The organism is Pseudomonas sp. FG35 (assembly GCF_057809295.1).
In genome coordinates this window covers 226,169-283,839 of sequence record NZ_JBMDJR010000009.1, presented here as the reverse complement: position 1 = coordinate 283,839, position 57,671 = coordinate 226,169, and the positions used below count along the sequence as shown (strand labels likewise).

Here is a 57,671-nt window from a genome sequence, read left to right as displayed (position 1 = left end):
TGGACGGGACCGGCAAGAGCCAGATCGTCGCTCAACAGAACGCGGCAGCCGCGACCGGCACCCGCTATGTCGGTGGTGAATTCGGCAGCAGCCAGAACCGTGGCGTACCGATCGCCAGCATCGATGGCGGCCTGTACTTCGACCGCAACACCACCTGGTTCGGCAAGAACTATCGCCAGACCCTGGAACCTCGCCTGTTCTATCTCTATGTACCCGAGAAAGACCAGGAAGACATTCCAGTCTTCGATACCAGCGAATACACCTTCAACTATGCGTCGCTGTTCCGTGACAACCGCTTCTCCGGCTCCGACCGCGTCGGTGACGAGAACAAACTGTCGCTGGGCATCGACAACCGCTGGATCGAGGAAGACGGCTTCGAGCGTCAACGCATCAGTATCGGTCAGGCACTCTACTTCAAGGATCGTGAAGTCCAGTTGCCGGGCATTGATCCGAAGACCCGCGACGACGCGCATTCCAATGTTTCGCCGTACGCTCTGGAATACGAGTACCGCTGGAACCGCGACTGGCGCACCACTGCCGATTACAACTGGGATCCGGACAGCCGCAGCCCACGCTCCGGCAGTGCAATGCTCCACTACCAGCCTGAAGACAACCCGAACAAGGTGGTCAACGTCGGCTATCGCTATCGCAACGACCAGGTCCGTTACGACCAGAACACCGGTAAATGGTCGGTGGGCGGCGGTGACTACGGCACACCGGGCCAGCCTGGCTACGTGAAGGACTACTACAAGATCCAGCAGCATGACTTCTCGGTCATCTGGCCGATCGTTCCGCAGTGGAGCGCGATCAGCCGCTGGCAGTACGACTACAACCGCAATCGCACGCTGGAAGCCTTCGGTGGTTTCGAATATGACAACTGCTGCTGGAAACTGCGCCTGATCAACCGTTACTGGGTCAGCTATGACGAATTCAGTCAGAACGCCCCGGAAAACGAAAAAGGCGACCACGGCGTCTTCCTCCAAATTGTTCTGAAGGGACTCGGCGGCCTCACCGGCGCCAAGGTAGAGAGCTTCCTCGACAAAGGCATCCAAGGTTATCGTCAACGTGAAGACCAAGCTTTCTGATTGTCTGCGCCCGCTGATGCTGGGCGCGCTGTTCCTGGGTACCGCGGCCAACGCCGCGGTGCAGTCCATCGATAGAGTGGTGGCCATCGTCGACAACGATGTGGTCATGCAGAGCCAGCTGGATCAACGCGTCCACGAAGTTCAGCAAACCATCGCCAAGCGTGGCGGCGGTCTGCCGCCTCCGGGCGTGCTGGATCAACAGGTGCTCGAGCGCCTGATCGTCGAAAACCTGCAACTGCAGATCGGCGAACGCTCCGGTATCCGCATCACCGATGAAGAACTGAACCAGGCTGTCGGCACGATTGCCCAGCGCAACAACATGACCCCGGAACAGTTCCGTATCGCCCTGTCCCGTGATGGCCTGTCCTATGAGGACGCTCGCGAGCAGATCCGCCGCGAAATGATCATCAGCCGTGTGCGTCAGCGCCGCGTGGCCGAACGCATTCAGGTATCGGAACAGGAAGTGAAGAACTTCCTCGCCTCCGACCTGGGCAAGATGCAACTGTCCGAAGAGCTGCACCTGGCCAACATCCTGATTCCGACCCCGGAAAGCGCCAACTCCGAAGCGATTCAGAGTGCCGCTCGCAAGGCGATGGACGTTTACCAACAGCTCAAGCAAGGTGCTGACTTCGGCCAGATGGCCGTGGCCAACTCCGCCAGTGACAACGCTCTGGAAGGCGGCGATATGGGCTGGCGTAAAGCCGCTCAACTGCCACCGCCGTTCGACCGTGAACTGAGCAGCATGGCGACTGGCGACATCACTCAACCGGCACGCACTCCGGGTGGTTTCATCATCTTGAAGCTGCTGGAAAAACGTGGTGGCGAGAGCCAGATGCGCGACGAAGTGCATGTGCGCCACATTCTGGTCAAGCCAAGTCCGGTTCGCGACGAAGCCAAGACCAAGGAACTGGCCCAATCGCTCTACAATCGCATCGAAGCCGGTGAAGATTTCGCCGAACTGGCCAAGAAGTATTCGGAAGATCCGGGCTCTGCCCTCAACGGCGGCGACCTGAACTGGATCGACCCGAACGCACTGGTACCGGAATTCCGCGCCGTGATGGCCAAGTCCCCGCAGGGTCAGCTGTCCAAGCCGTTCCAGACCCAGTACGGCTGGCACGTTCTGGAAGTCCTTGGCCGCCGCGCCACTGACAGCACCGAACAGGCCCGTGAGCAGCAAGCGATGACCGTACTGCGTAACCGCAAATACGACGAAGAGCTGCAGACCTGGCTGCGTCAGATCCGTGACGAAGCGTACGTTGAGATCAAACTCCCTGGTGCAGACCAGGCAACGCAGTGAAACCCAAGCGTTTCGCGCTGACACCCGGCGAACCGGCCGGCATCGGTCCCGACCTGTGCCTGCTGCTCGCCTCGCAAGCCCAGCCACACCCCCTGATTGCCATCACCAGCCGCGACCTGCTCCAAGAGCGGGCCGCGCAGCTGGGGCTGGCTGTCAGCTTGCTGGAAGTGGCGCCTGACAACTGGCCGGACGCTCCCGCGCCCGCCAACAGCCTGTACGTCTGGGACACCCCACTCAGCGCCCCCGTGGTCGCCGGGCAACTGGACAAGGCCAACGCCGCATTCGTCCTCGAAACCCTGACCCGCGCCGGCAATGGCTGTCTGAACGGCGACTTCGCCGGGATGATCACCGCGCCTGTGCACAAAGGCGTGATCAACGAATCGGGCATCGCGTTTTCCGGTCACACCGAGTTTCTCGCCGACCTGACCCACACCGCCCAAGTGGTGATGATGCTCGCCACCCGCGGTTTGCGCGTGGCGCTGGTCACCACTCACCTGCCCTTGCGCGACATTGCCGATGCGATCACGCCGGAGCGCCTGGAACGGGTCACGCGGATTCTGCACGCCGACCTGCAACAAAAATTCGGCATCGCCCAACCGCGTATCCTGGTCTGCGGACTCAACCCGCACGCCGGCGAAGGCGGACACCTGGGCCATGAAGAAATCGACATCATCGAACCCACATTGGAGCGCCTGCGCGGCGAGGGCATGGACCTTCGTGGCCCGCTGCCTGCCGACACTCTGTTTACCCCCAAATATCTGGAGCACTGCGACGCAGTGCTGGCGATGTACCACGACCAGGGCCTGCCCGTGCTGAAGTACAAAGGCTTCGGCGCTGCAGTCAACGTGACCCTGGGCCTGCCGATCATCCGCACCTCGGTCGACCATGGCACCGCCCTGGATCTGGCCGGCAGCGGCAGGATCGACACCGGCAGCCTGGAAACCGCCCTGGAAACCGCCTACCAGATGGCCGAGACCCGTTTATGACCGAGCAATACCAACACAAGGCGCGCAAACGCTTTGGCCAGAACTTCCTGCACGATGCCGGCGTCATCGACCGCATCCTGCGCTCCATCAATGCCAAGGCCGGCGACCGCATGCTGGAAATCGGGCCGGGCCAGGGCGCACTGACCGCCGGCATCCTCAATTCCGGCGCACAGCTGGATGTGGTGGAACTGGACAAGGACCTGATCCCGATCCTCAACCAGCAGTTCGCCGGCAAGAGCAATTTCAACCTGCATCAGGGCGATGCGCTGAAGTTCGACTTCAACAGCCTGAACGCTGCGCCGAACAGCCTGCGCGTGGTCGGCAACCTGCCGTACAACATCTCCACGCCGCTGATTTTCCACCTGCTGAACAACGCCGGCATCATTCGCGACATGCACTTCATGCTGCAGAAAGAAGTGGTCGAGCGTCTGGCCGCCGGTCCCGGTGGTGGTGACTGGGGTCGGTTGTCGATCATGGTTCAGTACCACTGCCGGGTCGAACACCTGTTCAACGTCGGCCCGGGCGCATTCAATCCGCCACCGAAAGTCGACTCGGCAATTGTCCGCCTGGTACCGCACGCGGTGCTGCCGCATCCGGCCAAGGATCATCGCCTGCTCGAGCGTGTGGTGCGTGAAGCCTTCAACCAGCGCCGCAAGACCCTGCGCAACACCCTCAAGCAGTTGCTGAGCAATGCCGAAATCGAAGCCGCCGGAGTCGATGGCAGCCTGCGCCCCGAGCAACTCGATCTTGCCGCGTTCGTACGTCTGGCCGACAAGCTCGCCGAACAGCCGGCGAAAGCACCTGAAGCCGACTGACCGGCAATGATCGCTATCGGGCAGGATGCCAACTCTGGTCTACTGCCCGATACTTGCCTAGACTGAATCCCAATCAGCTACGCCCCGCGTCCCGCTTCGTTTTTAAGGCCTTTTGCATGTCCGATCCTCGCTACCAGGTCGATGTCAGTGTCGTTACCCACTATCTGGCAGACCAATCGCAACCCGAGCACGAGCGCTTTGCCTTCGCCTACACCATCACCGTGCAGAACAATGGCGAGCAACCGGCCCGCCTGATGTCGCGCCACTGGGTGATAACCGATGGCGACGGGCATGTCGAAGAAGTGCGCGGCGCCGGCGTGGTCGGCCAGCAACCGTTGATCGGCGCTGGCAAAAGCCACACCTACAGCAGCGGCACGGTCATGACTACCAAGGTCGGCACCATGCAAGGCAGTTACGAAATGGTCGCCGACGACGGCAAGCATTTCGATGCGATCATCAAGCCCTTCCGCCTCGCCGTTCCCGGAGCCCTGCACTGATGGCGACGTATGCCGTCGGCGACCTCCAAGGCTGCCTCGAACCGCTCAAGTGCCTGCTCAAGCAGGTCGCGTTCGACCCGACCCTGGATCGCCTGTGGCTGGTAGGTGACTTGGTCAACCGAGGTCCGCAGTCGCTGGAAACCCTGCGCTTCCTTTATGGCATGCGCGACTCGCTGGTCTGCGTTCTCGGCAATCACGACCTGCACCTGCTGGCAGCGGCGAAGAACATCGAGCGCCTGAAGAAGTCCGACACGCTGCGTGAAATCCTTGAAGCGCCCGACTGCGCCGAACTGATGGAATGGCTGCGCCAGCAGAAACTCATGCACTACGACGAGCAGCGCGAAGTGGCCATGGTACATGCGGGCATCCCGCCGCAGTGGTCGCTGCGCAAGGCGCTCAAGTACGCTGAAGAAGTCGAGACCGCGCTGCGTGACGACAACCTTCTTCCACCCTTCCTCGACGGAATGTACGGCAACGAGCCGGCGAAATGGGACAGCGACCTCAAAGGCGTGACACGCCTGCGGGTGATCACCAATTATTTCACCCGCATGCGTTTCTGCACCGCCGAAGGCAAGCTCGACCTCAAGAGCAAGGAAGGCCTCGACACCGCGCCGCCGGGCTACAAGCCCTGGTTCCAGCACAAGGAGCGCAAGACCCGTGGCCTGCGGATCATTTTCGGTCACTGGGCCGCGCTGGAAGGCAACGTCCACGAGCCCGGCATCTGCGCCCTCGACACCGGTTGCGTCTGGGGCGGCAGCCTGACCCTGATGAATGTCGACAGCGGCGAACGGCTGTCATGCAAATGCGACGAACACGGGGCCGCCCTGCCCACCGTCGCACCACTGATCACCGAATCTTCTCCCGTCAGCGCCCCGCGCTAGACTGCGTTTTCAGCCGAGCCAAAGGAGCCCGCCATGAGCGAATTCAAACGTATCCCCCCGGAACAGGCCCAGGCCCTGCGCGAACAGGGCGCCGTGGTCGTCGACGTCCGTGACCCGGCAACATTTGCCGCACTGCACATCAGCGGCTCGAAGCATCTGGATAATCATTCCCTGCATGCTTTCATCCAGGGCGCCGACCTCGATGCCCCGACCGTCGTGGTCTGCTACCACGGCAACTCGAGCCAGGGTGCCGCCGCGTATCTCGTAAGCCAGGGCTTCTCCGACGTCTACAGCATGGACGGCGGCTTCGAACTGTGGCGTACGACTTTTCCTTCGGAAACCGCGCAAGGCACCTCCGAATAATTTTTTTGTAACGTGCAAGCCCCGGCTCCCGTGGGCTCGCGCGGTGGCAGACGAACGGTCTGCCACAACTAATTACGTATCTCGCCTTTACCTCCCGAATTCCCAACTATCCTTAAGCCCAGGCCATCCAAAACAGGGGAGAGCCGGTACACCGGCGCACGGGTCATCGGGAGTGACTTTCGCGATTGTCGATCGCGGAAGGGTTCTGGGGGGTAAACAACAGCTGCCATCGCGGCTGCTGCCAGCATCGACTGAGTGATCCGGCGTCGGCTCCACGTATCGAGCGAGGTGACGTCATGAGTATCTTTAGCCACTTCCAACAACGCTTCGAGTCCACACGCCAGGAAGAATTCTCCCTGCAGGAGTACCTGGAACTGTGCAAAAAGGATCGCAGTGCCTACGTTTCCGCCGCCGAGCGTCTGTTAATGGCCATCGGCGAACCGGAACTGCTCGACACCTCGACCAATTCGAGGCTGTCGCGCATCTTTTCCAACAAGGTGATCCGCCGCTATCCGGCCTTTGAAGACTTCCACGGGATGGAAGAATGCATCGACCAGATCGTGTCGTATTTCCGCCATGCCGCTCAGGGCCTGGAAGAAAAGAAACAGATCCTCTATCTGCTCGGCCCTGTCGGCGGCGGTAAGTCGTCCCTGGCCGAGAAGCTGAAACAACTGATGGAAAAAGTGCCCTTCTATGCCATCAAGGGCTCGCCGGTATTCGAATCGCCACTGGGTCTGTTCAACGCCACCGAAGATGGCGCGATCCTCGAGGAAGACTTTGGCATTCCACGGCGCTACCTGAACACCATCATGTCGCCATGGGCCACCAAGCGCCTGGCCGAATTCGGCGGCGACATCAGCCAGTTCCGCGTGGTCAAGCTGTACCCGTCGATCCTCAACCAGATCGCCGTGGCCAAGACCGAACCGGGTGACGAAAACAACCAGGACATCTCCGCGCTGGTAGGCAAGGTCGATATCCGCAAACTTGAAGAATTCCCGCAGAACGATGCCGACGCCTACAGCTACTCCGGTGCGCTGTGCCGGGCCAACCAGGGCCTGATGGAATTCGTCGAAATGTTCAAGGCACCGATCAAGGTGCTCCACCCATTGCTGACTGCGACCCAGGAAGGCAACTACAACAGTACCGAAGGCCTCGGTGCGATTCCGTTCACCGGGATTCTGCTGGCCCACTCCAACGAATCGGAGTGGCACACCTTCCGCAACAACAAGAACAACGAAGCGTTCATCGACCGGATCTACATCGTCAAGGTGCCGTACTGCCTGCGGGTCAGCGACGAGGTGAAGATCTACGACAAGCTGTTGTTCAACAGCTCCCTGGCCAAGGCCCATTGCGCGCCGGATACCCTGAAGATGCTGGCGCAGTTCACCGTACTGTCACGCCTGAAGGAGCCGGAAAACTCCAACATCTATTCGAAGATGCGCGTGTATGACGGCGAAAACCTCAAGGACACCGATCCGAAGGCCAAGTCGATCCAGGAATACCGCGATGCGGCGGGCGTCGACGAAGGCATGAACGGTCTGTCGACCCGGTTCGCTTTCAAGATTCTGTCCAAGGTCTTCAACTTCGATCCGCACGAAATTGCCGCCAACCCGGTACACCTGCTCTATGTGCTGGAACAGCAGATCGAACAGGAACAATTCCAGGCCGAAACCCGCGAACGCTATCTGCGCTACCTGAAAGAGTATCTGGCGCCGCGTTATATCGAATTCATCGGCAAGGAGATCCAGACCGCCTACCTCGAGTCTTACAGCGAGTACGGCCAGAACATCTTCGACCGCTACGTGCTGTATGCGGACTTCTGGATTCAGGATCAGGAATACCGCGATCCGGAAACCGGCGAGATCCTCAATCGCGTCGCCCTCAACGAGGAGCTGGAAAAGATCGAGAAACCGGCCGGCATCAGCAATCCGAAGGACTTCCGCAACGAAATCGTCAACTTCGTGTTGCGTGCCCGGGCCAACAACAACGGCAAGAACCCGACTTGGCTCAGCTACGAAAAACTGCGAGTAGTCATCGAGAAGAAAATGTTCTCGAACACCGAGGATCTGCTGCCAGTCATCAGCTTCAACGCCAAGGCCAGCAAAGAGGATCAGCAGAAACACAACGACTTCGTTACACGAATGGTCGAACGCGGCTACACCGACAAACAGGTACGACTGCTTTCTGAGTGGTATCTGCGGGTCAGAAAATCACAGTAAACCGCGGCCGGTCAGACCGGTTGTCGTCAGCCCGAGGCCTGTGCGCGCATTTTCTGCTACACAGGCCTCTGGAAGGTGTTCGAAAGGCGGTAGCGAGGTTCAGGCAGCACCCAGAGCGCTTGGGGGAGCGTGTACGTCCCTTGGCATTCGGTTCAATGCTGCATGACCGCTCGCCCCTTGGCAGGACAGCTTCTAAGGAGCAGTCATGAGCTATGTGATCGACCGACGTCTCAATGGCAAGAACAAGAGCACGGTGAACCGTCAGCGCTTCCTGCGGCGTTACCGTGACCACATCAAGAAGGCTGTCGAAGAGGCGGTCAGCCGGCGTTCCATCACCGATATGGAGCACGGCGAGCAGATCAGCATCCCTGGTCGCGATATCGACGAACCGGTGCTTCACCATGGTCGCGGCGGCAAGCAGACCGTGGTTCATCCCGGCAACAAGGAATTCACCGCTGGCGAACACATCGCGCGTCCGCCGGGAGGTGGTGGTGGCCGTGGGCCGGGCAAGGCCGGCAACTCCGGTGAAGGCATGGACGAGTTCGTCTTCCAGATCACCCAGGAAGAATTCCTCGAATTCATGTTCGAGGACCTCGAACTGCCCAACCTGGTCAAGCGCAACCTGACCGGCACCGACACTTTCAAGACCGTACGTGCGGGGATCAGCAACGAGGGCAATCCGTCGCGGATCAACATTATCCGTACCCTGCGCTCGGCCCATGCCCGGCGCATTGCGCTATCGGGCAGCAGCCGCGCCAAACTGCGCGAGGTCAAGGAGGAACTGGCGCGACTCAAACGCGAAGAACCGGACAACTTCGGGGATATTCAGGATCTTGAAGCAGAAATCGAACGACTCAGTGCGCGTATCCATCGCGTGCCGTTTCTCGATACGTTCGATTTGAAATACAACCTGCTGGTCAAGCAACCCAATCCAAGCTCCAAAGCCGTGATGTTCTGCCTGATGGACGTTTCCGGCTCCATGACCCAGGCAACCAAGGACATCGCCAAGCGGTTTTTCATCTTGTTGTACCTGTTCCTCAAGCGGAACTACGACAAGATCGACGTGGTGTTCATCCGCCACCACACCAGCGCCCGCGAAGTCGACGAAGAGGAGTTCTTCTATTCCCGCGAGACCGGCGGCACCATCGTTTCCAGCGCCTTGAAACTGATGCAGGAGATCATGGCCGAGCGCTACCCGAGCAATGAATGGAACATCTACGCCGCCCAGGCTTCCGACGGCGACAACTGGAACGACGACTCGCCGATCTGCCGCGACATCCTGATCAACCAGATCATGCCGTTCGTGCAGTACTACACTTACGTGGAGATCACCCCGCGCGAACATCAGGCCTTGTGGTACGAATACGAACGCATCGCCGAAGCTTTTTCCGACACTTTTGCCCAGCAACAACTGGTCTCGGCCGGGGATATCTATCCGGTCTTCCGTGAACTCTTCCAGCGCAGGTTAGTGACATGACCGCCAAGACCGCCAAAGAGCAGAAGCGCCAACCCATTTCCACCGGCTCGGAATGGACATTCGAGCTGATCCAGACGTACGACCGTGAAATCGCCCGTATCGCGGCCCGTTATGCCCTGGATACCTACCCCAACCAGATCGAAGTGATTACCGCCGAGCAGATGATGGACGCCTACGCGTCGGTCGGCATGCCGCTGGGCTATCACCACTGGTCCTACGGCAAGCACTTCCTCAGCACCGAAAAATCCTACAGTCGCGGGCAGATGGGGCTGGCGTACGAGATCGTGATCAACTCGGATCCGTGCATCGCCTACCTGATGGAAGAAAACACCATCTGCATGCAGGCACTGGTGGTCGCGCATGCCTGCTACGGCCACAACAGCTTCTTCAAGGGCAACTATCTGTTCCGCACCTGGACCGACGCCAGTTCGATCATCGATTACCTGGTGTTCGCCAAGCAGTACATCATGCAGTGCGAGGAGCGCCACGGGATCGATGCCGTGGAGGATCTGCTGGATTCCTGCCACGCCCTGATGAACTACGGTGTCGACCGCTACAAACGTCCGTACCCGATTTCCGCCGAAGAAGAGCGGCGTCGGCAAAAGGATCGCGAAGAGCACCTGCAGAAGCAGATCAACGACCTGTGGCGCACCATACCCAAAGGCGCGGACAAATACAGCGACAAGGACAACGCTCGTTTCCCGGCCGAACCGCAGGAAAACATCCTGTATTTCATCGAGAAACACGCCCCGCTGCTGGAACCCTGGCAGCGCGAGATCGTGCGGATCGTGCGCAAGATCGCCCAGTATTTCTATCCGCAGCGCCAGACTCAGGTGATGAACGAAGGCTGGGCGACGTTCTGGCACTACACGCTGATGAACGACCTGTACGACGAAGGCCTGGTGACGGACGGCTTCATGATGGAGTTCCTGACGTCCCACACCAGCGTGGTGTTCCAGCCGGGGTTCGACAGCCCTTATTACAACGGTATCAACCCTTATGCGCTGGGTTTTGCGATGTATCGCGACATCCGGCGCATGTGCGAAGAGCCCACGGAAGAAGACCGCCGCTGGTTCCCGGAAATCGCCGGCAGCGACTGGCTGTCGACCATCAAGTTCGCCATGAGCAGCTTCAAGGATGAGAGCTTCATCCTGCAGTACCTGTCACCCAAGGTGATCCGCGACCTGAAGCTGTTCAGCATCCTCGATGACGATCAGAAGGACGATCTGCTGGTGCCCGCAATCCATGACGAGGGCGGTTACCGGATCATCCGCGAGACCCTGGCCGCGCAATACAACCTGGGCAACCGCGAACCGAACGTGCAGATCTACAGCATCGACCGCCGCGGCGACCGCTCGCTGACCCTGCGCCACCAGCAACACGACCGCAAACCGCTGGGCGATTCCACCGAGGAGGTCCTCAAACACCTGCACCGGCTGTGGGGCTTCGACATTCATCTGGAAACCCTGCAAGGCGACCAGATCATGAAGACCCATCATGTTCCGCCCCGCAGCGAACACAGCGAGGGGGATTACGGTCGACTCGACCTGGCCGTCATTCATCTTTGACTCCGTTGAGACCTCCAGAAGTCCGGCGCAAGGGTTATCCTGTCGGGCCAACGGAGGTTTTTTATGCAGATTTACAAGGTCGGCGGTGCGGTACGTGATCGCCTGCTGGGCAAACCGGTCACCGATATCGATTGGGTGGTGGTCGGGGCGACTACAGAAGAAATGCTCGCCAAGGGATTTCGCCCGGTCGGCGCGGATTTTCCGGTGTTTCTTCACCCGAAAAGTGGCGAGGAGTACGCCCTCGCCCGCACCGAGCGCAAGAGCGGTCGCGGTTATGGTGGTTTCACCTTTCACGCCAGCCCCGAGGTCACGCTTGAAGAAGACCTGATCCGCCGCGACCTTACGATCAACGCCATGGCCGAGGATGATCAGCAAAACCTGACCGATCCCTACCACGGTCAGCGCGATCTCGAAGAGCGGATTCTGCGCCACGTTTCCCCCGCGTTTGCCGAAGATCCGCTCAGGGTCCTGCGTGTTGCACGCTTTGCCGCTCGCTACGCGGAGCTTGGTTTCAAGGTAGCGCCCGAGACCCTGGAGCTGATGCGTCAGCTCAGCGAATCGGGTGAACTGGAAGCCCTTACGGCCGAACGCAGCTGGAAAGAGATTTCCCGCGCACTGATGGAAGATCAGCCCCAGGTGTTCATTCAGGTGTTGCGCGATTGCGGCGCCTTGAAGGTGCTGATGCCGGAGGTCGATGCCTTGTTCGGCGTGCCGCAACCGGAAGCCCATCACCCGGAAATCGACAGCGGCCTTCACACCCTGAGCGTGCTTGAGCAGTCAGCCTTGCACAAACAACCGCTGACCGTGCGCTGGGCCTGCCTGCTGCACGACCTCGGCAAAGGTCTTACTCCAGAGGAGGAATGGCCACGGCACATCGCCCATGAGCACAAAGGCCTGAAGTTGATCAAAGCAGTCAACGAACGCTTCAAGGCACCGAAGGACTGTCAGGAACTGGCCTTGCTGGTCGGCCAATATCACACCCACGGGCATCGCGCCCTGGAGCTGAAGGCTTCGACCTTGCTCGAGTTGCTGCAAAGCTTTGACGTTTACCGTCGGCCACAGCGTTTCGAAGAGTTCATCGTCGCGTGCGAGATGGATGCCCGAGGCCGCAAAGGGCTCGAGCAACGCAGTTATCCACAGGCGGATTACCTGCGCGGCGCGGCCAATGTGGCACGCGGCGTGGCGGTGCAGCCGTTGCTGGAAAAGGGATTCAAAGGCCCGGAACTGGGCGAGGCACTCAAGCGCGAACGGCTCAAGGCGTTGAAGGTTTACAAGGAATCGGCGGCGTCCTGAAAGCACCTGATCCGCCCTCGCGAGGGCGGATCAAACTGTTCAAGACAGATCTGAAGGCGTGAGCTGAATACCGCGCCACTCGAATCCGACCGGTGCCAGCACCTGATCGATCTGCGCTTCGGCCCACAACGTGGCAAAGCTTTTTCCTGCACCGGGATGCACCCGATCCGGCGCAATCAGCGACAGCGGCCACAGCACAAAGGCATTTTTCAGGATTTCCGCACGAGGCAGGATCAGCCCGTCGAAGTTGCCCGCCAGATCGCCGTACAACAACACGTCGATGTCCAGCGGCAAGCCCTTGCGATCCGGCGCATAACGACCGTTGTCCGCTTCAATGAACTTCAAGCGGCGATCCAGCTCGATCAACGGCAGATCGGTGAACGCCGACACCACGAAGTTGAAGAACGGCCCGCTCTTGATTCCCACCGGCTGGCTTTCGAACACAGGCGAACAGCGTATATCCACCAGAAACGTGGACAAGGCATCCAGACCGGCCTGCAAATGGGTTTCGCGCTCGATATTGCTACCGAGCCCGAGATAGACCTGGGTCAGCGGCATCCGCGCTCGATCTCCACACCCACACCACCCTTGGCGGCCGGTACGGCACCTGGCTTGGTCAGCTTCAGGCGCACCCAGGTGATCTTGAATTCATTCATCAGCACTTCAACCAGACGCTCGGCGAAGGTCTCGACCAGTTGATACTGGGATTGCTCGGCAAAGGCCTGGATCCGTGTGGACACACTGGCGTAATCGAGCGCCAGGGTCAGGTCGTCACCGGCGGCGGCCGGGCGATTGTCCCAGGCGAAGCTCAAATCAAGACGCAGGCACTGTCGGATGCCGCGCTCCCAGTCGTAGGCACCGATCACGGTGTCGACTTCCAGGCCCTCGATAAACACTCTGTCCAAGCACTTTTCTCCGCTGCACGACAAGGGCGCAATGCGCCGTTAGAATCAGGGCGTCCTCGCCCGGAATAGTTAGCATGTTTTGGTTACTGGCGATCCTCGCCTACCTGCTCGGCTCTCTGTCCTTCGCCATTTTGCTCAGCCGCCTGACCGGGAATCCGGACCCGCGAATGAGTGGCTCGGGTAATGCCGGCGCCACCAACATGCTGCGCCTGGCCGGACGCAAACTCGCGATCCTGACCCTGCTGGGTGATCTGTGCAAAGGCCTGTTGCCGGTGCTGATCGCTTCGGCAATGGGCCTTTCGCTGCAGGATCAGGCGTGGATCGGCGTCTGCGCCGTGATCGGTCACCTGTTCCCGTTGTACTTCCGCTTTCGCGGTGGCAAGGGCGTTGCCACGGCGGCCGGCATGCTGCTGGGCCTGTATCCACCCGCCGCGCTGCTGGCCGTGTGCGCCTGGTTGCTGACGTTCTACCTGACCCGCACCAGCTCGCTGGCGGCGTTGATCGCCACTCCGCTGACCCTGCCGTTGCTGGCCTGGCAGGAACCGGCAGCGCTGTTGCCGATGAGCACGCTGACACTGCTGATCGTCTGGCGCCACCGGGGCAATCTACGCGACCTGTTCGCCGGGCGCGAACGGCATTTTTAAATACCGCATGTGAGCGCTGCTTATCACAGCGCTGACAATTGCTCCATCGGCCAGCGCGCCTGTACGCTGATCGCCAGGCTTTCCTGCTGGCCGGCCTGCAAACGCTGGCAGCCGGCAAACGCAATCATTGCGCCGTTATCGGTGCAAAACTCGGGACGGGCATAGAACACATCGCCCTTCATGTCGCCGAGCATCTTCTCCAGCGAAACACGCAGCGCCCTGTTGGCACTGACGCCTCCGGCGATCACCAGACGCTTCATGCCGGCCTGCTTCAGGGCACGCTTGCACTTGATGGTCAAAGTCTCCACCACGGCCTGCTGGAACGCCAGCGCGATGTCGCAACGGGCTTGCTCGCTGTCGTCCCCGGCGCTGACGCATTGCTGCCAGGTGTTGAGGGCGAAGGTCTTCAGGCCGCTGAAGCTGAAATCCAGACCCGGGCGATCACACATCGGACGCGGGAAGGTGAAACGTCCTGCGACACCCTTCTCTGCCAGCTTGGCGATTTCCGGACCGCCCGGATAATTCAGGCCCATCATTTTTGCAGTCTTGTCGAAAGCTTCGCCCGCGGCATCATCCAGCGTCTCGCCGAGCAGACTGTATTGGCCGATGCCATCGACCTGAACCAGCTGCGTATGACCACCGGACACCAACAAAGCGACGAACGGAAATTCCGGCGGTTTTGGCTCCAGCATCGGCGCCAGCAAATGGCCTTCCATGTGGTGCACGCCGAGCGCCGGAATGCCCCAGGCAAACGCCAGCGCCTGGGCACACGAAGCCCCCACCAGCAGCGCCCCGACCAGGCCGGGACCTGCGGTGTAGGCGATGGCGTCGATTTCGGTCGGCACGCAGTCGGCCTCGGCCAGCACCTGACGAATCAGGGGCAGCATGCGCTTTACGTGGTCGCGCGAAGCGAGCTCCGGCACCACGCCGCCATAGACGCGGTGCAGGTCGATCTGACTGAACAGCGCGTCGGCCAGCAGTCCGCGCTCGCTGTCGTACAAAGCGACGCCGGTTTCGTCGCAGGAAGTTTCTAATCCCAGTACTAGCATGGGTTTGCGCCTTGTTTAGGCTGAATTCGAAGGCGCGCATAATAGTCGCCGCGTGATGCCCCGACCAGCGGTTTTCGATCAGAGGCTTTGCATTCCGAGCGATGAGGGGTTAACATCCGCAACCCTTAAAAACCGACGTCTTCAAGTGCTCTTTTGCCGCGAGGATGTTGACCCCGGTAATGAATGAAGGTAGCTCTGGATGCCAGCCGTCAAAGTTAAAGAGAACGAACCCTTCGACGTAGCTCTGCGTCGTTTCAAGCGCTCCTGCGAAAAAGCCGGTGTACTGGCTGAAGTTCGTAGCCGCGAATTTTACGAGAAGCCAACTTCTGAGCGTAAGCGCAAGGCAGCTGCTGCTGTTAAGCGTCACGCCAAGAAAGTTCAGCGCGAACAGCGCCGCGCCGTTCGTCTGTACTAATACACAGACGATCGTAGCAAGCTTCTGCCAAGCCCGGCCCTCAGCCGGGCTAATGGCATTTGCGTAAAACGCTTGATGCTTCACCGTCGAAGCCGCAGATGCGACCGAGACAAACCCGCTTCACCGCGTCAGGCCTGGCTCTTTTGCCAGCGGTGCACGTCTTTTCTGACGAGCCTTTCAAGGCTACTGACGAGCACACCCACTGATTCCTCTTACGACGATCAGCCCAAGGCACCTGCTTGCGTGCCCGCTTCATGAGCTATCCGAGGCCGATTACAGGCCGTCAGCGGATTCAGCGCAACATTTTCGAATAGTCGAAGACTGATGAACACTAACGTCAGTGGATTTTCGGCAGATACACTTCCCGACAGCGATTACGCAAACGACACCGGTCGAGCCGCCCTACGTGCGTGCATCACTCAATGACCCGCGTCCGGCCGCCTTTCGCATCGGATCCATTACAGCGCAGACGAGAACGCCATGGCCGGGCTGATTCCCCAGAGCTTCATTGACGACCTTCTGAACCGCACCGACATCGTCGACGTGGTCAGCTCGCGCGTGCAATTGAAGAAGGCCGGCAAAAACTACACCGCCTGCTGCCCGTTCCATAAAGAGAAAACCCCGTCGTTCAGCGTCAGCCCCGACAAACAGTTCTATTACTGTTTCGGCTGCGGCGCCGGCGGCAACGCCCTCGGCTTTCTCATGGATCACGACAACCTGGACTTCCCCCAGGCTGTCGAAGACCTGGCCAAAGCCGCCGGCATGGAAGTGCCGCGTGAAGAAGGCGGTCGTTCGAACAAACCGCGCCAGCCGACCGACTCACCGCTGTACCCGCTGCTCACCGCCGCCGCCGACTTTTATCGACAGGCGCTCAAAAGCCATCCGGCACGCAAGGCAGCGGTGGATTACCTCAAGGGTCGCGGCCTGACCGGCGAGATCGCCCGCGACTTCGGTCTCGGATTCGCACCACCGGGCTGGGACAACCTGCTCAAACACCTGAGCAGCGACACCTTGCAGCAGAAAGCCATGATCGAGGCCGGCCTGCTGATCGAAAACGCCGAAACCGGCAAACGCTACGATCGCTTTCGCGATCGCGTGATGTTCCCGATCCGCGACACCCGTGGACGGATCATCGCTTTCGGCGGTCGAGTGCTCGGCGACGACAAGCCAAAGTACCTGAACTCGCCGGAAACCCCGGTTTTCCATAAAGGCCAGGAACTCTACGGCCTGTACGAAGCACGCAAGAACAATCGCAACCTCGACGAAATCATCGTCGTCGAGGGCTATATGGATGTCATCGCCCTGGCCCAGCAAGGCCTGCGCAATGCCGTCGCGACACTGGGCACCGCCACCAGCGAAGAACACCTCAAGCGCCTGTTTCGCGTCGTGCCGAACGTGCTGTTCTGCTTCGACGGCGATCAGGCCGGCCGCAATGCTGCCTGGCGCGCACTGGAAGCAACACTGCCCAGCCTGCAAGACGGACGCCGTGCACGCTTTCTGTTTCTGCCCGAAGGCGAAGACCCGGACACATTGATTCGCGCCGAGGGCACTGACGCCTTCCGCGCCCGGATCAATCAGCACGCGCAGCCGCTGGCGGACTACTTCTTCCAGCAACTGACCGAAGAAGCCGACCCGCGCTCGCTGGAGGGCAAGGCCCACATGGCCACGCTCGCAGCACCGTTGATCGACAAGGTCCCCGGCGCCAACCTGCGCATCCTGATGCGCCAGCGCCTGACGGAAATCACCGGCCTGAGCAGCGAGAGCGTCAGCCAGCTGGCCCAGAGCGCACCGCAGGAAGCGCCGCCGGCCTACGACCCAGGCATCGATTACGACGCCATGCCGGACTACAGCGACTACCATCAGCCGCAGGCACAGGACATGTATGTGCCGCAGCAGGAATGGACGCCGAAGAAATCCGGTGCCGGCGGCAAGAAATGGGACAAGAAACCGTGGGACAAAAATGGCAAGCGTGGCGGTGATCGCGATCAGCCCCGTGCCCCACGCGTGCCGGCCGCCGTCGAACCACCGACCCTGGCCGCCCTGAGAACTTTGCTGCATCACCCGCAACTGGCGGAAAAAGTCGAGGACGCCGGGCACTTCGCGGACGAGAACCAGACCAACGCACAGCTGCTGGTGGCACTGCTCGAAGCCGTACAGAAGAATCCCAAGCTAAACTCATTTCAGTTGATCGCGCGATGGCACGGAACCGAACAGGGTCGCCTGCTCAAGGCGCTGGCGGAAAAGGAATGGCTGATTGACGGAGACAACCTTGAACAACAGTTTTTCGACACCATTACTAGCTTGTCAGCCCGCCAACGCGAGCGAAATCTGGAACAACTGCTCAGGAAAGCGCGTCAAAGCGAACTGAGCGCCGAAGAGAAAAATCAACTGCGCGACCTTTTAAGTCGCAATGTTTCCGCATCAAACCCGACCTCAACTGGCGCGTGAGGTCATAGCTCAGGTATAATCCTCGGCTTGTTTTTTGCCCGCCAAGACCTTCAGTGGATAGGGTGTTATGTCCGGAAAAGCGCAACAGCAGTCTCGTATTATTGAGTTGATCAAACTGGGTCGTGAGCAGAAGTATCTGACTTACGCCGAGGTCAACGACCACCTGCCCGAGGATATTTCAGATCCGGAGCAGGTGGAAGACATCATCCGCATGATTAACGACATGGGGATCCCCGTACACGAGAGTGCTCCGGATGCGGACGCCCTTATGCTGGCCGACGCCGATACCGACGAGGCCGCTGCGGAAGAAGCAGCCGCTGCGTTGGCGGCGGTGGAGACCGATATCGGTCGCACCACTGACCCGGTGCGCATGTACATGCGTGAAATGGGTACGGTCGAGCTTCTGACTCGTGAAGGCGAAATCGAAATCGCCAAGCGTATCGAAGAAGGCATCCGTGAAGTGATGAGCGCCATCGCGCACTTCCCTGGCACGGTTGACCATATTCTCTCCGAGTACACTCGCGTCACCACCGAAGGTGGTCGCCTGTCCGACGTTCTGAGCGGTTACATCGACCCGGACGACGGCATTACGCCGCCTGCCGCCGAAGTACCGCCACCGATCGACGCGAAAGCCGCGAAAGCGGATGACGACTCCGAGGACGATGACGCCGAAGCTTCTGATGACGAAGAAGAAGCCGAAAGCGGTCCGGATCCGGTCGTTGCCGCACAGCGCTTCGGTGCTGTCGCCGACCAGATGGAAATCACCCGCAAGGCCCTGAAAAAGCACGGTCGTCACAACAAGGCGGCAATTGCCGAACTGTTGGCCCTGGCCGAGCTGTTCATGCCGATCAAGCTGGTGCCGAAGCAGTTCGAAGCCCTGGTCGAGCGTGTTCGCAGCGCCCTGGATCGTCTGCGTCAGCAAGAGCGCGCGATCATGCAACTGTGCGTACGTGATGCACGTATGCCTCGTGCCGACTTCCTGCGCCAGTTCCCGGGCAACGAAGTCGACGAAAGCTGGTCCGACGCCCTGGCCAAAGGCAAGAGCAAGTACGCCGAAGCCATCGCCCGCGTGCAACCGGACATCATCCGTTGCCAGCAAAAGCTGACCGCGCTGGAAACCGAGACCGGCCTGACCATCGCCGAGATCAAGGACATCAACCGTCGCATGTCGATCGGTGAGGCGAAAGCCCGCCGCGCGAAGAAAGAGATGGTTGAAGCGAACTTGCGTCTGGTGATCTCCATCGCCAAGAAGTACACCAACCGTGGCCTGCAATTCCTCGACCTGATCCAGGAAGGCAACATCGGTCTGATGAAAGCGGTGGACAAGTTCGAATACCGTCGTGGTTACAAGTTCTCGACTTACGCCACCTGGTGGATCCGTCAGGCGATCACTCGCTCGATCGCCGACCAGGCCCGCACCATCCGTATTCCGGTGCACATGATCGAGACGATCAACAAGCTCAACCGTATTTCCCGGCAGATGCTGCAGGAAATGGGTCGCGAACCGACCCCGGAAGAGCTGGGTGAACGCATGGAAATGCCTGAGGACAAGATCCGCAAGGTATTGAAGATCGCCAAAGAGCCGATCTCCATGGAAACCCCGATCGGTGATGACGAAGACTCTCATCTGGGTGACTTCATCGAAGACTCGACCATGCAGTCGCCAATCGATGTCGCCACTGTCGAGAGCCTGAAAGAAGCGACCCGCGAAGTGCTGTCCGGCCTTACTGCCCGTGAAGCCAAGGTACTGCGCATGCGTTTCGGTATCGACATGAACACCGACCATACGCTTGAAGAAGTCGGCAAACAGTTTGACGTGACCCGCGAGCGGATCCGTCAGATCGAAGCCAAGGCGCTGCGCAAGCTGCGCCACCCGACGCGAAGCGAGCATCTGCGCTCCTTCCTCGACGAGTGATACCAGAACCCCCGGCCCAGGCCGGGGGTTTTGTTTATATGGCAGATTAAATACTCAGCTCCGCCCTCCCCCGCGCACAGCCCGTCTACACTCGAAACATTCCCCCCGAGCCATAACGAGACCGTTATGCCCAGACTGGCGTCCGTGCTTTTTTTGCTGTCACTGATGATCTGGACCGCAACGGCTGACGCGCTGACTCTGACCGATGAAGAACGTAGCTGGCTGGCGGCTCACCCGGATTTGCGCCTGGGTGTCGATGCGTCGTGGCCACCCTTCGAGTTCCGCGACGATCAGAGCCGCTATCAGGGCCTGGCTGCGGACTATATCGATGTGATTCGCCAACGCCTGGCGATCAAACTCACGCCCATCGAGCCGGTGAGCTGGACGGTAGTGCTCGAACAGGCGAAAAACGGCACGATCGACCTGCTGCCGGGGATCATGTCTACCCCGGAACGCCAAAGCTACCTCTCATTTACCCGCCCTTACCTCGACTTTCCGATCGTCATCCTGGCCCACGTCGGCGGCCCGCAACCACGCAAGCTCGAGGATCTTTACGGCCTGAAAATCGCCGTGGTCGAAAACTACGCGCCCCACGAACTGCTGCGCACCCATCACCCCGACCTCAACCTGGTGGCGATGCCCAACGTCAGCTCCGCGTTGCAGGCCCTGGCTACCGATGAAGTCGACGCCGTGGTCGGAGACCTGGCATCCAGCGTCTGGAGCCTGCGCCAGCTCAAACTGGATGGTTTATATGTCAGCGGCGAAACCCCTTACCGCTACCAACTGGCAATGGGCGTCCCGCGGGACAACAAAATGCTGGTGGGGATTCTGGACAAGGTGCTGGCCGACATGTCCCCGGAAGAAATCAGCAGCATCCAGGAGCATTGGGTCGGCAACGTCCTCGATCACCGGACATTCTGGTCGGATCTGCTGATTTACGGGTTACCGGGCCTCTCGCTTCTGGTCATCGTGCTGGCGGTGGTGATCCGCATCAACCGTCGTCTGAGCTCGGAAATTGCCCGACGCATCGACCTCGAACAGGAGCTGCGCAGCAGCGAATACCATTATCGCGGACTGGTGGAGAGTCTTTCGGCCATCGCCTGGGAAGCGCGGATCAGCGATTTCACCTACAGCTATGTTTCGCCCCACGCCGAAGACCTGCTCGGTTATCCACTGTCCCATTGGCTGATTCCGGGCTTCTGGCGCAACATCATTCACCCGGCAGACCTGACTCGTGCTCAGAGTTTCTGCGATCATGAAGTGCTGGCCGGGCGCGACCACAGCCTCGATTACCGGGTGATCACCGCTGACGGACGTTGTTTGTGGGTGCGCGACATTGTCAGCCTGATCGAACACGGCCACGAACCGGTGATGCGCGGCCTGATGATCGACATCAGCGAAACCAAGCGCACCGAAGAGGCGTTGCGCCTGTCAGAACAAAAGTTCGCTTCAGTGTTCCAGCAATGCCCGGACATTCTGGTCATCGCCCGGCTCTCGGACGGCTGCCTGCTGGAAGTGAACGAAGCCTTTGAGGAACAGATCGGGCTCAAGGCCGAAGAAGTGATTGGCCAGACCGCCACCGAACTCAACATCTGGGGCATTCCCGGAGTCGGCCCGGGCCTGCTTCAGCGCCTGCAAGCCGGCAGCATTCGCAACCTGGAGATGCCCTTTCGCCGCAATAATGGCCAGGTGTTCACCGGACTGATTTCCGCCGAACCCTTCGAACTCGACACCACACCGGCGCTGGTCGTGGTGGTGCGCGACATTACTCAGCTCAAGGAAACCCAGCAGCAACTGCAAACCTCCGAAGAAAAGTTCGCCAAGGCCTTCCACGCCTCGCCGGACGGCCTGCTGCTGTCGCGCCAGAGCGATGGCCTGTTGCTGGAGGTCAACGAAGGCTTCAGTCGTATCACCGGTTTCAACAGCGCCATGTCTGTAGATCGCTCGGCGCTGGACCTGGGCATCTGGGTCAACCTCAACGAACGCAAGCAAATGCTCGACCTGCTGCACCGCGACGGGTTCGTTCGTGACTTCAGCTGCCACATCCGCCGCAGCGACGGGCAGATACGCCTCTGCGAGGTGTCCAGCCGTCCGCTGCCGATCGGCGACGAAGACTGCATGTTGACCATCGCCCGGGACATCACCGAACGCCACTTGATGCAAGAAAAGCTGCAACAGGCCGCGACCGTGTTCGAAAGTACCGCCGAAGGCGTGTTGATCACCGACACTCAGCAACACATCAGCGCCGTGAACCGGGCCTTCACCGAAATCACCGGTTACAGCGAAAGCGAAGCGCTCGGCCACACCCCGCGCCTGCTTGCGTCCGGCCTGCACGACAGCGCGTTCTACGCAGCGATGTGGCATCAATTGACCGATGAAGGTCACTGGCAGGGAGAAATCTCCAACCGGCGCAAAAATGGCGAGCTGTACCCGAGCTGGCTGACTATCAGCGCCGTGCGCAACCGCGACAAGTTCATCACTCACTTCGTTGCGGTGTTCGCCGATATTTCCAGCCTGAAGCACGCCCAGGCCAAACTCGACTATCAGGCGCATCACGACCCGCTCACTGGCCTGCCGAACCGCACGCTGTTCGAAAGCCGTCTGTTGACGGCACTCAACAGCCAGCAGGAAAACGGCGGCCAGGGCGCAGTGCTGTTCCTCGACCTCGACCGCTTCAAGCACATCAACGACAGCCTCGGTCATCCGGTCGGCGATTTGTTGCTCAAGGGCATCGCCGTGCGCCTCAAGGAGCAACTGCGGGATATCGACACCGTCGCGCGGCTGGGCGGCGACGAATTCATCATTCTGCTGCCCGGCCTGCAGCAACCCGGCGATGCCGACAACATCGCCACCAAACTGCTGAACTGCTTTGGCGCGCCGTTCCAGGCTGGCGAGCATGAGTTCTTCATCAGCGCCAGCATCGGCACCAGTCTCTACCCGCGCGACGGCTGCGATGTCGCAACCCTGATCAAAAACGCGGACGCAGCGATGTATCGCTCCAAGGCCAAGGGCCGCAACCGGGTCGAAAGCTACACCCGCGATCTCACCGCCCAGGCCAGCGAGCGTGTGGCGCTGGAGCACGAACTTCGCCGCGCCATCGAGCGCGAGGAGCTGTACCTCTATTACCAACCGAAAATCAGCCTCGACGATCACAGCCTGGTCGGCGCCGAAGCCCTGATCCGCTGGCGTCATCCGAACTTCGGCGAAGTACCGCCAGAGCATTTCATTCCGCTGGCGGAAGAAAACGGGATGATTCTGCAAATCGGCGACTGGGTGCTGGAAACCGCCTGCCGGCAGATGTTCGAGTGGGGCCAGATCTATGAATCCCTCGGCCCGCTGTCGGTCAACCTCGCCGGCGCGCAACTGCGCCAGCCGAACCTGCTGGGACGCATCGAGCAACTGCTCAAGGACAACCGCCTGCGGCCGGAATTACTGCAACTGGAAATTACCGAAAACTTCATCATGAGCCAGGCTGAAGAAGCGCTGGCGGTGCTGCACCAGCTCAAACACCTGGGCGTGCAACTGGCCATCGACGACTTCGGCACCGGTTATTCCTCGCTGAGCTACCTCAAACGCCTGCCACTGGACATCCTCAAGATCGACCAGTCTTTCGTCCGCGGCCTGCCCGATGACCCGCACGACGCGGCGATTGTCCGCGCCATCATCGCCCTGGGCCGCAGCATGCAATTCACCGTGATCGCCGAAGGCGTGGAAACCCAGGCCCAGCAACAATTTCTCGCCGCCGAAGGCTGTGAGCAGATCCAGGGCTACATCGTCAGCCTGCCGCTGCCACCCGAGGAATTCGCCGCGACGTTTCTTCGCATATCCGTATCGGATTTTTCGGATAGCACAGCCGAGAAACCGTCGCTATAATCCGCGGCCTACTGAGGGCCTATAGCTCAGTTGGTTAGAGCAGAGGACTCATAATCCTTTGGTCCACGGTTCAAGTCCGTGTGGGCCCACCAAACATGAAAAAGCCGCGCTTATGTGCGGCTTTTTCGTATCTGCGTTCCCCCCCTCAGACAACGCATAAACGAGACCGCACAGTCTCTACAATCCGGCGATTGTCGTACCTCCCATCTCGATGCTGCCGGCTCACGCCGCGATCTGATTCACAGGATCATATAGCTCATCTGTTTGCTGCCGAGTTTGTGCATGCAATCGCTGTTCTCCTTGGTTAAAACCGCCAAAACAATGTAACGAAAAATTAATTATCACAAGTTATCGCAGACGCCCCTTTTACAGTCAGAAACAACCAAGAGTTGACAGACAATAGATCAGAAACACAATATGGAAATGCTGGAAAGAATCATTAGTATTAATAATATGGAGCTAAAAATATGGAAATTAAGGCTGCTGCAGGTATCGCTGCACTCATACTGGGTGCCTCCATCTTGAATGCACAGGCTGCGCAAACCAAAGACGCTATAACTTCGGGCAGCGAACCTTTGACAACAGTCATGGGTAAGAAAACCGTCGCATCGGGCACTACAGCCATGATTGGAATCATGTGTTCTGATGGCCGCATTGTGTTCTCCAAGCCTCGCTGCAACTAAGTAAACTCCCAGGTTGCAGCACCGCTGCCCTGGGATTTTCATTTCGATCAGAGAAGCAATATGGACAGTGCAGCAATCGATTTTTATCTAAAGGATGAACAAGGAAACGTTTTGGGCTTGATCGCCCCCTCGACTTTTTTTGCCGAAACAGATAGCGGCTTGTTGATTGATGGCCCTAAAAGCACAGTCAGAATCAATCAACGATCAATTGCCGGTCTTGCAAAAGGCTTGGTCGAAGCTGGCTCACTTGCAACCGGCACCCTCGAAGAACTGGCCCAAATCCATGCTTTATTAGAAAACCCGGCAACGAGCAGAACGACTAGTTACTTTCTGTGCGGGACATCGTCTTGCAGCGCAATCATCGAAGACACGAACACCATCGAAAAAAGTACCGCACTGGTTGTTGGCTGCGGAGGGATCGGTAGCGTGACTGCGATGGTGCTGGCAGGTTGCGGCATTAAAAAATTTATATTGGTGGACGCCGACGCCATTGAGGAAAGCAACCTCAATCGGCAGCTGTTCTGGACGAGGGCAGACATAGGCCAGCCTAAAGTCTCGACGTTGAAGTACGCCATTGAAGCGCGTTTTCTGAATACAACGATCGAAACTCTAGCGATAGAAGCGGACAAATTCGCTATCGAGAACCTGCAGCGTCAATACGACGCCAACATCATTATCATCACCGCAGATAATCCGTCCTCTCTGGCTGAAGACGCGGCAGGCATTGCTCAGGCAAGTGGAGTTCCTGTTGTGAGTGGAGGCTACAACCACTCCAATTGTAAGGTTTACCTGCATTCCGGTGAACAGGTTGAAACCTTATCCGCCACGACCGAAATCACACCCTGGCAGCGGCTCCCACACTCAATCATGCCCAGTTTCGGCCCGCTAAATGTAAATATGGCATCGCTGTTGGCTTCCGGATCTATCGCAATGCTAGCCAAACGGAGTTTCGAGTCGAACAAAGATCACACTATCGAATGGGACGCTTGCCACTTTCCTTTAAACTTCCAAACTGAAACTTATTGACCGGTCAATATTGGATAAATAAATGAGCTGCATTTTCTGCGATATCGCATCAGGCAAGGCACCTGCACACGTAATCTGGGAAAGCGAAAGCCATCTGGCATTTCTGTCAATATGTCCTAACACCCCGGGGTTCACCGTTGTCATCCCTAAAGCACACGCGTCCAGTTACGCGTTTGCACAGTCAGATCAGGCACTCACTGAGTTGACCCTGGCTGCAAAAGCCGTTGCTTTATTACTCGATAGCGCCCTTCCAGATGTTGCACGCACAGGAATGATGTTTGAGGGTTACGGTGTGGATCATCTTCACGCAAAACTGTTCCCGATGCACGGCACCGGTAATAGCAGCGAATTCAAACCTATCAGTTCAAATATCGATAAATATTTTACTCGCTATGAGGGATATATCTCATCGCATGACTGGAAGCGTGCCGATGATCAGGAATTGGCCGAACTTGCGAGAAAAATCAGAAATCACGCATCTCTGTAACTTACTCGACGATTTGCATCGTGTTGCCGGGCTCGATATTGGCAATAGTCGCGCGCCCTCTCCAATAGACAGGAGGTTTGATAGATGCGCTAATTGACTGATTCGCATACGTCGAAGCACGTAGGCAGGCCAATTCCGAGATAACCCATGTCCAAAATCGCCTCCACAGGTCTTGATGAAATCGACCGCCAGCTGATCGCAGCCCTGCAAATCAACGCCCGCGAAAGCGTGGCGATGCTGGCCCGGCAATTGGGGATCGCCCGCACGACCGTGACTTCACGACTGGCGCGGCTGGAAAAGGCCAAAGTCATCATCGGCTACAGCGTGCGTCTGGGCCAGCGCGTGGTGGACGGCGGATTGCAGGCTTACGTCGGGATCAAGGTGCAGCCACGCTCCGGCAAAGAGGTGTTGCGCCGTTTGAGCGCAATGGCTCAGGTGCAGCAATTGTGCGCGGTGAGTGGCGAATTCGATTATGTGGCGTGGCTGCGGACCGATTCGCCGGAGCAGCTTGATCAACTTCTGGATCAGATCGGCAGCGTAGACGGTGTGGAGAAAACCACGACCTCGATCATTCTCAGCAGCAAGATTGATCGCGGCCATCCAGTCTGACCAATAAAATCGTCAGATTGCAGCATATGCACTCAAAACGACGACACATTGCGTCTTATTAACGTGTTCTACGCTCCCTAGAATGGCTGGCATCTTTTCCTATACTCAGACGCGCCTCCAGCGTCGGGTCGCCAGCAAGGTCAGCCATGAACAAGAACAATCGCCATCCTGCAGACGGTAAGAAACCGATCACCATTTTTGGCCCGGACTTTCCTTTCGCCTTCGACGACTGGATCGAACACCCGGCCGGTCTCGGCAGCATTCCCGAGCACAACCACGGCGCCGAAGTGGCCATCGTCGGGGCCGGCATCGCGGGTCTGGTGGCGGCGTATGAGCTGATGAAACTCGGCTTGAAACCGGTCGTGTATGAGGCCTCGAAGCTCGGCGGTCGTCTGCGTTCGCAAGCGTTTAACGGTACTGACGGGATCGTCGCCGAACTCGGCGGCATGCGTTTCCCAGTGTCCTCCACCGCGTTCTATCACTACGTCGACAAACTCGGCCTCGAGACCAAGCCCTTCCCCAACCCGCTGACCCCGGCCTCCGGCAGCACCGTGATCGACCTGGAAGGCAAAACCCATTATGCACAGAGCCTGAAGGATCTTCCTGCACTGTTCCAGGAAGTGGCTGACGCCTGGGCCGACGCTCTGGAGGCCGGTTCGCAGTTCGCCGATATCCAGCAGGCGATCCGCGACCGTGACGTGCCGCGCCTGAAAGAGCTGTGGAACACGCTGGTTCCGTTGTGGGACGACCGCACGTTCTACGACTTCGTCGCCACCTCCAAAGCCTTCGCCAAACTGTCGTTCCATCACCGCGAAGTGTTCGGCCAGGTCGGTTTCGGTACCGGCGGCTGGGACTCGGACTTCCCCAACTCGATGCTGGAAATCTTCCGTGTGGTGATGACCAACTGCGACGATCACCAGCATCTGGTGGTCGGCGGCGTCGAACAAGTACCGCAAGGCATCTGGCGTCATGCGCCGGAGCGGTGCGTACACTGGCCGGCAGGTACCAGCCTCAAGTCGCTTCACCACGGTGCCCCGCGCTCCGGGGTAAAGAAAATCGCCCACGCGCCTGACGGTCGTTTCGCGGTCACCGACAACAATGGCGACACCCGCGAATACGCCGCCGTACTGACCACCTGCCAGAGCTGGCTGCTGACCACCCAGATCGAATGCGACGAAAGCTTGTTCTCGCAAAAGATGTGGATGGCCCTGGACCGCACGCGCTACATGCAATCGTCGAAGACCTTCGTGATGGTCGACCGCCCGTTCTGGAAGGACAAGGACCCGGAAACCGGTCGCGACCTGATGAGCATGACCCTCACCGATCGCCTGACCCGTGGCACCTACCTGTTCGATAACGGCGACGACAAGCCGGGCGTGATCTGTCTGTCGTACTCGTGGATGAGCGATGCGCTGAAGATGCTCCCGCACCCAGTGGAAAAACGCGTGAAGCTGGCACTGGATGCGTTGAAGAAGATCTACCCGAAAGTCGACATCGCCGCGCGGATCATCGGCGATCCGATCACCGTGTCGTGGGAAGCCGACCCGCACTTCCTCGGTGCGTTCAAGGGCGCCCTGCCCGGCCACTATCGCTACAACCAGCGCATGTACGCGCACTTCATGCAGGACGACATGCCGCAGGAGCAGCGCGGGATTTTCATCGCCGGCGACGACGTATCATGGACGCCTGCGTGGGTCGAAGGTGCGGTGCAGACCTCGCTCAATGCAGTCTGGGGAATCATGAAGCACTTCGGCGGGTCCACACATAAAGAGAACCCTGGCCCGGGTGATGTGTTCAACGACATCGGCCCGATCGCCCTGCCCGAGTAAGAGGAATCTTCAATGCGTGTAGCCCTTTACCAATGTCCACCGCTGCCACTGGAACCCGCCGCCAACCTTCAGCGCCTGCACCAACTGGCGATGGAGGCCAAAGGCGCCGACCTGCTGGTGGTGCCGGAGATGTTCCTGACCGGCTACAACATCGGCAAGGAGGCGGTCGCGACATTGGCCGAGGTCTACAACGGTGAGTGGGCGCAGCAAGTCGGACGGATCGCCAAGGCTGCCGGTCTGGCGATCCTTTACGGTTACCCTGAGCGCACCGCCGAAGGGCAGATCTATAACGCCGTGCAGTTGATCGATTCGAGCGGCGAGCGCCTGTGCAATTACCGCAAGACGCATCTGTTCGGCGATCTGGATCGTTCGATGTTCAGCCCCGGCGATGGCGAGTTTCCCATCGTCGAGCTCAACGGCTGGAAGCTCGGTTTCCTGATCTGCTACGACCTGGAGTTCCCGGAGAATGCCCGGCGCCTGGCCCTTGAGGGCGCCGAGCTGATTCTGGTGCCGACCGCCAACATGATTCCTTTCGATTTCATTGCCGATGTTTCCGTGCGCTCCCGTGCCTTCGAAAACCAGTGCTACGTGGCTTACGCCAACTACTGCGGCCACGAAGGCGACATCCATTACTGCGGACAAAGCAGCATTGCCGCGCCGGATGGCAGCCGCATTGCTCAGGCCGGGCTGGATGAAGCCTTGATCGTCGGCGAGCTGGATCGCCAGTTGATGGTCGACTCGCGCAGCGCCAACCGTTACTTCAACGACCGCCGTCCCGAACTTTACGACGCGCTCAACAAGCGCTAATCCGCTAGCATTGGCACTTCACTGTTCTGGAAGTGCCCATGCCTGCGCCGACCCATCCCCGTCCCCACACCGAAACCCTGGCCAACGGCTTGCGCGTGACCCTGCGCCACGTGCCCGGCCTGAAGCGCAGCGCCGCGGCGTTGCGGGTGGCTGCCGGCAGTCATGACGTGCCGTTGGCGTGGCCGGGGCTGGCGCATTTTCTTGAGCATTTGCTGTTCCTCGGCACCGAGCGTTTTCCCGCAAGCCAAGGCCTGATGGCCTACGTGCAAGGTCACGGCGGTCAGGTGAATGCCAGCACCCGCGAGCGCACCACCGATTTCTTCTTTGAATTGCCGCCGGCGTCCTTCAGCGGTGGGCTGGAGCGTCTGTCAGACATGCTCGCCCGTCCGTGTATGAATCCGGACGATCAGTTGCGGGAACGGGAAGTGTTGCAGGCGGAGTTTGTCGCGTGGTCGCAGGATGCTGGAGCTCAGCAAAAAGAAGCGCTGTTCGAAGGGTTGTCAGCATCGCATCCGTTGCGCGGCTTTCATACCGGGAACCGCGACAGTCTGCCGGTAGAACACGCGGATTTTCAGCAGGCGTTGAAAGACTTTCATCAGCAGTTTTACCGCACCGGGCAGATGATCCTGAGCCTGGTCGGGCCGCAAAGTGTTGAAGAGCTGCGCACGCTGGCCGAACAGTTTGCCGCCGCGCTGACGGCTGGGGATAAAACTGCACAGGCAGCCCCCGTTCGCTTGATGGACAACGCACAGGAAAGTTATCAACAGCTCGGCGAGCGGAACGGAAATCTGCTGTTTGCGTTGGAGGGTTTGCCGGAGTCGTCGGCCGAAGCGCTGGCGTTTCTCTGTCACTGGTTGAACAGCGCCAAACCCGGTGGGCTGCTCGCTCACTTGCAACAGCAGGGATTCGCGGAAGGCTTACAGGCCTGTGTGCCCTATCAATTTGCTGAGCAGGCAGTTCTGCATCTTCAGTTCACTGGGGCATCCGGGTCACTCGACGCTCTCCGCGCGCAGTTTCTCGACTGGTTGAGCTTCTTCACAGCGCAGCGGGACTGGCCAGCGTTGCGTCAGGAGTATGCAACGCTGCTTGAACGGCAGCAGCAGGTCAGCGGCGCGTTTCAGCTGGCGCGACTCGACAGCGAACGACGTGAAAACGGCCTCTGCGATTCGGCCGTTGCGGCGCTGAAAGTGATTCTCGGCAAAATCGGCACTGTGGATAACTTCAGCAGCCACTGGCATCTGCCTGCCGCCAATCCGTTCCTGCGCACAGCCGAGCCGCTGGCCAACGCCGGCCTGATCCGCGGCCAGACCAGCGCCCACCGTGGCCTGCGCACGTTCGCTCAGGATCGCTCGCGCAGCCGTCGCGAACGCTCGCCGATGCAATTCAGCCAAGCGCTGCCGGATAACGGTGACGAAGGTGCGGTATATGTTCGCTGGCAGACGGAAGCCGCGGCCACGGCCGAGCTGCAAGCGAAACTGCAACGCAGTCTGCGGGAGGTTTCCGACGACGCGCGTCAGGCTGGGGTCGAGTTGTCCTTCAGCGCCTCAGCTGATCAGTGGTTGCTCAAACTCACTGGCCTGCAGGACACGCTGCCCGTTGTGCTGGAGCACGCGCTGAAATCTCTGACACAAGTGGGCGCCGACTCCGCGAAAGGCGAGCCGCAACCTGCGCTGATACCGATCCGCCAACTGCTCAAGGCATTGCCCGAAAAGTGCCTGACAGCGGTAGGCGAATCCGATGACGCCGCGCAGCTGTGGACAACTTCCCGCTGGGACGGTCTGGCTTTGGGGCTAAACCAACAAACCCAGTCAGCCATGGGCCTCGCCCTGAGCCGTATCCCCGGCATCCCGGACAATCAAATTCCCCCACCGTCGACAATCAACTCTGGATACCTGTGGAGTCAGATCGACAGCGCGTCCAGCGAACACGCCTTGTTGCTGTTCTGCCCAACCGCCAGCCACGAAATCGCTGACGAAGCCGCGTGGCGCCTGATCGCCCACCTGTGCCAGACGCCGTTCTACCAACGCCTGCGCGTTGAATTGCAACTCGGTTATGCGGTGTTCAGCGGCCTGCGCCAGCTCCACGGCCAGACCGGATTGCTGTTCGGTGTGCAATCGCCCACGGCCACCGCCGCGCAATTGCTCGACCACATTCAGCAGTTTCTCGATGGCCTGCCAGCCCTTGTCGAACAGCTGGATGCCGCCAGCCTCACTCAGCAACGCCAGACGCTTGCCGATCAGTTCGATGACAACGTCCTGTCCGGCAAAGATGCGGCCGAACTCCTGTGGCAGGCCCGCCTCGCCGGCCACTCGTCGGATTATCTGCTGCAATTACGCAGCGCAGTCGCTCAACTGGATCGCCCGGCGTTGCTGGCCGCCGCACAACGTCTGATCCGCGCCGAGGGCGGCTGGCACGGCCTGGCCAACAGCCCTTCGCCGGGCGCGCCCTGGCACGCGGCTAAATGATCATTACCGGGGCTGCAAGGAGCTTTCTCAAAGATTCACGGGCAAAGCCCCTGAAATTTTGAGTAACATAGCCACCTAACTATTTGGAACATCCCCGCGCTGCCGTGGACTATACCTATGGATAGCGCTATCTCACCCACCTGAAAAAGGAGTCACCCGATGGCTTGGACTAAACCTGCTTACACCGACCTGCGCATCGGCTTCGAAGTCACCATGTACTTCGCCAGCCGCTGAGTCCTGCCTCAAGCAGAACACTGCAGTGCAACGCCTCGGCTCGCCGGGGCGTTTTATTTTCAGCGTTGAAATGATGGAGCGTTCATGTTCGTCCAGATTCTGGGTTCGGCCGCCGGTGGCGGTTTTCCGCAGTGGAACTGCAACTGCGTCAATTGCGCCGGTTTTCGCGACGGCAGCCTGAATGCCCAGGCCCGTACCCAATCGTCCATCGCGATTTCCGATGACGGCGTGAACTGGGTGCTGTGCAATGCCTCGCCGGACATCCGCGCGCAGCTTCAGAGCTTCGCCCCGATGCAACCGGGCCGGGCCCTGCGCGACACCGGCATCAGCGCGATCATCCTGATGGACAGCCAGATCGACCACACCACCGGCCTGCTCAGCCTGCGCGAAGGCTGCCCGCATCAGGTCTGGTGCACGGACATGGTCCACGAAGACTTGAGCACCGGTTTCCCGCTGTTCACCATGCTCAAGCACTGGAACGGCGGGCTGGACTGGAACCGCATCGAACTCGACCAGAGTTTCACCGTCGCCGCATGCCCGAGCCTGCGCTTCACCCCGCTGCCGTTGCGCAGCGCCGCACCGCCCTACTCACCGCACCGCTTCGACCCGCACCCGGGCGACAACATCGGCCTGATCGTCGAAGACCTCGGCACCGGCGGCAAATTGTTCTACGCGCCGGGTTTGGGCAAGGTCGACGCGCCATTGCTGGAAATCATGGCCGGCAGCGACTGCGTGCTGGTGGACGGGACGATGTGGGACGACGATGAAATGCAGCGTCGTGGCGTCGGCACCCGCACCGGCCGCGAAATGGGCCATCTGGCGCAGAATGGCCCTGGCGGCATGCTCGAAGTGCTGGAACAGCTTCCCGAGCAACGTAAGGTGCTTATCCACATCAACAACACCAACCCGATTCTCGACGAAGACTCGCCGGAGCGCGCGGAACTGGTTCGACGCAATGTTGAAGTGGCGTATGACGGCATGAGCATCGTCCTGTAACGAATGCCCGGAGAACCGCAATGACCGACACCCCGCTGTCCCCCGCCGAATTCGAAGCGGCCCTGCGCGCCAAGGGCGCCTGTTACCACATTCATCACCCGTATCACGTGGCGATGTATGAAGGCCGGGCCACCCGTGAGCAGATACAGGGCTGGGTCGCCAACCGCTTCTACTATCAGGTGAACATCCCCCTGAAAGACGCGGCGATCCTCGCCAACTGCCCGGATCGCGAGATCCGTCGCGAGTGGATTCAGCGCCTGCTCGACCACGACGGCGCGCCCGGTGAAGATGGCGGCATCGAAGCCTGGCTGCGCCTCGGCCAGGCCGTCGGTCTCGATCCGGATCAATTGCGCTCCCAGGAACTGGTGCTGCCCGGCGTGCGTTTCGCCGTCGACGCCTACGTCAACTTCGCCCGCCGCGCCAGTTGGCAGGAAGCCGCCAGCAGCTCGCTGACCGAGCTGTTCGCGCCGCAGATCCACCAGTCGCGCCTCGACAGCTGGCCGCAGCATTACCCGTGGATCGACCCGGCCGGCTACGAATATTTCCGCACCCGTCTCGGCCAGGCCCGGCGCGATGTCGAGCATGGTCTGGCGATCACGCTGGAGCACTACAAGACCCGCGAAGGCCAGGAACGCATGCTGGAAATTCTCCAGTTCAAACTGGACATCCTTTGGAGCATGCTCGATGCCATGAGCATGGCCTACGAACTGAACCGCCCGCCGTATCACAGCGTCACCGATCAACGGGTCTGGCATAAAGGAATCGCCTTATGAGTTTCGACCGCAGGAAGACCCCGACCTGGCGTCCCGGCTACCGTTTCCAGTACGAACCGGCGCAGAAAGGCCATGTGCTGCTGTACCCGGAAGGCATGATCAAACTCAATGAAAGTGCCGCATTGATCGGCGGCCTGATCGACGGTGAGCGGGATGTCGCGGCGATCATTGCCGAACTCGACAAACAGTTCCCCGGCGTGCCCGAGCTCGGTGACGACATCGAGCAATTCATGGAGGTTGCCCGTGCGCAGCACTGGATCGAACTTGCCTGAGTCATCGGTGCAAGTCCCGGCCAAACCGGAAGTCGGCCTGCCGCTGTGGCTGCTCGCCGAGCTGACTTACCGCTGCCCGCTGCAATGCCCGTATTGCTCCAATCCGCTGGATTTCGCCGAGCAGGGCAAAGAGCTGAGCACTGAACAGTGGATCAAGGTGTTCCGCGAAGCGCGGGAGATGGGTGCGGCGCAGCTGGGCTTTTCCGGGGGCGAACCGCTGGTGCGCCAGGATCTCGCCGAGCTGATCCGCGAAGCGCGCCAGTTGGGTTTCTACACCAACCTGATCACCTCCGGCATCGGCCTGACCGAGCAGAAGATCAGCGACTTCAAGAAGGCCGGGCTCGATCACATCCAGATCAGTTTCCAGGCCAGCGACGAGCAAGTGAACAACCTGCTCGCCGGCTCGAAAAAGGCCTTCGCGCAGAAACTGGAAATGGCTCGCGCCGTGAAGGCTCACGGCTATCCGATGGTGCTGAACTTCGTCACTCATCGGCACAACATCGACAAGATCGACCGCATCATCGAACTGTGCATTGCGCTGGAGGCCGACTTCGTCGAACTCGCCACCTGCCAGTTCTACGGCTGGGCGCAGCTCAATCGTGTCGGCCTGTTGCCGACCAAGGAACAACTGGTTCGCGCCGAACGCATCACCAACGAATACCGCGCAAAACTGGAAGCCCAAGGGCATCCGTGCAAGCTGATTTTCGTCACCCCGGACTACTACGAAGAGCGCCCGAAAGCCTGCATGAACGGCTGGGGCAGTCTGTTTCTGACGGTCACACCGGACGGCACCGCCCTGCCCTGTCATGGCGCCCGACAGCTGCCGGTACAATTTCCCAATGTGCGCGACCACAGCATGCAGCACATCTGGTACGACTCGTTCGGTTTCAACCGCTTTCGCGGTTATGACTGGATGCCCGAGCCGTGCCGCTCCTGCGACGAGAAAGAGCAGGACTTCGGCGGCTGCCGCTGCCAGGCCTTCATGCTCACCGGCGATGCCAGCAATGCCGACCCGGTGTGCAGCAAGTCCGAACATCACGGCGTGATCCTCAAGGCCCGCGAAGAAGCCGAGCACGCCACCCAGACCATCGAACAACTGGCCTTTCGCAATGAACGAAACTCGCGACTCATCGCCAAAGGCTGAGCCTTTCAGCGCCACCGCTGCGGTTGCTGCCGGCGTGGATTTCGCCGAATTGCAACTTGGTGCCCATGGCTTGTTCTGGAATGAATATCGCCCAACAGACGCCGCGTGCCGGATCTGGCACTGGCGCGATGGCGCGGCGAAATGTCTGACGCCTACGGGTTTCAGCGTGCGCAGCCGGGTGTACGAATATGGCGGTGGGGCGTTTTGCCTGACGCCTGACGGGGTGGTTTTCGTCAACGAGGCGGATCAACAGCTGTATCGCCAGACGCTGGACGGCGAGCCCGTGGCATTGACGTCTGGCGAGTGTCGTTATGGCGATCTGAATTACGCCGACGGGCAGGTGCTGGCCATTGAAGAGAACGGTGATCGCCATCGGCTGGTGGCTATCGATCTGGCGAATGGCGAGCGTCATAGGCTGATTGAAGGCGCGGATTTTTATGCATCGCCGATCATCAGTCCGGACGGCCAGCGCTTGGCGTGGATCGAGTGGAGCCGTCCGTATCAGCCGTGGACATCCACACGACTGATGCTCGCCGAGCGCTCGGATAGCGGGTTTTCCGTCCCACGCTGTGTGGCGGGTGAAACCCTTGAAGAGTCGATCCAGCAACCGCGTTTCGATGCCAATGGCCGACTGGGCTGTCTGACCGATCGTGGTGGTTATTGGCAACCGTGGGTCGCGTCGGCAAACGACTTGCAACCGTTAGCTAGCGCCAAAGCCGATCACGCACCAGCTCCATGGCAACTTGGTGGCTGCACTTGGCTGCCCACCGACGAAGGCTTTTTGGCGAGCTGGAGCGAAGGCGGTTTCGGTCGTCTGGCGCTCAACGGTGAAGACTTCACCGGCGACTACAGCCGCTTCCGTCATCTGGCTGTCGATGATCAATTTATTTACTGCATTGCCGCCTCACCGATCAGCCCTTCAGCGGTGATCGCCATTGATCGCGAATCGCGTGAAGTGAACATCCTGGCCGGCGGAGTCGCACCGCTACCCGCCGAGCGCATCAGCCGCCCGCAAACTCTGCGCTATCCCAGCGGTTCGGGTGAAGCCCACGGCTTCTTTTACCCGGCCACGAATGGTGATGTGAAGCCGCCGCTGGTGGTGTTCATTCACGGCGGCCCGACGTCGGCCTGCTACCCGATGCTCGACCCGCGCATTCAGTACTGGACGCAGCGTGGCTTCGCCGTCGCCGATCTCAACTACCGAGGCAGCAGCGGTTATGGCCGGGAGTATCGGCAGGCGCTGCATCTGAGTTGGGGCGCGGTGGACGTCGAGGACGCGTGTGCGGTCGTGGCCTACCTTAATGATCGCGACATGATCGACGGTGATCGTGCATTCATCCGTGGCGGCAGCGCCGGTGGTTACACCACGTTGTGCGCCCTGGCGTTCCATCAGGTATTCCGCGCTGGCGCCAGTCTGTACGGAGTCAGTGACCCGGTGGCACTGGCCCGCGCTACGCACAAGTTTGAAGGCGATTATCTGGACTGGCTGATCGGCGATCCAGAGAAAGATGCCGAACGCTACGCCGCCCGCACGCCGTTGCTGTACGCAAGCAACATCCGCGTACCGGTGATTTTCTTTCAGGGCGAACTGGACGCCGTAGTCGTGCCGCAACAGACCCGCGACATGGTCGCGGCCCTGGAGCAAAACGGCATTGAGGTCGAAGCGCATTACTACGCCGATGAACGCCACGGCTTCCGCCGGGCCGCCAATCAGGCCCATGCGCTGGAGCAGGAATGGCGGTTCTACCGGCGAGTGATGGGTTTGACGGACTGAGACTCAGCGTTTGGCGATGATGTACACCGCATGCACGATCCCCGGGATGTAACCGCACAACGTCAGCAGAATGTTCAGCCAGAACGCGCCGCCGAACCCGACCTGCAGAAACACACCCAGAGGCGGCAACAGAATGGCAATGATGATGCGGATAAAGTCCATGGGGCAGCTCCTGATTGGGGGTTGGCTCACCTGAGCCATACAAGCTAATCGACCTGTGCCGTTTGTCAGGGTTCAGTGCAAACCGCAATCTCGCCATCTGATTGCCATTATCCGGCCACAAAAAAACGCCCCACGCCAAAAGAATCAGGAGTGGGGCGTGCGTTATACCGCGAGACGGTTCTTGAATTCGGGTGGGAAATTTCAGCTCAGACGGCAATCCCTTTGCGGCATTGCAGTTGCGCGGTGCGTACCCGGGAGAAGGCGCGGGCCAGGCGCAGGAGCATTTCGTCGATGTTGGCCTTGCTGACGTTGAGCGCCGGTGTGAAGCGCAGGCAGTCGGCTTGTGGGGCGTTGAGCAGCAAACCTTCGTGAAGCGCGGCTTTGACAACGGCCTCGGCGGAGTCTTCCGACAGGCTCAGTCCCCAGAACAGCCCCTGCCCGCGTAACTCGCCATGCTCATAACGATAGGCCAGACGGGCGAGCCCTTCGCGCAGATGCTGGCAGTTGTCGCGGATCTGTTCGAGGAATGCACGGTCCTGCACGCTGTCGAGCACCACCAGCCCTGCGGCGGTCATTAGCGCGTTGCCATGATGAGTACCGCCCAGCTCGCCAGAATCGAAACAGCAGGCCTTGCCTCGCGCCAGCAGCGCCGCCAGTGGAACACCGCCGCCGAGGCCTTTGCCGAGCACGACGATATCGGCGCGCACGCCGTAGGACTGTTCGGCGAGTAAGGTGCCACAACGGCCGATGCCGGTCTGAACCTCGTCGAGAATCAGCAGAATCCCCAGCTCACGGCAGAGGCGTTCAACACCCTTGAGGTAATGCTCGGTCGCAGGGATTACTCCGGCATCGCTCTGGATCGGTTCGAGCATGATTGCTACGGTCTGCGCATCCACTGCTGCATGCAGCGCCGGCAGGTCATTGAACGGTACCGGATCGAAACCGGGCAGCAACGGTGCGAAACGGTTGTGCAGGTTGCAACTGTCCGACGCCGAAATCGTCGCCAGACTACGTCCGTGACAGCCTTGTCTGGCGACAATGATCCGCGAGGCGCCGCCGCGATGCAGCTGGCCCCATTTGCGCGCCAGTTTGATCGCCGCCTCACAGGCTTCGCTGCCACTGTTGAGCAGGTATGCCTGATCACTGCCAGTGCTCGCACAAAGACGTTCGGCAAGGCTGAGCATGCCGCGGTTGTGCAGATTGAAACCGGGATTGATCAGGGCCTGGGCCTGGTTGGCAATGGCTTTGACCAGCGCCGAAGGGCTGTGGCCGAGGCTATTGGCGCCTCCGGCCTGGGAAAAGTCCAGGTAGGCGCGGTCATTGCTGTCCCATAGCCAGGAGCCTTGACCGCGAACGAATACCTGCTGCGGACGCTCGACGCTGGGCATCAGACGTTCGGCATTCAGGCCATCAGCGGCATCCGATTCTTGGGTTTCAAAAGCCAGGTCATCGAGACTCGGCGTCTGGCGCCGCAAACTGAACAGATTCATTGAAAAAAACCTCGATCGAGGTTTTTTGAACTGCCTATGCAAACACTTTCAAAACAAACGCTGGTCATTGCGCTTTCCGGCCCTGTAAGCCTTGTGAATGCGGTTAGACTAGGCCGGGTCACGGCGTCAAGCCATTTCGATTTCCCAGCATTTTCGATAAGTGTTACTTATGGATTTCAAACAACTGCGTTATTTCGTCGCGGTCTATGAAGAAGGGCATGTCGGACGCGCCGCAGAGCGCCTGTCGATCTCTCAGCCCGCGCTGTCCCAGCAGATTCGCCAGCTGGAACAAAACCTCGACGTCACCCTGTTCGAACGCAGCAGCAAACGCCTGCTGCCGACCCTCGCCGCCCACACCTTGTACAACCACGCCTTGCCACTGCTCGACGGCATGCAGCGGGCGCGTGAGGCGTTGGGTAACTTCAAAGGGCAGGCACTGCGCACATTGGCGATCGGCGTGCTGCAAACCGTGCACACCAGCCTGGTGCCGCAAATGCTGGAGAGAGTGCGCAAGGCCCAGCCGCATCTGGTGGTGCAGATTTATGAACTGACGGGGCTTGAGATCGAGCGGCGACTGCTCAACGGCTCGCTGGACATCGGCATCAGCTATCTACCGCCACGCCAGCCGGGGCTGCACGGCGTGATGTTGTACGAAGATGAACTGACGCTGGTCATCCCGGCGGATCATCCGCTGCGGGAATTCAAGAAAGTCTCGATGAGTCAGGCAGCCGAATTGCCGATGTTGCTATTGGGCGAAGAATTTCAGATCCGCCAGATCTGGCAGGCGCAACTGGCCAGCCTCGGACGACGCCCGCAAGTGCAGGCCGAATTGAACAATATGGTGGGGATTCTCGACAGCCTTCCGCATACCCGTCTGGCGACGGTGCTGCCCGGTCGTTCGCAAAAAGAGTACGACGATCAGGATCTGCTGTGGAAACCGTTGAGTGAGCCGCGCGTGCCGTTGAAGGTCGGGCTGGTGTGTCGCGATGTGCAACGCCAGCAGGCGCCATTGGCCTTGCTGCGAACGTTGCTGGAAGAGGTGATCAGCGTGAGGACAAACCGCTGAAAGGGGCGCCGCCGCTGGACGCGTTGAGCTGAAAACTTTTCTGCGGGCATAAGAAAACCCCGCCGAAGCGGGGCTTTGCAGACTGTTTCCCTGACATCCATTTCACTCCGCCACCCTGGCAGAATCCTACGTGTCCGTGTTGTTGCTTTGCGCTTCCTGCGCGACGTCCATGGAAAGTAGATTAGCTCTGGATCCAATCTACGCCTATGGGAGAACAGCAGCACGTCATGTAAGAGATCGCTTACATGACGTTACATCATCAGAACTGCGCAGCGTCCAGCAGGAACAGCGACTCGCTGCCGGCCTTCACCGACGCGCTCAACGAGTGAATCCGCGGCAGCAGACGGGCGAAATAGAACCGCGCCGTGCCGAGTTTGCTCGCATAGAAATCGTCCTGCGCTTCTTTGCCCAGCGATGCCTTGGCCATCAGTGCCCACATGTAGGCGTAAGCGGTGTAGCCGAACGCTTGCAGATACTCGACCGATGCCGCGCCGATTTCGTTCGGGTTGGTTTTCGCCCGGTCCAGCAGCCATGAGGTCAGCTCGTCGAGGGTGTCGACGGCGTCATTCAGCGGCTTGGTGAACTCGCCCAGATCGGCACTGGCGGTTGCGGTGAAATGGCGGATCTCGTCGGCGAACAGTTTGTAGAACGCGCCGCCGCTGCCGACGATCTTGCGCCCCACCAGGTCCAGCGCCTGAATGCCGTTGGTGCCTTCGTAGATCTGGGTGATGCGCACGTCACGCACCAGTTGCTCCTGGCCCCACTCACGGATGTAGCCGTGGCCGCCGAAGATCTGCTGGCCGTGGACGGTGGTTTCCAGTCCAAGATCGGTCAGGAACGCCTTGGCCACTGGCGTCAGCAAGGCCACCAGATCTTCCGCACGTTTGCGGGTCGCGGCGTCTTCGCTGAACTTGGCGGTGTCGAGCTGCATCGCCACGTAAGTGGAGAACGCACGGCCGCCTTCGTTCGAGGCTTTCATGGTCAACAGCATACGACGCACGTCCGGGTGGACAATGATCGGGTCGGCCACCTTGTCCTTGTTCTGCGCGCCGGTCGGCGAACGACTTTGCAGGCGGTCACGGGCGTATTCGATGGCGTTCTGGTACGAGCGCTCGCCGGTGGCCAGGCCCTGGATACCGACGCCCAGACGCTCGTAGTTCATCATGGTGAACATCGCGGCCAGGCCCTTGTTCGGCTCGCCGACCAGGTAACCCACGGCTTCGTCGAAGTTCATCACGCACGTAGCGGACGCCTGGATGCCCATCTTGTGTTCGATCGAACCGCAGTTCGCCGGGTTGCGCGCGCCCAGGCTGCCATCGGCATTGACCATGAACTTCGGCACCAGGAACAGCGAAATGCCTTTCGGCCCCGCCGGTGCGTCCGGCAGTTTGGCCAGCACCAGGTGAATGATGTTTTCGGTCAGGTCGTGCTCACCGCCGGTGATGAAGATCTTGGTGCCGCTGACCTTGTAGGAACCGTCAGCCTGAGGTTCGGCCTTGGTGCGAATGATGCCCAGGTCGGTGCCGGCGTGTGGCTCGGTCAGGCACATGGAACCAGCCCAGACACCGGCGTACATGTTCGGCAAGTAAGCGGCTTTCAGTTCTTCGCTGGCGTGGGCGTTGATCGACAGGCAAGCGCCGGCGGTCAGCATCGGGTACAGACCGAAGGACAGGCTGGCGGAGTTGACCATTTCTTCGACCTGGGCCGAGACAGCTTTTGGCATGCCCATGCCGCCGTAGGCCGGATCACCGCCAACACCGACCCAGCCGCCTTCGGCATAAGTCTGATAAGCCTGTGGAAAACCGGCCGGCGTCGTGACGGCACCGTCGGCCCAGTGGCAGCCTTCTTCATCGGCGGCACGGCTCAGGGGCGCAATGCTTTTGCTGGTGACCTTGCCGGCCTCTTCGAGAATGGCTTCAACGGTTTCCGCGTCCACGGTCTCGGCCAGGGCCGGCAGTTCGGCCCAGAGTTTGGCGACTTCGAACACTTCATTGAGGACGAAGCGCATATCGCGCAGCGGCGCTTTGTAGTCAGCCATGGCAAACCTCGCAAAGATCTAAACAGGTGATTCGTGGAAGGGTGATTTCGTTGAGCTGGAGTGTAACCCAACAACTTTTGCGACACATAGGGTCAGGCGATGACTGATTTGTTATTTTTAGTCACCAGCAATCAACCATAAAGAAGCCCGCAATCAGCGGGCTCTTTTGTTTAACAGTGGCGTGTTACAGCGCGAACAACTGCGCCGGCAGTTTCATCAGGCAATCGCTACCCGCCTCGATCGCCGAACGATGCGCAGCGGTGCGCGGCAGCAGACGCTTGAAGTAAAACTCGCACGTCGCCAGTTTGCCCTGGCAGAAATCGCCATCCCCCTCGCCCGACTCCAGCTGCGCCTGGGCAACCAGAGCCATGCGCAGCCACAGGTAGCCGAGAACGATGTAACCGCTGTACATCAGGTAATCCACCGACGCGGCGCCGACTTCATCCGGATTTTTCATCGCGGCCATACCGACCTTCATGGTCAGCTCGCCCCACTGCTGATTGAGACCATCAAGCTGCGCGACAAACCCGCCCAACTGCGCATTCCCGGCGTTGGCGGCGCAGAACTTGTGGACGATTTTGGTGAAGTTGCGCAGCAGCTTTCCCTGGCTGCCCAGCACCTTGCGCCCGAGTAGATCCAGCGCCTGAATGCCGTTTGTGCCCTCGTAGATCGGCGCGATGCGGCAATCACGAACCAGTTGTTCCATGCCCCACTCGCGGATAAATCCGTGGCCACCGAACACCTGCATGCCGTGGTTGGTCACCTCAAGGCCGGTGTCGGTCATGAACGCCTTGCAGATCGGCGTCAGGAACGCCAACAGGTCTTCGGCTTCCTGACGCGCCTCGGCGTCCGGGCTCAGGTGCGCGACATCGAGCATCTGCGCGGTGAAATAAGTCAGCGCGCGGTTGCCTTCGTTGAAGGCTTTCATGGTCAGCAGCATGCGTCGCACGTCCGGATGGACGATGATCGGGTCGGCCGGTTTGTCCGGGGACTTGGCACCGGTCAGGGCCCGCATCTGCAAGCGGTCGTTGGCGTATTTGATTGCGCCCTGGAAGCTTGCCTCGCCCAGACACAGGCCCTGCATCCCGGTGCCGAGGCGCGCGTGGTTCATCATGGTGAACATGCAATTCAGGCCTTTGTTCGGCTCGCCGATCAGGAAACCTTTGGCGTCGTCGAAGTTCAGCACGCAGGTGGCCGATGCCTTGATGCCCATTTTGTGTTCGATCGAGCCGCAGGAAACGCCGTTGCGCTCGCCCGCTTCACCGGAGGCGTCCGGGAGAAATTTCGGCACGATGAACAGCGAAATGCCTTTGGTGCCCGCCGGTGCGTCCGGCAGTTTGGCCAGCACCAGATGAATGATGTTGTCACTCATGTCGTGCTCGCCGGCGGAGATGAAAATCTTGCTGCCGGTCACCGCATAACTGCCGTCGGCCTGCGGCACCGCGCGGGTCTTGATGATGCCCAGGTCGGTGCCGCAATGGGCTTCGGTCAGGCACATGGTGCCGGTCCACTGGCCTGCAGTAAGTTTGCGCAGATAGGTGTTTTTCTGTTCTTCGGTGCCGTGGGCGTGGATCGCCGACATGGCGCCGTGGGTCAGGCCCGGGTACATGCCCCAGGAGGTGTTGCTGGAGGCGACCATTTCGCTGATCACCAGCCCCAGCGAACTCGGCAGCCCCTGGCCACCGTAGGTCGGATCTGCCGCCAGACCGTGCCAGCCACCTTCCACGTATTGTGCGAAGGCCTGCTTGAAGCCTGTAGGCGTTGTCACCACACCATTGTCGAAATGGCAGCCCTCTTCGTCGCCGCTGCGATTGAGCGGTGCCAGAACGTTCTCACAGAACTTCGCGCCCTCGTCGAGGATCGCGTTGATCATGTCCGGGCTGGCGTCGTGGGCGCCGAGGGCCGCGTACTGAGTGTGGAAGTCAAAGACGTGGTCGATCAGAAAGCGCATGTCGCGCAGGGGAGCTTTGTACTCGGGCATGGTGGCTTCTCCTTCAGCAGATTGCTTCAACCTACTGCCGGCCACCCTGCCCCACAATCACTGTCCAGACGCTGAATGCGCCGTCATCACTCAACCTGCGGCGTTGTCCATGCGCACCGCGCCACGGCGGTTCTGCCCGAACGCCATCACACAGTTTCGCCCTGCGCCCTTGGCGCTGTAGAGCGCCTGGTCGGCGGATTTCAGCACTTCTTCCGGGGTGCGCTGCTCCAGACGCTCGGCCACGCCGATGCTGACCGTGACCGACACGCTGGACGCCCCCGAACCCGAGCGGCGCTGACGGCCCTGCTGATCATCCTGCGGGCGACTTTCCTGATTGCGCAGCTGAATGTTGTAGGACGCAATCGACTCGCGGATGACTTCCAGGTGCGGCATGCACTCTTCGAGGGTCTTGCCCGCAAACACCAGGGCGAATTCCTCACCGCCATAGCGATACGCCCTACCGCCGCCGCTGATTTTGGACAGCTTGCTGGCGACCAGACGCAACACCTGATCCCCCACGTCGTGGCCGTGGGTGTCGTTGAATTTCTTGAAATGATCGACGTCGCTCATCGCCAGCACATAGTTGCGACCCAGACGCTGCATGCGCTCGTTGAGTGCGCGGCGGCCCGGCAAACCGGTAAGTTCGTCGCGAAAGGCCATTTGATACGCCTCGTGCGCTACCGCTGCCGCAATCATCAGCATGACCTGGCTGCACATGATGTTCAGGGTGAACGGCAGGATGAAGGTTTTCGGCAGCATCCAGAACACCCCGAGCAACCCCACCAGTTGCGCCGCGTGCAGCGGACGCGGGTTGCGCCAGTATTGCCAGGCCAGAAGCAGGAACGCCGAGATGAACACCGGATACGACAACTGGATCAGGCTCATCCACGCGCCGTGCAGCGCCGGCCAGCGGATCTCGGAAAGCCACATCAGCAAGGCCTGCGGGTAGCTTTGCTCGAGCCCCAGCGCCACGCTGCCAAAGGCCAGCAGCACGGCGAAGCGCGCGATCATGTCCTGAAACAGATGCGTGCGTTCCTGCCATGCGGCGAACAGACCGAACAGCAACGGCAGCAACAGACAGACCAAGTGGAACACCACGGCCGCATCTTCGCGCACCTTGCCGTTGTCGCGGTAATAGTCAGTCTGGGTGTCGAGCAGGAAGTAGGCGATGTACACCGTGACCATCAGAAACAGCTCGCGCTGGCGTCGGTAAACCGCACAGTACGAACCGCCCAACAGCAGCACCAATGTCGGCAACACGTTAAACAGCGAGGTGAAGAACACGTTGAGGTCTTTGACGTACGCAGCCGCTAACCCCGCGAGCAACAACAGCAGTGACGGCAGGAAATGACTGAAACGTACAGCGGAAGAACGCGGCAAGGGTAAAAGCTCCGACCCGTCATGGCAAAGAGATGGCATTGTGCCTGCAATGTGGCCAGTTAAGCACACACAATGTGATCCAGATCACAGGCTGTCTCTTTAACGGCCGAAATCGGCAGTTGCTGAGTAATTCAGTAAGGTTTTTTGCGCAATGGCCGCTAGACGGCCACCATGGCCATCATTCTTGATGGCCATGGTGTGTTTTTATGCTCAGAGATCGTTGTAGAACGGCTGCAATGGCCCCTCTGCCGCCGGCCGGCCTTCAGCACCGTAAGGCTTGAGATTGAGCGATGCGTCCATCGCCTGACGGGTCGTGACTTTCGGACTGGCCGGACGCTGGGTCACGGCATTTTCATCGCCGATGTGGCCCTGCGGAATCACCAGCGACGGATGATCGAACGGTGCGCGCTCCCATGCCACGCGAGGATCGGTCAGGCCGACCTCCATGAATTTCACCAGCGCGTCGATTTCATCGGGCGTCAGGTTCAGCGCCGTCATGTCCGGGTCGAGGTTGGAAGTGTTGTGCTGGTTCACCGCCGGATGCTCAAAGCCGCTGGTGTTGTTGGCATCTTCACCGCGCCGGTCACCGCCACGGTTGTAGAACTCCATCACCTGCTTGAGCGTCGAGCGGCTGCCGTTGTGGAAGTACGGCCCGGTCAGGGCGATGTTACGCAGGGTCGGGGTCTTGAATGCGCCGTCGACCGAGTCGCGGAAACCGACATTCGGTTTGAGCGTGGCATCGCACGGAATCGCCGCACTCAACGGTGCCTCGAACGTGCAGACATCGACGTCCAGCGGATCGACCGAGCGACCGCCCTGCAACACGCTGTTGTACTGCCGGGTGAACGACCATGGATTGCCCCAGGCATCCGCGCCGCCGAGGGCCAGGTCTTCCGAGGTCGGGCGCACACCGGTGTTGTAGAAGCCGTTGTCGTAAAGGGTGGTCAGGTTGTCGGCCATCACCATCCGCTCAATGCGTTCGCGCGGGTGCATCAGCAGGCGGCTGGCGGCGTTGGTCAGCTCCGGACCGCCGTGGCAATTGACGCATTTGCCCTTGCCGAGAAACAGGTTCATGCCCTCCACCTGTTGCGCGTTCATTGCCGTGTGATCGCCCTGCAGGTAAGCATCGATCGGCGCCTGATCGGACACCAGCGTCGCCTCATACATCTGGATCGCCAGGCCGAAAAACAGCGGGAAGTTGGCCTCCATCTGGGTGTACGGCACGCCGCCCACCAGAACGTTTTGCGTGGCGTTCCACAGCCGGGGCTGGAAGGCGTTCTTGATCAGTTCGCGATAGGTCGGCCGCCGTGCGCCCGATACTGGAGCCAGCACCGAGTCGGTGGATGAAATCCTTTGCTGCTTTAGCATCAGCGTGTCGAGCATCCTGCGGCCGATGTCGGCAAAGGTACGGCCACCGCAGGACATTTCCACCGGGCTGCCGGGCGGGCCGACGGCTTGCGAGGCGGCAGACGCATCGTTGAGCGCCAGCCGCACTTTGGTCGCAACCGTGCTGCGTTCGCTGGTCACGTAGATCCCGGCATCCGGATCGCGATTACCGAACGGCGAGAAGCCGTTGAACACGTTGTTGGCCCGACCGTCCCAGAAGTTGCGCACGTTGAACGCGGCATTGATCACCGACGGCGCATTGCGCCCGGTGCTGCGACGCACGTTGATGCCACCGACCTGGAAAATACCGTCCGGCTGCTGAGTACATTTGTCGAAACGCGCCTGATTGGGTTTGACGAAGTTGGCGTCGAACACGCCTTGCGAGCCGACCACATCGTCCGTCGAGTACACGATGGGCGAGTTGCGCTCCAGCGGATTGCTCAGCACGTGGGTCGGGAAGTCGGTTTTCTTCAGCGTGTAGTTCGGGCCGCCCTTGCCGCCGGACAACGTCGCGTAGGACGCCACATCACCGGGAATGTCCGAGGCTACAAACGGCTTGTTGAAGATCGACGCGACATTGGCGTTGGTATGGGCCTGGCCGGGGTTGAGCTGGTTGGTGATGCGGTGGTCGACGCCGGCGTGGTAGTGGCAGGAAGCGCATGCCGTGGAGCCGTCGCTGCCGATCTCCATGTCCCAGAACAGCGCTTTGCCCAGCAGGATCGCGGCCTGGCGATTGAGCACGTAGTCGGTCATCAGGTCGACCTTGCGCCCGCCTTCGGTTCCGGACGGATCGGGGGGCACCATCCCGCGCAGTGATTGCAGCGAAGGCACCTCCGGCACGGGAGGATCGACCACGGCGGGGTCGGCGGCCCATGCGCTGTGGACTGACAGCGCGATGGGTAACCAGAAGGTCAAACGAGCGAGTCGACTGATGTTCATAGGCTTCACCCTGACTGTTGTTGTTAAGTGCCGGGCGTCTTGCTTCTTTGAGCAGGCAGTTCTGGTTAGCACCGGTAAATCGGGCAGTGCAATTAATTGGCCAGTCCTCTGGAAACATTTTGAATCAATAAGCGCAAGGGGTCGGCTGAGCAGCGACCTCATCAATGCTGGGGAATCAGCCCCGGGATTGGGGAAATCCGGGCACAAAAAAACCGCTGCCCCCGAAGGAGCAGCGGTTTTTCGAAAGACCGCGTTAAGGCTTAGTAGCCCAGTGCGAAGTCTTCTTCTTTCATGTCCATCAGGTTGTTGGCGCCCGACAACATGGTGGCCACGTGCGTACGGGTACGCGGCAGGATGCGCTGGAAGTAGAAGCGCGCGGTTTGCAGCTTGGCGGTGTAGAACGCCTCGTCGGTGGTGCCGGCAGCCAGTTTTTCGGCAGCCAGACGCGCCATGTCAGCCCAGAAGTAGGCCAGGCAGGCGTAACCGGAGTACATCAGGTAGTCCACCGAGGCCGCGCCGACTTCTTCGCGATCTTTCATTGCAGCCATACCGACCTTCATGGTCAGCTCGCCCCACTCTTTGTTCAGTGCAGCCAACGGTGCGACGAATTCCTTGACGGCTTCGTTGCCTTCGTTGTTCTGGCAGAACTTGTGGACGATCTTGGTGAAGCCTTTCAGCGCCTCGCCTTGAGTCATCAGCACTTTACGGCCCAGCAGGTCGAGTGCCTGGATGCCGGTGGTGCCTTCGTACAGCATCGAGATGCGGCTGTCGCGAACGTTCTGCTCCATGCCCCACTCGGCGATGAAGCCATGGCCGCCGTAGATCTGTACGCCGTGGTTGGCGGATTCGAAACCGACTTCGGTCATGAACGCTTTGGCGATCGGAGTCATGAAGGCCAGCAGTGCGTCGGCTTTCTTCTTCTCTTCTTCATCCACGCCGTATTTGACGATGTCGACCTGTTTGGCGGTGAAGTACACCATCGCACGGTTGCCTTCGGCAAATGCCTTCATGGTCAACAGCATGCGGCGTACGTCTGGGTGAACGATGATCGGGTCAGCGGCCTTGTCCGGCGCTTTCGGGCCAGTCAGGGAACGCATTTGCAGGCGATCGCGAGCGTATTTCAGGCCGCCCTGGAAACCGATTTCGGCGTGGGCCAGACCTTGCAGTGCGGTACCCAGACGTGCGGTGTTCATGAAGGTGAACATGCAGTTCAGGCCTTTGTTCGCCGGGCCGATCAGGAAACCGGTCGCGCCGTCGAAGTTCATCACGCAGGTCGCGTTGCCGTGGATGCCCATCTTGTGTTCGATCGAACCGCAGGTCACGGCGTTACGGGTACCGACGGTGCCGTCGGCGTTCGGCAGGAACTTCGGAACGATGAACAGGGAAATGCCTTTGGTGCCGGCCGGTGCATCCGGCAGGCGGGCCAGTACGATGTGGACGATGTTGTCGGCCATGTCGTGTTCACCGGCCGAGATGAAGATCTTGGTGCCGGAAACTTTGTAGGAACCGTCGGCCTGAGGTTCGGCCTTGGTGCGCAGCATGCCCAGGTCGGTGCCGCAGTGCGGTTCGGTCAGGCACATGGTGCCGGTCCATTCGCCGGAGACCAGTTTGGTCAGATAGGCTTCCTGCTGCTCTGGGGTGCCGTGTTCGGAGATGGTGTTCATCGCGCCGTGCGACAGGCCCGGGTACATGCCCCACGACCAGTTGGCTTCGCCGACCATCTCGCTGACAGCCAGACCCAGCGACTCAGGCAGCCCCTGACCGCCGTGCTCGACGTCATGGGCCAGACTTGGCCAGCCGCCTTCGACGAATTGCTTGTAGGCCTCTTTAAAGCCGGTCGGGGTTTTCACGCCGGACTCGCTCCAGGTGCAGCCTTCGGTGTCACCCACGCGGTTCAGCGGTGCCAGCACTTGCTCACAAAACTTGGCGCCCTCTTCGAGAATGGCGTCAACCATGTCCGGCGTTGCTTCTGCGCACGCTGGAAGGCTCTGATAGTGCGCTTCGTAGCCGAGCAGTTCGTCACGAACGAAGCGAATATCACGCAAGGGGGCCTTGTAGTCAGGCATAGCGATAAACCTCTGCTGATGTAACCGGGAATGAACGACCGCATTGATTTGTTGTGACGGTCAAACAGTTGTTTGAAACATACGTTTACGCCGAAATCTTGTCAAGCGTCGTTCTTTTGCCATTCGTCATCACATTTTCCGAACGCCGGACACAGCAGCGCAACATGTGCCCGACCGAGCCATGTGCACTGAAAAAAGATTAGTTGAGGGAGAAGGACTTACAACGAAAAACGCCGCGAACAGTCGCGGCGTCTGGCAAAGCGCGGACAAAAAAATCAGGCGAACGTATCGATGATCGTACCGAGCATTTCATCGGAAGCCTTCGCGACTTTCGTGCCCAGCTCCACTTGAAACTTGCCTTGGGCCATCTCGGCCATGGCGCTGCCCGGATCCATTTGCTGGCTGCGATCCACTCCGCGCAGGCGATCGATCTGGGCTTCGGAAGACTGGCTGGTGACCGAGCGCTCGATGGTGTTGTTGGCGATCTGGTTGGCGGCCTGATCGACGCGGTTCTGCCCGGTCTGGATGGTGCTCAGACCTGCATAAAAAGCTGTGTTTCCGGAGATTTCCATGGGAGCTCTCATCCTTGGGAAGGATCGATGGGTGCCATTGAACCAGAGGCGTCAGAAAAACACCCGTCAAAAACACTAATGGCACAGTGCCTTGTCATAGCCAAAATCAGTCGAGCAGATCCAGTTGCAAGTGATCGGCGACCGCTTCAGCGCTAACCGCCTTCAGCTTCGGCACCCGCCCCAGGCACGGCGCCGGAATCCGCTCGGCGAGTGTCGCGAGGTTTTCCTCCAGCCGCGACGTCTTCGGATCAATGATGTTCGCCACCCAACCGGCCAGTTGCAGCCCGTCACGAGCGATCGCTTCAGCGGTCAACAGCGCGTGGCTGATGCAACCCAGACGCACGCCGACCACCAGAATCACCGGCAACTTCAGCGCAATCGCCAGATCCGACAGATTGTCCTGATCCGCCAACGGCACCCGCCAGCCGCCTGCGCCTTCGATCAGCGTGAAGTCGGCGTTCATGGCCAGAATCTCGCGCATCGGCCCCAGCAACGATTGCACGGTCAGCGCCACACCCGCCTCACGCGCTGCCAGATGCGGCGCGATCGCTGGCTCGAACGCCACCGGATTGACCTGTTGATACGTCAGCGGCAACGAGCATTCGGCCTGCAACGCCAGCGCATCGGAATTGCGCAGACCTCTGGGCGTCACCACGCAACCGGACGCTACCGGTTTGCCCGCCGCCGTACTCAGCCCCGCCGACCGCGCAGCGTGCAGCAACCCGGCGGCGACGGTGGTCTTGCCAACGTCAGTGTCGGTTCCGGTGATGAAATAGGCTGCGCTCATAAGGGTTTCTCCAACACGGCGTAGACCACCTGGTAGGTCGCCGGCAATCCCGCAGGCTGACGGAACTGCTCGTAGGCCTCGACCAGCCCCAGAATCCGCGCCCGCCCGGTCAATCCACCCGGCCGGCCAGGGTTCAGGTTATGCGCGCCCAAGGCCTTGAGTTCATGGGTCAGGCTGCGCACATCCGGGTAATGCAGCACATGCGGCCGGTTCTCCAGACAAACACTGCGCAAACCACTGGCCGCGCACAATTGCTCGTAGCGGGCGAATTCGCGGAAGCGGTTGACGTGCACCAGACCATCGACCTGACGCCAGCTATCGCGCAATTCGTACAGCGTCCCTGCACAAAGACTAGCAAACGCGAAAATCCCCCCAGGTTTCAGCACCCGAAACGCTTCGCCGAGCACCGCTTCGAAGTCCGCGCACCACTGCACGGCGAGGCTGGAGAAGATCAGATCGCAGGTCGAATCCTGTAATGGCAAACGTTCGGCATCGCCAGCAATAAAGTGCATGGCCCCACCCAACGGCCGCGCGTGATGGAGCATGCCCTCAGCGATATCCAGTGCCAGCCCCTCACCAAATCGCTCAGCCAGCGCCCGAGTGAAATACCCGGTGCCACAGCCCAGATCCAACCAGCGTGCCGGCCGAAAATCCACCGGCAAGCGATTCATCAACTGCGTACCGACATCGCGCTGCAACTCGGCGACGCTGTCGTAGCTGGCCGCTGCGCGAGAAAAAGAAGCCGCGACCTGGCGCTTGTCAGGCAAGCCGCCGGGCAACGCCGCGACAGACAAATCAGTCATCACCGCACTCACTTAAAAACGCCTGGATTGCACCCGCCACACCGTGGGGATCCTCCAGAAGAAACGCATGGCTGGCCTGCTCGATCAGGCCGACCTCGACATCCGCCAGCAACGCGAACAGCTCGCCCGCGGCCTCCGCCGGCACCAACCCGTCCAGCCCGCCGAACAGATGCAATTGCGGGCCACGAAACGCCTGCAAGGCAGCGCGCGTATCGATCTGCGCCAACAATTCCAGACCGGCCATCAACGCGGCCGGCGAGGTATTCGGCGCGCCGCCGAGCAACAGCCGCGACAAGCCGCGCGCATCTTGCGCGCCCTGGGCGCACAACAGAGAGAATCGCTTGAGGGTCGTGCGCGGGTCGGCGCTGCAGCCGGCCAGAAACGCATCGAAGGTCTCGCCGGGCATCGCGCTCTGCCACTGTTCATGGGCGACAAACGAAGGATTGCTCGCCAGGGTCAGCAAGCCGCAACAATGTTCGCCACGCCGCGCCGCCAGCTCGGACGCGAGCATGCCTCCCAGTGACCAGCCACCGAGCCATGCATCTTCGGAGATGCGCTCATCGAGCTCGTCGAGCCAGTCTTGCAGATCGCTGGAGTCCAGCTCCGGCAACGGCTCGATGTCGACCTGCAGGTGTTCGTCGAGTCCGCGCAACGCAGCGGCCAGCGGCTCCAGCGGCGAAACGCCGAGGCCCCAGCCCGGTAGCAGAATCAGGCGATCACGCATGGCTTGGCTCCGACTTGAGTTGCGCAAAGCAATCGGCCAGTCCTTCCAACAATAGCTGCACCTGTGCCTCGCTGTGAGCGGCGGTCAGCGTCACCCGCAACCGCGCGCTGCCGGCAGGCACGGTCGGCGGGCGGATCGCGGTGACCATCAGTCCACGCTCGCGCAGCATCTGCGACAGACGCACGGCGCGACCGGCATCGCCGATCAGGATCGGCTGAATCGGCGTGAAGCTGTCCATAAGTTCCAGACCGATCTGTTCGGCGCCGTGGCGGAACTGGCGGATCAGCGTCTGCAGATGTTCGCGACGCCAGTGTTCGCTGCGCAGCAGCTCCAGACTCTTCAAGGTTGCGCAGGCCAGCGCTGGCGGCTGGCTGGTGGTGTAGATGTACGGACGGGCGAACTGGATCAGGCTTTCGATCAGCTCTTCACTGCCGGCCACAAAGGCGCCAGCCGTACCGAACGCTTTGCCGAGCGTGCCGACCAGCACCGGCACGTCTTCCTGGCTCAAACCGAAATGCTCGACGATCCCGCCACCGTTTGCCCCCAGCGGGCCGAAACCGTGGGCGTCGTCGACCATCAGCCAGGCGCCTTTCGCTTTAGTTTCCCGGGCCAGCGCCGGCAGATCGGCGAGGTCGCCGTCCATGCTGAACACGCCGTCAGTGACCACCAGCGTATTGCCGGTGGCTTTCTCCAGACGCTTGGCGAGGCTGTCGGCGTCGTTGTGCAGATAACGATTGAAGCGCGCGCCGGACAACAATCCGGCATCCAGCAACGACGCATGATTGAGCCGGTCTTCGAGCACCGTATCGCCCTGCCCGACCAGCGCCGTGACCGCGCCGAGATTGGCCATGTAACCGGTGGTGAACAACAGCGCGCGCGGCCGTCCGGTGAGGTCTGCCAGAGCTTCTTCCAATTCGTGATGCGGGCCGCTGTGGCCGATCACCAGATGCGAGGCACCGCCGCCGACGCCCCACTTCGAGGCACCGGCGCGCCAGGCTTCGATCACTTGCGGATGATTGGCCAGCCCCAGGTAATCGTTGTTGCAGAACGCCAGCAGCGGCTGACCGTCGACCACCACTTGCGGCCCTTGCGGGCTTTCAAGCAGCGGTCGCTGGCGATAGAGATTGTCGGCACGACGGGCAGCAAGGCGTGCGGCGAGATCGAAAGACATGCAAGCCTCACGGGTGGCAAATGAATCAGCAGGCACCGCCCGAGGCAGCGCCTGAGAAGAACGGGCGATCAGACCGCCGCGTTGTAGAACTGCTCGCTGCTCTTCTGCTCCACCAGCGCCTGTTCGATGGCAGCCTGATGTACTTCGTCAGCATGCTCTTCGCGTGCTTCCGGCTGAATGCCCAGACGTGCGAACAACTGCATGTCCTTGTCGGCCTGCGGGTTGGCGGTGGTCAGCAGTTTGTCGCCGTAGAAGATCGAGTTGGCGCCGGCGAAGAACGCCAGGGCCTGCATCTGCTCGTTCATCGCTTCGCGGCCGGCGGACAGGCGCACGTGGGATTGCGGCATCAGGATCCGCGCCACGGCGAGCATGCGGATGAAGTCGAACGGATCGACGTCGTCAGCGTTTTCCAGCGGCGTACCGGCGACTTTCACCAGCATGTTGATCGGCACCGATTCCGGGTGCTCCGGCAGGTTGGCCAACTGGATCAGCAGGTTCGCGCGGTCATCGAGGGACTCGCCCATACCGAGGATGCCGCCGGAGCAGATTTTCATCCCCGCATCGCGCACATAGGCCAGGGTCTGCAGACGCTCGGCATAGGTGCGGGTGGTGATGATGCTGCCGTAGAACTCCGGCGAGGTGTCGAGGTTGTGGTTGTAGTAGTCGAGCCCGGCCTTGGCCAGTGCCTCGGTCTGATCCTGATCGAGACGACCGAGGGTCATGCAGGTTTCCAGGCCCATGGCCTTCACGCCTTCGACCATCTTCAGCACATAAGGCATGTCCTTGGCCGACGGGTGCTTCCACGCCGCGCCCATGCAGAAACGGGTCGAACCGATGGCCTTGGCGCGTGCAGCCTCTTCGAGGACTTTCTGCACTTCCATGAGCTTTTCTTTTTCCAGCCCGGTGTTGTAGTGACCGGACTGCGGACAATATTTGCAATCTTCCGGGCAGGCGCCGGTCTTGATCGACAGCAGAGTGGAAACCTGGACGCGGTTGGCGTCGAAATGCGCGCGGTGCACCGTCTGCGCCTGGAACAGCAAGTCGTTGAATGGCTGAACGAACAGTGCTTTGACTTCGGCCAAAGTCCAGTCGTGACGCAGGGTGGCAGTGGTGCTGGCGCTCATGGGCGTTTCCTTGGTTATGCTTGGCTGGCGCCTGGGGAAACGGAATACCCACAGGCACGACACGGATGTTCGGCATATTTAAGGAAGAGTCATGCGCTGTCAACCAGACTACGAAAGACCGGTTTACATCTGGTTAAAAAACAAACAACACTGCTTATTGTGTGACGAACCGGCAGACGCGCAAATCCCGATCTGTACCGCCTGTGAAACCGATTTGCCGTGGCTGGGCGATCAATGTCTGACCTGCGCCCTGCCCTTGCCCGCTTACGGCCTGACCTGTGGCGGCTGCCTGCAGGAACCGCCGGCCTTTGAAACGGTAGCCGTGCCCTGGACTTACAGCTTTCCGGTGGACACGCTGATCACCCGTTTCAAGCACAACGGCAAATGGCCGCTTGGCCACTTGCTCGCCGACGTTCTTGGCCAATTCCTGCAACATCGCTTCGAAGAAGACCTGCCGCGCCCGGACGCCCTGCTGCCGGTGCCGCTTGCACCCAAACGCTTGCGCCAGCGCGGCTTCAATCAAGCGGCGATGCTGGCGCAGTGGCTGGGCAAGTCACTCGATTTGCCTTGCGAGGAGCACAGCCTTTTGCGCGTGCAGGATACCGACGCCCAGCAGGCCCTCAACGCCAAGGCGCGTAAACGCAATCTGCGTCACGCCTTCGCCTTGAGCGCCGATGCCCAGGTGCAAGGCCGACACCTGGCCCTGGTCGACGACGTGCTGACCACCGGCGCCACCGCTCAGGCACTGGCCCGATTGCTGATGGACGCCGGCGCCGCGCGGGTGGATGTGTACTGCCTGGCCCGCACGCCAAAACCCGGCGACGCGGCTTGACGGATACGTCCCGAGCCGCCAACGTCCTCCCTCAACCCTTCAGCACAAAGCGTCCGCCATGTCCCTGCCCTCTTTGTTGTCCCAGCACATCGTCCGCCGTCCTCAGCGCATCGCCTTGCTGCAACACATCGCCGAACAGGGTTCGATCACCCGCGCCGCGAAAAGCGCCGGCCTGAGTTACAAGGCGGCGTGGGATGCCATCGATGAGCTGAACAACCTTGCGCAAAAGCCTCTGGTCGAGCGCGCGGTCGGCGGCAAGGGCGGCGGTGGCGCCAGACTGTCGAGCGAGGGCGAGCGAGTGCTGCGCCTGTATCAAAAGCTGCAAGCCTTGCAGGCTCAAGTACTGGAAGCAGCCGAGGACGCCAGCGATCTGGACCTGCTCGGTCGGCTGATGCTCAGGACCAGCGCGCGCAATCAGTTGCACGGCAAAGTCGTGCTGATCGAAGGTCAGGGCCGCAACGACCTGATCCGCCTCGAACTGGCCGAAGGCCTGTCGATCGACGCGCAGATCACCCACGACAGCACCGTTCACCTGGAGCTGCAACCGGGCACCGAAGTGGTGGCACTGATCAAGGCCGGCTGGCTCGAACTGCTCGCTCCACAGGCCACACCTGCCGTCGGCCACAATCTGTTGAGCGGCCGGATCGAGGCGATTCTCGACGCAGAAGACGGCCCGAGCGAAGTGCGCATCGCCCTGCCCAACGGCCAGACCCTGTGTGCGCTGGCCGAACCGCTGGACTTGCGCACCCGGGGCCTGACGGTCGAGCAAGCGGTGCAGGTGCAGTTTTCCCCGTCCAATGTGCTGCTCGGAACACCGCTCTAAACAGCGCTGCAACGAAAGCGTCATCGACCCGCATTAAGGTGGCTGCCAAAACCATGCAGGGAGCCTGATGTGAGCCTATTAGAAGAAAACCAATCCACAGACCTGGAAAAAATGGTCGGCCTGAGCCGTCGCGGGTTCATCAGCGCCGGCGCGCTGTGCGGCGCGGCGATGTTCCTCGGCGGCAACCTGCTGAGCCGCAGCGTGCTGGCCGCCAGTGTCAGCGCCGGCAACAGCCGTCTGCTCGGCTTCGACAGCATTCCGGCGGCCACCACCGACACCATCAGCCTGCCCAAGGGCTACAAGTCGTCGGTGCTGATCAGCTGGGGCCAGCCGCTGCACAAGAACGGCCCGGCCTTCGACCCGAGCGGCAATGGAACCGCGGCCGCACAGGAAGTGCAGTTCGGCGACAACAACGACGGCATGAGCCTGTTCGAATTCCCGGGCGAGAAAAACCGCGCGTTGATGGCGATCAACAACGAATACACCAACTACCGCTACCTCTACCCGCACGGCGGCATGCCGCAGTCGGCCGAGGACGTGCGCAAGGCTCTGGCCTGCGAAGGCGTGTCGGTGATCGAAGTGCAGCGCAAGAACGGCCAGTGGCAGTTCGTCCAGGGCTCGCGCTACAACCGGCGCATCCACGGCAACTCGCCGCTGCGTATCAGCGGCCCGGCCGCCGGTCACGAGCTGATGAAAACCAGCGCCGACAAGCACGGCAAGAAAGTCCTCGGCACCTTCCAGAACTGCGCCAACGGCAAAACGCCGTGGGGCACTTATCTGACCTGCGAAGAGAACTTCACCGACTGCTTCGGCAGCAGCAACGCCCAGCAGCAGTTCGACCCGGCGCAGAAACGCTACGGTGTGTCGGCCGCCAGCCGGGAGATCAACTGGCATCCGTTCGATCCGCGCTTCGACATGGCGAAGAACCCCAACGAGCTCAACCGTCACGGCTGGGTGGTGGAGATCGATCCGTTCGACCCGCAATCGACCCCGGTCAAACGCACCGCGCTGGGCCGCTTCAAGCATGAAAACGCCGCACTGGCCGAGACCGACGACGGTCGCGCCGTGGTGTACATGGGCGACGACGAACGCGGCGAGTTCATCTACAAATTCGTCAGCCGCGACAAGATCAATCACCGCAACGCCAAAGCCAACCGCGACATCCTCGATCACGGCACGCTGTACGTCGCCAGGTTCGATGCCGGCGACGGCAATCCGGATCACCCGAAAGGCCAGGGCCAGTGGATCGAACTGACCCACGGCAAGAACGGCATCGACGCCAGCAGCGGTTTCGCCGATCAGGCCGAAGTGCTGATTCATGCCCGACTCGCGGCCAGCGTGGTTGGCGCCACGCGCATGGACCGTCCGGAGTGGATCGTGGTCAGCCCGAAAGACGGCCAGGTTTATTGCACCCTGACCAACAACGCCAAGCGCGGCGAAGACGGCCAACCGGTGGGCGGGCCGAACCCGCGCGAGAAGAACGTCTACGGGCAGATCC

General features: G+C 60.4%; 49 protein-coding genes and 1 tRNA gene (2 of these 50 running past the window's edge). 34 read left to right on the top strand and 16 right to left on the bottom strand.

What is annotated here, in order from left to right:
- From ACODTD_RS19565 to ACODTD_RS19515, 11 genes are all read left to right on the top strand, one after another.
- Window positions 1-1,085: the end of an LPS-assembly protein LptD gene (locus ACODTD_RS19565; RefSeq protein ID WP_489105106.1), read on the top strand. Its footprint begins 1,729 nt before the window's first position; the window shows 1,085 of its 2,814 coding nt (coding positions 1,730-2,814); its start codon lies off the left edge, out of view; its stop codon occupies window positions 1,083-1,085.
- Window positions 1,066-2,382, top strand: a complete 1,317-nt coding sequence (gene surA / locus ACODTD_RS19560; RefSeq protein WP_489105105.1) for a peptidylprolyl isomerase SurA — start codon at window positions 1,066-1,068, stop codon at window positions 2,380-2,382. Before ACODTD_RS19565 ends, surA begins: the two co-directional genes overlap by 20 nt.
- Window positions 2,379-3,368 (top strand): 4-hydroxythreonine-4-phosphate dehydrogenase PdxA, encoded by a 990-nt coding sequence (gene pdxA, locus ACODTD_RS19555; RefSeq protein WP_011336207.1) that lies wholly within the window; start codon window positions 2,379-2,381, stop codon window positions 3,366-3,368. Before surA ends, pdxA begins: the two co-directional genes overlap by 4 nt.
- On the top strand, window positions 3,365-4,183 hold the full coding sequence (rsmA, locus tag ACODTD_RS19550) for a 16S rRNA (adenine(1518)-N(6)/adenine(1519)-N(6))-dimethyltransferase RsmA (RefSeq protein WP_011336208.1): 819 nt from the start codon (window positions 3,365-3,367) through the stop codon (window positions 4,181-4,183). The genes pdxA and rsmA overlap by 4 nt, the downstream gene beginning before the upstream one ends.
- A 116-nt stretch (window positions 4,184-4,299) precedes the next feature.
- The gene (gene apaG, locus ACODTD_RS19545) at window positions 4,300-4,680 is read left to right on the top strand and encodes a Co2+/Mg2+ efflux protein ApaG (protein WP_011336209.1); all 381 of its coding nucleotides are present in this window, start codon (window positions 4,300-4,302) and stop codon (window positions 4,678-4,680) included.
- Window positions 4,680-5,561, top strand: coding sequence for a symmetrical bis(5'-nucleosyl)-tetraphosphatase (locus ACODTD_RS19540; RefSeq protein WP_489105104.1), 882 nt, complete (start codon window positions 4,680-4,682; stop codon window positions 5,559-5,561). The genes apaG and ACODTD_RS19540 overlap by 1 nt, the downstream gene beginning before the upstream one ends.
- A 33-nt stretch (window positions 5,562-5,594) precedes the next feature.
- Window positions 5,595-5,924, top strand: coding sequence for a thiosulfate sulfurtransferase GlpE (gene glpE, locus ACODTD_RS19535; protein WP_007959911.1), 330 nt, complete (start codon window positions 5,595-5,597; stop codon window positions 5,922-5,924).
- Window positions 5,925-6,220: 296 nt separating this feature from the next.
- On the top strand, window positions 6,221-8,143 hold the full coding sequence (locus ACODTD_RS19530) for a PrkA family serine protein kinase (protein WP_011336211.1): 1,923 nt from the start codon (window positions 6,221-6,223) through the stop codon (window positions 8,141-8,143).
- A 205-nt stretch (window positions 8,144-8,348) separates the two neighbouring features.
- Complete coding sequence (locus ACODTD_RS19525) at window positions 8,349-9,620, top strand: YeaH/YhbH family protein (protein WP_011336212.1); 1,272 nt, start codon at window positions 8,349-8,351, stop codon at window positions 9,618-9,620.
- The gene (locus ACODTD_RS19520) at window positions 9,617-11,188 is read left to right on the top strand and encodes a SpoVR family protein (protein ID WP_011336213.1); all 1,572 of its coding nucleotides are present in this window, start codon (window positions 9,617-9,619) and stop codon (window positions 11,186-11,188) included. The genes ACODTD_RS19525 and ACODTD_RS19520 overlap by 4 nt, the downstream gene beginning before the upstream one ends.
- 63 nt (window positions 11,189-11,251) lie before the next feature.
- On the top strand, window positions 11,252-12,481 hold the full coding sequence (locus tag ACODTD_RS19515; RefSeq protein ID WP_011336214.1) for a multifunctional CCA addition/repair protein: 1,230 nt from the start codon (window positions 11,252-11,254) through the stop codon (window positions 12,479-12,481).
- A 39-nt stretch (window positions 12,482-12,520) separates the two neighbouring features.
- On the opposite strand, the gene folK is transcribed toward ACODTD_RS19515, so the two are convergent.
- Together folK and folB are read right to left on the bottom strand one after the other, a co-directional pair.
- Complete coding sequence (folK, locus tag ACODTD_RS19510) at window positions 12,521-13,039, bottom strand: 2-amino-4-hydroxy-6-hydroxymethyldihydropteridine diphosphokinase (RefSeq protein ID WP_011336215.1); 519 nt, start codon at window positions 13,037-13,039, stop codon at window positions 12,521-12,523.
- The gene (folB, locus tag ACODTD_RS19505; RefSeq protein ID WP_011336216.1) at window positions 13,030-13,386 is read right to left on the bottom strand and encodes a dihydroneopterin aldolase; all 357 of its coding nucleotides are present in this window, start codon (window positions 13,384-13,386) and stop codon (window positions 13,030-13,032) included. The genes folK and folB overlap by 10 nt, the downstream gene beginning before the upstream one ends.
- Before the next feature lie 74 nt (window positions 13,387-13,460).
- On the opposite strand from folB, the gene plsY reads away from it, so the two are divergent.
- A complete protein-coding gene (gene plsY / locus ACODTD_RS19500; RefSeq protein ID WP_007959895.1) occupies window positions 13,461-14,030 on the top strand; it encodes a glycerol-3-phosphate 1-O-acyltransferase PlsY in 570 nt (189 codons plus the stop codon).
- A gap of 23 nt (window positions 14,031-14,053) precedes the next feature.
- Here the strand turns inward: plsY and tsaD are convergent, their stop codons facing one another.
- Complete coding sequence (gene tsaD / locus ACODTD_RS19495) at window positions 14,054-15,079, bottom strand: tRNA (adenosine(37)-N6)-threonylcarbamoyltransferase complex transferase subunit TsaD (RefSeq protein WP_011336217.1); 1,026 nt, start codon at window positions 15,077-15,079, stop codon at window positions 14,054-14,056.
- A 199-nt stretch (window positions 15,080-15,278) separates the two neighbouring features.
- Between tsaD and rpsU the strand changes: the two genes are divergently transcribed.
- The 18 genes from rpsU (at window position 15,279) to ACODTD_RS19405 (ending at window position 36,829) form a co-directional block, all read left to right on the top strand.
- Entirely contained in the window at window positions 15,279-15,494 is a 216-nt protein-coding gene (gene rpsU, locus ACODTD_RS19490; RefSeq protein WP_002551877.1) for a 30S ribosomal protein S21, read from the top strand.
- A gap of 480 nt (window positions 15,495-15,974) precedes the next feature.
- Entirely contained in the window at window positions 15,975-17,942 is a 1,968-nt protein-coding gene (gene dnaG / locus ACODTD_RS19485) for a DNA primase (protein ID WP_221616019.1), read from the top strand.
- Window positions 17,943-18,009: 67 nt separating this feature from the next.
- Entirely contained in the window at window positions 18,010-19,857 is a 1,848-nt protein-coding gene (gene rpoD, locus ACODTD_RS19480; protein WP_221616018.1) for an RNA polymerase sigma factor RpoD, read from the top strand.
- A gap of 126 nt (window positions 19,858-19,983) precedes the next feature.
- Entirely contained in the window at window positions 19,984-23,730 is a 3,747-nt protein-coding gene (locus ACODTD_RS19475) for a bifunctional diguanylate cyclase/phosphodiesterase (protein ID WP_489105103.1), read from the top strand.
- Between the two features lie 15 nt (window positions 23,731-23,745).
- A tRNA-Ile gene (locus ACODTD_RS19470) sits at window positions 23,746-23,822 on the top strand.
- 375 nt (window positions 23,823-24,197) lie between these two features.
- Window positions 24,198-24,413, top strand: coding sequence for a hypothetical protein (locus tag ACODTD_RS19465; RefSeq protein WP_041475442.1), 216 nt, complete (start codon window positions 24,198-24,200; stop codon window positions 24,411-24,413).
- A 60-nt stretch (window positions 24,414-24,473) separates the two neighbouring features.
- The gene (locus ACODTD_RS19460; protein ID WP_011336221.1) at window positions 24,474-25,439 is read left to right on the top strand and encodes a HesA/MoeB/ThiF family protein; all 966 of its coding nucleotides are present in this window, start codon (window positions 24,474-24,476) and stop codon (window positions 25,437-25,439) included.
- A gap of 22 nt (window positions 25,440-25,461) precedes the next feature.
- Window positions 25,462-25,926: an HIT family protein gene (locus ACODTD_RS19455; protein ID WP_011336222.1), complete on the top strand. Its 465-nt coding sequence runs from the start codon at window positions 25,462-25,464 to the stop codon at window positions 25,924-25,926.
- A 147-nt stretch (window positions 25,927-26,073) separates the two neighbouring features.
- A complete protein-coding gene (locus ACODTD_RS19450; protein ID WP_489105102.1) occupies window positions 26,074-26,535 on the top strand; it encodes an Lrp/AsnC family transcriptional regulator in 462 nt (153 codons plus the stop codon).
- A 146-nt stretch (window positions 26,536-26,681) separates the two neighbouring features.
- Window positions 26,682-28,364, top strand: coding sequence for a flavin monoamine oxidase family protein (locus ACODTD_RS19445; protein ID WP_011336224.1), 1,683 nt, complete (start codon window positions 26,682-26,684; stop codon window positions 28,362-28,364).
- A gap of 12 nt (window positions 28,365-28,376) precedes the next feature.
- Window positions 28,377-29,171 (top strand): carbon-nitrogen hydrolase family protein, encoded by a 795-nt coding sequence (locus ACODTD_RS19440; RefSeq protein WP_011336225.1) that lies wholly within the window; start codon window positions 28,377-28,379, stop codon window positions 29,169-29,171.
- Between the two features lie 38 nt (window positions 29,172-29,209).
- Window positions 29,210-31,636, top strand: coding sequence for a pyrroloquinoline quinone biosynthesis protein PqqF (pqqF, locus tag ACODTD_RS19435; protein ID WP_285354384.1), 2,427 nt, complete (start codon window positions 29,210-29,212; stop codon window positions 31,634-31,636).
- Window positions 31,637-31,795: 159 nt separating this feature from the next.
- Entirely contained in the window at window positions 31,796-31,870 is a 75-nt protein-coding gene (gene pqqA, locus ACODTD_RS19430) for a pyrroloquinoline quinone precursor peptide PqqA (protein WP_003444522.1), read from the top strand.
- A gap of 84 nt (window positions 31,871-31,954) precedes the next feature.
- Window positions 31,955-32,866 (top strand): pyrroloquinoline quinone biosynthesis protein PqqB, encoded by a 912-nt coding sequence (gene pqqB, locus ACODTD_RS19425; protein ID WP_011336227.1) that lies wholly within the window; start codon window positions 31,955-31,957, stop codon window positions 32,864-32,866.
- 20 nt (window positions 32,867-32,886) lie between these two features.
- On the top strand, window positions 32,887-33,639 hold the full coding sequence (pqqC, locus tag ACODTD_RS19420) for a pyrroloquinoline-quinone synthase PqqC (protein ID WP_489105101.1): 753 nt from the start codon (window positions 32,887-32,889) through the stop codon (window positions 33,637-33,639).
- Entirely contained in the window at window positions 33,636-33,911 is a 276-nt protein-coding gene (pqqD, locus tag ACODTD_RS19415; protein WP_489105100.1) for a pyrroloquinoline quinone biosynthesis peptide chaperone PqqD, read from the top strand. Before pqqC ends, pqqD begins: the two co-directional genes overlap by 4 nt.
- On the top strand, window positions 33,883-35,055 hold the full coding sequence (gene pqqE, locus ACODTD_RS19410; protein WP_221616014.1) for a pyrroloquinoline quinone biosynthesis protein PqqE: 1,173 nt from the start codon (window positions 33,883-33,885) through the stop codon (window positions 35,053-35,055). Before pqqD ends, pqqE begins: the two co-directional genes overlap by 29 nt.
- Entirely contained in the window at window positions 35,021-36,829 is a 1,809-nt protein-coding gene (locus ACODTD_RS19405) for a S9 family peptidase (protein WP_041475444.1), read from the top strand. Before pqqE ends, ACODTD_RS19405 begins: the two co-directional genes overlap by 35 nt.
- Window positions 36,830-36,832: 3 nt before the next feature.
- Here ACODTD_RS19405 and ACODTD_RS19400 read toward each other — a convergent pair whose 3' ends face one another.
- Together ACODTD_RS19400 and ACODTD_RS19395 are read right to left on the bottom strand one after the other, a co-directional pair.
- Window positions 36,833-36,991 (bottom strand): YqaE/Pmp3 family membrane protein, encoded by a 159-nt coding sequence (locus ACODTD_RS19400; protein ID WP_003228885.1) that lies wholly within the window; start codon window positions 36,989-36,991, stop codon window positions 36,833-36,835.
- Window positions 36,992-37,197: 206 nt separating this feature from the next.
- Window positions 37,198-38,481 carry an aspartate aminotransferase family protein gene (locus ACODTD_RS19395; RefSeq protein WP_011336232.1) on the bottom strand — a complete coding sequence of 428 codons (1,284 nt, stop codon included), beginning with the start codon at window positions 38,479-38,481 and terminating at the stop codon, window positions 37,198-37,200.
- Between the two features lie 169 nt (window positions 38,482-38,650).
- On the opposite strand from ACODTD_RS19395, the gene ACODTD_RS19390 reads away from it, so the two are divergent.
- A complete protein-coding gene (locus tag ACODTD_RS19390; RefSeq protein ID WP_221616013.1) occupies window positions 38,651-39,547 on the top strand; it encodes a LysR family transcriptional regulator in 897 nt (298 codons plus the stop codon).
- 259 nt (window positions 39,548-39,806) lie between these two features.
- Here ACODTD_RS19390 and ACODTD_RS19385 read toward each other — a convergent pair whose 3' ends face one another.
- From ACODTD_RS19385 to bioB, 11 genes are all read right to left on the bottom strand, one after another.
- On the bottom strand, window positions 39,807-41,585 hold the full coding sequence (locus ACODTD_RS19385) for an acyl-CoA dehydrogenase C-terminal domain-containing protein (RefSeq protein ID WP_102685698.1): 1,779 nt from the start codon (window positions 41,583-41,585) through the stop codon (window positions 39,807-39,809).
- A 184-nt stretch (window positions 41,586-41,769) separates the two neighbouring features.
- Window positions 41,770-43,566: an acyl-CoA dehydrogenase C-terminal domain-containing protein gene (locus ACODTD_RS19380; protein WP_489105099.1), complete on the bottom strand. Its 1,797-nt coding sequence runs from the start codon at window positions 43,564-43,566 to the stop codon at window positions 41,770-41,772.
- A gap of 90 nt (window positions 43,567-43,656) precedes the next feature.
- Window positions 43,657-44,946, bottom strand: a complete 1,290-nt coding sequence (locus ACODTD_RS19375) for a GGDEF domain-containing protein (RefSeq protein WP_201817823.1) — start codon at window positions 44,944-44,946, stop codon at window positions 43,657-43,659.
- A gap of 210 nt (window positions 44,947-45,156) precedes the next feature.
- Window positions 45,157-47,271 carry a cytochrome-c peroxidase gene (locus ACODTD_RS19370; protein WP_064380303.1) on the bottom strand — a complete coding sequence of 705 codons (2,115 nt, stop codon included), beginning with the start codon at window positions 47,269-47,271 and terminating at the stop codon, window positions 45,157-45,159.
- Between the two features lie 260 nt (window positions 47,272-47,531).
- Window positions 47,532-49,337: a phenylacyl-CoA dehydrogenase gene (locus ACODTD_RS19365; RefSeq protein ID WP_011336238.1), complete on the bottom strand. Its 1,806-nt coding sequence runs from the start codon at window positions 49,335-49,337 to the stop codon at window positions 47,532-47,534.
- 275 nt (window positions 49,338-49,612) lie between these two features.
- Window positions 49,613-49,909, bottom strand: a complete 297-nt coding sequence (locus ACODTD_RS19360; protein WP_489105098.1) for a pyrroloquinoline quinone biosynthesis protein PqqE — start codon at window positions 49,907-49,909, stop codon at window positions 49,613-49,615.
- Between the two features lie 106 nt (window positions 49,910-50,015).
- On the bottom strand, window positions 50,016-50,696 hold the full coding sequence (bioD, locus tag ACODTD_RS19355) for a dethiobiotin synthase (RefSeq protein ID WP_011336240.1): 681 nt from the start codon (window positions 50,694-50,696) through the stop codon (window positions 50,016-50,018).
- Window positions 50,693-51,499 carry a malonyl-ACP O-methyltransferase BioC gene (bioC, locus tag ACODTD_RS19350; protein ID WP_011336241.1) on the bottom strand — a complete coding sequence of 269 codons (807 nt, stop codon included), beginning with the start codon at window positions 51,497-51,499 and terminating at the stop codon, window positions 50,693-50,695. The genes bioD and bioC overlap by 4 nt, the downstream gene beginning before the upstream one ends.
- Window positions 51,492-52,223, bottom strand: coding sequence for an alpha/beta fold hydrolase (locus tag ACODTD_RS19345; protein ID WP_011336242.1), 732 nt, complete (start codon window positions 52,221-52,223; stop codon window positions 51,492-51,494). The genes bioC and ACODTD_RS19345 overlap by 8 nt, the downstream gene beginning before the upstream one ends.
- Complete coding sequence (gene bioF / locus ACODTD_RS19340) at window positions 52,216-53,394, bottom strand: 8-amino-7-oxononanoate synthase (RefSeq protein ID WP_011336243.1); 1,179 nt, start codon at window positions 53,392-53,394, stop codon at window positions 52,216-52,218. Before bioF ends, ACODTD_RS19345 begins: the two co-directional genes overlap by 8 nt.
- Window positions 53,395-53,462: 68 nt before the next feature.
- Window positions 53,463-54,518 carry a biotin synthase BioB gene (gene bioB, locus ACODTD_RS19335; protein WP_011336244.1) on the bottom strand — a complete coding sequence of 352 codons (1,056 nt, stop codon included), beginning with the start codon at window positions 54,516-54,518 and terminating at the stop codon, window positions 53,463-53,465.
- A 91-nt stretch (window positions 54,519-54,609) separates the two neighbouring features.
- Between bioB and ACODTD_RS19330 the strand changes: the two genes are divergently transcribed.
- From ACODTD_RS19330 to ACODTD_RS19320, 3 genes are all read left to right on the top strand, one after another.
- Window positions 54,610-55,350, top strand: a complete 741-nt coding sequence (locus tag ACODTD_RS19330) for a ComFC family protein (protein WP_011336245.1) — start codon at window positions 54,610-54,612, stop codon at window positions 55,348-55,350.
- 58 nt (window positions 55,351-55,408) lie between these two features.
- Entirely contained in the window at window positions 55,409-56,173 is a 765-nt protein-coding gene (locus ACODTD_RS19325) for a TOBE domain-containing protein (RefSeq protein WP_011336246.1), read from the top strand.
- 69 nt (window positions 56,174-56,242) lie between these two features.
- Window positions 56,243-57,671 carry the 5' portion of a PhoX family protein gene (locus ACODTD_RS19320; protein WP_011336247.1) on the top strand. Its footprint extends 473 nt past the window's final position, so 1,429 of the gene's 1,902 nt are visible here — the first part of the coding sequence; its start codon is at window positions 56,243-56,245; its stop codon lies off the right edge, out of view.

Coding starts and splice junctions, on each gene's coding strand:
- rsmA (WP_011336208.1), top strand. CDS start 3,365: ATGACCGAGCAATACCAACACAAGGCGCGCAAACGCTTTGGCCAGAAC.
- apaG (WP_011336209.1), top strand. CDS start 4,300: ATGTCCGATCCTCGCTACCAGGTCGATGTCAGTGTCGTTACCCACTAT.
- ACODTD_RS19540 (WP_489105104.1), top strand. CDS start 4,680: ATGGCGACGTATGCCGTCGGCGACCTCCAAGGCTGCCTCGAACCGCTC.
- glpE (WP_007959911.1), top strand. CDS start 5,595: ATGAGCGAATTCAAACGTATCCCCCCGGAACAGGCCCAGGCCCTGCGC.
- ACODTD_RS19530 (WP_011336211.1), top strand. CDS start 6,221: ATGAGTATCTTTAGCCACTTCCAACAACGCTTCGAGTCCACACGCCAG.
- ACODTD_RS19525 (WP_011336212.1), top strand. CDS start 8,349: ATGAGCTATGTGATCGACCGACGTCTCAATGGCAAGAACAAGAGCACG.
- ACODTD_RS19520 (WP_011336213.1), top strand. CDS start 9,617: ATGACCGCCAAGACCGCCAAAGAGCAGAAGCGCCAACCCATTTCCACC.
- ACODTD_RS19515 (WP_011336214.1), top strand. CDS start 11,252: ATGCAGATTTACAAGGTCGGCGGTGCGGTACGTGATCGCCTGCTGGGC.
- folK (WP_011336215.1), bottom strand. CDS start 13,039: ATGCCGCTGACCCAGGTCTATCTCGGGCTCGGTAGCAATATCGAGCGC.
- plsY (WP_007959895.1), top strand. CDS start 13,461: ATGTTTTGGTTACTGGCGATCCTCGCCTACCTGCTCGGCTCTCTGTCC.
- tsaD (WP_011336217.1), bottom strand. CDS start 15,079: ATGCTAGTACTGGGATTAGAAACTTCCTGCGACGAAACCGGCGTCGCT.
- rpsU (WP_002551877.1), top strand. CDS start 15,279: ATGCCAGCCGTCAAAGTTAAAGAGAACGAACCCTTCGACGTAGCTCTG.
- dnaG (WP_221616019.1), top strand. CDS start 15,975: ATGGCCGGGCTGATTCCCCAGAGCTTCATTGACGACCTTCTGAACCGC.
- rpoD (WP_221616018.1), top strand. CDS start 18,010: ATGTCCGGAAAAGCGCAACAGCAGTCTCGTATTATTGAGTTGATCAAA.
- ACODTD_RS19475 (WP_489105103.1), top strand. CDS start 19,984: ATGCCCAGACTGGCGTCCGTGCTTTTTTTGCTGTCACTGATGATCTGG.
- ACODTD_RS19465 (WP_041475442.1), top strand. CDS start 24,198: ATGGAAATTAAGGCTGCTGCAGGTATCGCTGCACTCATACTGGGTGCC.
- ACODTD_RS19460 (WP_011336221.1), top strand. CDS start 24,474: ATGGACAGTGCAGCAATCGATTTTTATCTAAAGGATGAACAAGGAAAC.
- ACODTD_RS19455 (WP_011336222.1), top strand. CDS start 25,462: ATGAGCTGCATTTTCTGCGATATCGCATCAGGCAAGGCACCTGCACAC.
- ACODTD_RS19450 (WP_489105102.1), top strand. CDS start 26,074: ATGTCCAAAATCGCCTCCACAGGTCTTGATGAAATCGACCGCCAGCTG.
- ACODTD_RS19445 (WP_011336224.1), top strand. CDS start 26,682: ATGAACAAGAACAATCGCCATCCTGCAGACGGTAAGAAACCGATCACC.
- ACODTD_RS19440 (WP_011336225.1), top strand. CDS start 28,377: ATGCGTGTAGCCCTTTACCAATGTCCACCGCTGCCACTGGAACCCGCC.
- pqqF (WP_285354384.1), top strand. CDS start 29,210: ATGCCTGCGCCGACCCATCCCCGTCCCCACACCGAAACCCTGGCCAAC.
- pqqB (WP_011336227.1), top strand. CDS start 31,955: ATGTTCGTCCAGATTCTGGGTTCGGCCGCCGGTGGCGGTTTTCCGCAG.
- pqqC (WP_489105101.1), top strand. CDS start 32,887: ATGACCGACACCCCGCTGTCCCCCGCCGAATTCGAAGCGGCCCTGCGC.
- pqqD (WP_489105100.1), top strand. CDS start 33,636: ATGAGTTTCGACCGCAGGAAGACCCCGACCTGGCGTCCCGGCTACCGT.
- ACODTD_RS19405 (WP_041475444.1), top strand. CDS start 35,021: ATGAACGAAACTCGCGACTCATCGCCAAAGGCTGAGCCTTTCAGCGCC.
- ACODTD_RS19400 (WP_003228885.1), bottom strand. CDS start 36,991: ATGGACTTTATCCGCATCATCATTGCCATTCTGTTGCCGCCTCTGGGT.
- ACODTD_RS19395 (WP_011336232.1), bottom strand. CDS start 38,481: ATGAATCTGTTCAGTTTGCGGCGCCAGACGCCGAGTCTCGATGACCTG.
- ACODTD_RS19390 (WP_221616013.1), top strand. CDS start 38,651: ATGGATTTCAAACAACTGCGTTATTTCGTCGCGGTCTATGAAGAAGGG.
- ACODTD_RS19385 (WP_102685698.1), bottom strand. CDS start 41,585: ATGGCTGACTACAAAGCGCCGCTGCGCGATATGCGCTTCGTCCTCAAT.
- ACODTD_RS19380 (WP_489105099.1), bottom strand. CDS start 43,566: ATGCCCGAGTACAAAGCTCCCCTGCGCGACATGCGCTTTCTGATCGAC.
- ACODTD_RS19370 (WP_064380303.1), bottom strand. CDS start 47,271: ATGAACATCAGTCGACTCGCTCGTTTGACCTTCTGGTTACCCATCGCG.
- ACODTD_RS19365 (WP_011336238.1), bottom strand. CDS start 49,337: ATGCCTGACTACAAGGCCCCCTTGCGTGATATTCGCTTCGTTCGTGAC.
- ACODTD_RS19360 (WP_489105098.1), bottom strand. CDS start 49,909: ATGGAAATCTCCGGAAACACAGCTTTTTATGCAGGTCTGAGCACCATC.
- bioD (WP_011336240.1), bottom strand. CDS start 50,696: ATGAGCGCAGCCTATTTCATCACCGGAACCGACACTGACGTTGGCAAG.
- bioC (WP_011336241.1), bottom strand. CDS start 51,499: ATGACTGATTTGTCTGTCGCGGCGTTGCCCGGCGGCTTGCCTGACAAG.
- ACODTD_RS19345 (WP_011336242.1), bottom strand. CDS start 52,223: ATGCGTGATCGCCTGATTCTGCTACCGGGCTGGGGCCTCGGCGTTTCG.
- bioF (WP_011336243.1), bottom strand. CDS start 53,394: ATGTCTTTCGATCTCGCCGCACGCCTTGCTGCCCGTCGTGCCGACAAT.
- bioB (WP_011336244.1), bottom strand. CDS start 54,518: ATGAGCGCCAGCACCACTGCCACCCTGCGTCACGACTGGACTTTGGCC.
- ACODTD_RS19330 (WP_011336245.1), top strand. CDS start 54,610: ATGCGCTGTCAACCAGACTACGAAAGACCGGTTTACATCTGGTTAAAA.
- ACODTD_RS19325 (WP_011336246.1), top strand. CDS start 55,409: ATGTCCCTGCCCTCTTTGTTGTCCCAGCACATCGTCCGCCGTCCTCAG.